General features: G+C 43.4%; 38 protein-coding genes and 1 rRNA gene (1 of these 39 running past the window's edge). 21 read left to right on the forward strand and 18 right to left on the reverse strand.

The window, feature by feature from the left end; genetic code table 11:
• Positions 1-2: 2 nt before the first annotated feature.
• Positions 3-114, forward strand: a 5S ribosomal RNA gene (gene rrf / locus GO495_RS07580).
• 62 nt (positions 115-176) lie between these two features.
• Here rrf and GO495_RS07585 read toward each other — a convergent pair.
• Together GO495_RS07585 and GO495_RS07590 are read right to left on the reverse strand one after the other, a co-directional pair.
• Entirely contained in the window at positions 177-1,205 is a 1,029-nt protein-coding gene (locus tag GO495_RS07585) for a substrate-binding domain-containing protein (RefSeq protein WP_170302649.1), read from the reverse strand.
• A 124-nt stretch (positions 1,206-1,329) separates the two neighbouring features.
• Entirely contained in the window at positions 1,330-3,894 is a 2,565-nt protein-coding gene (locus GO495_RS07590) for a zinc-dependent metalloprotease (protein WP_157299122.1), read from the reverse strand.
• A gap of 727 nt (positions 3,895-4,621) precedes the next feature.
• Here GO495_RS07590 and GO495_RS07595 point away from each other — a divergent pair.
• The 6 genes from GO495_RS07595 to bla all read left to right on the forward strand — a co-directional run bounded on the left by GO495_RS07595 (position 4,622) and on the right by bla (position 10,165).
• Positions 4,622-5,482, forward strand: coding sequence for a MotA/TolQ/ExbB proton channel family protein (locus GO495_RS07595; RefSeq protein ID WP_157299123.1), 861 nt, complete (start codon positions 4,622-4,624; stop codon positions 5,480-5,482).
• A 69-nt stretch (positions 5,483-5,551) separates the two neighbouring features.
• Entirely contained in the window at positions 5,552-6,199 is a 648-nt protein-coding gene (locus GO495_RS07600; protein ID WP_157299124.1) for an ExbD/TolR family protein, read from the forward strand.
• 65 nt (positions 6,200-6,264) lie between these two features.
• A complete protein-coding gene (locus GO495_RS07605) occupies positions 6,265-6,858 on the forward strand; it encodes an ExbD/TolR family protein (protein WP_089782327.1) in 594 nt (197 codons plus the stop codon).
• A 41-nt stretch (positions 6,859-6,899) separates the two neighbouring features.
• The gene (locus GO495_RS07610; protein WP_157299125.1) at positions 6,900-7,736 is read left to right on the forward strand and encodes an energy transducer TonB; all 837 of its coding nucleotides are present in this window, start codon (positions 6,900-6,902) and stop codon (positions 7,734-7,736) included.
• Positions 7,737-7,815: 79 nt separating this feature from the next.
• The gene (mnmE, locus tag GO495_RS07615) at positions 7,816-9,201 is read left to right on the forward strand and encodes a tRNA uridine-5-carboxymethylaminomethyl(34) synthesis GTPase MnmE (RefSeq protein ID WP_157299126.1); all 1,386 of its coding nucleotides are present in this window, start codon (positions 7,816-7,818) and stop codon (positions 9,199-9,201) included.
• Between the two features lie 73 nt (positions 9,202-9,274).
• Positions 9,275-10,165, forward strand: coding sequence for a class A beta-lactamase, subclass A2 (gene bla, locus GO495_RS07620; RefSeq protein ID WP_157299127.1), 891 nt, complete (start codon positions 9,275-9,277; stop codon positions 10,163-10,165).
• Here the strand turns inward: bla and GO495_RS07625 are convergent.
• Positions 10,125-13,190 (reverse strand): lantibiotic dehydratase, encoded by a 3,066-nt coding sequence (locus GO495_RS07625; RefSeq protein ID WP_157299128.1) that lies wholly within the window; start codon positions 13,188-13,190, stop codon positions 10,125-10,127. The genes bla and GO495_RS07625 overlap by 41 nt on opposite strands.
• 209 nt (positions 13,191-13,399) lie before the next feature.
• Between GO495_RS07625 and GO495_RS07630 the strand changes: the two genes are divergently transcribed.
• The 4 genes from GO495_RS07630 to GO495_RS07645 all read left to right on the forward strand — a co-directional run bounded on the left by GO495_RS07630 (position 13,400) and on the right by GO495_RS07645 (position 15,689).
• Positions 13,400-13,552 (forward strand): class I lanthipeptide, encoded by a 153-nt coding sequence (locus GO495_RS07630; RefSeq protein WP_157299129.1) that lies wholly within the window; start codon positions 13,400-13,402, stop codon positions 13,550-13,552.
• 20 nt (positions 13,553-13,572) lie between these two features.
• Positions 13,573-13,740, forward strand: coding sequence for a hypothetical protein (locus GO495_RS07635; RefSeq protein WP_157299130.1), 168 nt, complete (start codon positions 13,573-13,575; stop codon positions 13,738-13,740).
• 7 nt (positions 13,741-13,747) lie between these two features.
• Positions 13,748-14,971, forward strand: coding sequence for a lanthionine synthetase C family protein (locus GO495_RS07640; RefSeq protein ID WP_157299131.1), 1,224 nt, complete (start codon positions 13,748-13,750; stop codon positions 14,969-14,971).
• A gap of 91 nt (positions 14,972-15,062) precedes the next feature.
• The gene (locus GO495_RS07645; protein ID WP_157299132.1) at positions 15,063-15,689 is read left to right on the forward strand and encodes a response regulator; all 627 of its coding nucleotides are present in this window, start codon (positions 15,063-15,065) and stop codon (positions 15,687-15,689) included.
• A gap of 52 nt (positions 15,690-15,741) precedes the next feature.
• On the opposite strand, the gene GO495_RS07650 is transcribed toward GO495_RS07645, so the two are convergent.
• The 12 genes from GO495_RS07650 to GO495_RS07705 all read right to left on the reverse strand — a co-directional run bounded on the left by GO495_RS07650 (position 15,742) and on the right by GO495_RS07705 (position 36,912).
• Positions 15,742-16,845 (reverse strand): hypothetical protein, encoded by a 1,104-nt coding sequence (locus GO495_RS07650; protein ID WP_157299133.1) that lies wholly within the window; start codon positions 16,843-16,845, stop codon positions 15,742-15,744.
• Positions 16,846-16,901: 56 nt separating this feature from the next.
• Positions 16,902-17,393, reverse strand: coding sequence for a hypothetical protein (locus GO495_RS07655; RefSeq protein ID WP_157299134.1), 492 nt, complete (start codon positions 17,391-17,393; stop codon positions 16,902-16,904).
• A 10-nt stretch (positions 17,394-17,403) separates the two neighbouring features.
• The gene (locus GO495_RS07660) at positions 17,404-18,681 is read right to left on the reverse strand and encodes a condensation domain-containing protein (RefSeq protein ID WP_157299135.1); all 1,278 of its coding nucleotides are present in this window, start codon (positions 18,679-18,681) and stop codon (positions 17,404-17,406) included.
• 10 nt (positions 18,682-18,691) lie between these two features.
• Positions 18,692-19,993, reverse strand: a complete 1,302-nt coding sequence (locus tag GO495_RS07665) for a condensation domain-containing protein (RefSeq protein WP_157299136.1) — start codon at positions 19,991-19,993, stop codon at positions 18,692-18,694.
• Complete coding sequence (locus tag GO495_RS07670) at positions 19,968-21,173, reverse strand: glycosyltransferase (RefSeq protein ID WP_157299137.1); 1,206 nt, start codon at positions 21,171-21,173, stop codon at positions 19,968-19,970. The genes GO495_RS07665 and GO495_RS07670 overlap by 26 nt, the downstream gene beginning before the upstream one ends.
• A gap of 15 nt (positions 21,174-21,188) precedes the next feature.
• A complete protein-coding gene (locus GO495_RS07675) occupies positions 21,189-22,412 on the reverse strand; it encodes a glycosyltransferase (protein WP_157299138.1) in 1,224 nt (407 codons plus the stop codon).
• A complete protein-coding gene (locus GO495_RS07680; RefSeq protein ID WP_157299139.1) occupies positions 22,391-23,206 on the reverse strand; it encodes an alpha/beta fold hydrolase in 816 nt (271 codons plus the stop codon). The genes GO495_RS07675 and GO495_RS07680 overlap by 22 nt, the downstream gene beginning before the upstream one ends.
• Complete coding sequence (locus GO495_RS07685; RefSeq protein WP_157299140.1) at positions 23,197-23,493, reverse strand: acyl carrier protein; 297 nt, start codon at positions 23,491-23,493, stop codon at positions 23,197-23,199. The genes GO495_RS07680 and GO495_RS07685 overlap by 10 nt, the downstream gene beginning before the upstream one ends.
• Positions 23,481-27,740, reverse strand: a complete 4,260-nt coding sequence (locus GO495_RS07690) for a type I polyketide synthase (protein WP_157299141.1) — start codon at positions 27,738-27,740, stop codon at positions 23,481-23,483. The genes GO495_RS07685 and GO495_RS07690 overlap by 13 nt, the downstream gene beginning before the upstream one ends.
• A gap of 14 nt (positions 27,741-27,754) precedes the next feature.
• Positions 27,755-34,669, reverse strand: coding sequence for a type I polyketide synthase (locus GO495_RS07695; protein ID WP_157299142.1), 6,915 nt, complete (start codon positions 34,667-34,669; stop codon positions 27,755-27,757).
• Positions 34,670-35,339: 670 nt separating this feature from the next.
• On the reverse strand, positions 35,340-36,086 hold the full coding sequence (locus GO495_RS07700; protein WP_157299143.1) for a DUF6515 family protein: 747 nt from the start codon (positions 36,084-36,086) through the stop codon (positions 35,340-35,342).
• A 169-nt stretch (positions 36,087-36,255) separates the two neighbouring features.
• Positions 36,256-36,912 carry a GIY-YIG nuclease family protein gene (locus GO495_RS07705; protein WP_157299144.1) on the reverse strand — a complete coding sequence of 219 codons (657 nt, stop codon included), beginning with the start codon at positions 36,910-36,912 and terminating at the stop codon, positions 36,256-36,258.
• A gap of 244 nt (positions 36,913-37,156) precedes the next feature.
• Between GO495_RS07705 and GO495_RS07710 the strand changes: the two genes are divergently transcribed.
• From GO495_RS07710 to GO495_RS07720, 3 genes are read left to right on the forward strand one after another with little or no spacing between them, the layout of a single operon-like run.
• Entirely contained in the window at positions 37,157-38,881 is a 1,725-nt protein-coding gene (locus GO495_RS07710) for an McrB family protein (RefSeq protein ID WP_157299145.1), read from the forward strand.
• 1 nt (position 38,882) lies between these two features.
• Positions 38,883-41,144: a DUF2357 domain-containing protein gene (locus GO495_RS07715; RefSeq protein ID WP_170302650.1), complete on the forward strand. Its 2,262-nt coding sequence runs from the start codon at positions 38,883-38,885 to the stop codon at positions 41,142-41,144.
• 17 nt (positions 41,145-41,161) lie between these two features.
• Positions 41,162-42,058 (forward strand): aldo/keto reductase, encoded by an 897-nt coding sequence (locus tag GO495_RS07720; RefSeq protein ID WP_157299147.1) that lies wholly within the window; start codon positions 41,162-41,164, stop codon positions 42,056-42,058.
• Positions 42,059-42,155: 97 nt separating this feature from the next.
• Here GO495_RS07720 and GO495_RS07725 read toward each other — a convergent pair whose 3' ends face one another.
• Positions 42,156-43,724, reverse strand: a complete 1,569-nt coding sequence (locus GO495_RS07725) for a S41 family peptidase (protein WP_157299148.1) — start codon at positions 43,722-43,724, stop codon at positions 42,156-42,158.
• Between the two features lie 554 nt (positions 43,725-44,278).
• Between GO495_RS07725 and GO495_RS07730 the strand changes: the two genes are divergently transcribed.
• The 5 genes from GO495_RS07730 (at position 44,279) to GO495_RS07750 (ending at position 53,228) form a co-directional block, all read left to right on the forward strand.
• Positions 44,279-46,567: a GH92 family glycosyl hydrolase gene (locus GO495_RS07730; protein ID WP_157299149.1), complete on the forward strand. Its 2,289-nt coding sequence runs from the start codon at positions 44,279-44,281 to the stop codon at positions 46,565-46,567.
• Positions 46,568-46,671: 104 nt separating this feature from the next.
• Positions 46,672-47,481: an N-acetylmuramoyl-L-alanine amidase gene (locus GO495_RS07735; protein WP_157299150.1), complete on the forward strand. Its 810-nt coding sequence runs from the start codon at positions 46,672-46,674 to the stop codon at positions 47,479-47,481.
• A 54-nt stretch (positions 47,482-47,535) separates the two neighbouring features.
• The gene (locus GO495_RS07740) at positions 47,536-48,282 is read left to right on the forward strand and encodes a hypothetical protein (RefSeq protein ID WP_157299151.1); all 747 of its coding nucleotides are present in this window, start codon (positions 47,536-47,538) and stop codon (positions 48,280-48,282) included.
• Positions 48,283-48,585: 303 nt separating this feature from the next.
• Positions 48,586-51,771 (forward strand): SusC/RagA family TonB-linked outer membrane protein, encoded by a 3,186-nt coding sequence (locus GO495_RS07745; protein WP_240915188.1) that lies wholly within the window; start codon positions 48,586-48,588, stop codon positions 51,769-51,771.
• A 20-nt stretch (positions 51,772-51,791) separates the two neighbouring features.
• Positions 51,792-53,228, forward strand: a complete 1,437-nt coding sequence (locus GO495_RS07750; protein WP_157299153.1) for a SusD/RagB family nutrient-binding outer membrane lipoprotein — start codon at positions 51,792-51,794, stop codon at positions 53,226-53,228.
• 172 nt (positions 53,229-53,400) lie between these two features.
• Here the strand turns inward: GO495_RS07750 and GO495_RS07755 are convergent, their stop codons facing one another.
• Both GO495_RS07755 and GO495_RS07760 read right to left on the reverse strand, forming a co-directional pair.
• On the reverse strand, positions 53,401-54,186 hold the full coding sequence (locus tag GO495_RS07755; protein WP_157299154.1) for an SDR family oxidoreductase: 786 nt from the start codon (positions 54,184-54,186) through the stop codon (positions 53,401-53,403).
• 75 nt (positions 54,187-54,261) lie between these two features.
• Complete coding sequence (locus GO495_RS07760) at positions 54,262-55,386, reverse strand: acyltransferase family protein (RefSeq protein ID WP_157299155.1); 1,125 nt, start codon at positions 55,384-55,386, stop codon at positions 54,262-54,264.
• A 111-nt stretch (positions 55,387-55,497) separates the two neighbouring features.
• On the opposite strand from GO495_RS07760, the gene GO495_RS07765 reads away from it, so the two are divergent.
• Together GO495_RS07765 and GO495_RS07770 are read left to right on the forward strand one after the other, a co-directional pair.
• On the forward strand, positions 55,498-56,523 hold the full coding sequence (locus tag GO495_RS07765; RefSeq protein ID WP_157299156.1) for a LacI family DNA-binding transcriptional regulator: 1,026 nt from the start codon (positions 55,498-55,500) through the stop codon (positions 56,521-56,523).
• Between the two features lie 236 nt (positions 56,524-56,759).
• Positions 56,760-57,671 carry the 5' portion of a glycoside hydrolase 5 family protein gene (locus tag GO495_RS07770; RefSeq protein ID WP_157299157.1) on the forward strand. It continues 135 nt past the right edge of the window, so only the first 912 of its 1,047 coding nucleotides appear in the window; it begins with the start codon at positions 56,760-56,762; its stop codon lies off the right edge, out of view.

The following is a 57,671-nucleotide window of genomic DNA, read 5'->3' on the forward strand; positions in this document are numbered from 1 at the left end:
CTTATGGTGGTTTTGCCGAGGGTGTTCACCTCTTCCCATTCCGAACAGAGAAGTTAAGCCCCTCATGGCCGATGGTACTGCACAATCATGCGGGAGAGTAGGTAGCTGCCATATTTATTGAAAAGAGCCTCGACAACAGTCGGGGCTTTTTTTATTGTATTAAGTCCAGCGCTAAATTAGCTCTTGCGGGTAGACTCTCTCGGTATCAACTCAACCGGAAACACAAAATTCTTCGTTACCTCCTTCGTCTCCTTTGAATTAATTAACTGCACTATAGTTTCTACCGCTTTCTGACCCATTTTATAACCAGACTGCTCAATCGTGGTTAAACTGGGCGTAATAATACGTGAAGACTGATCATTCGAATACCCTACCACCTTTATCTGTTCGGGAATCTTAATACCATGCAACCTGGCCTCCTGTATAAATGCAACAGCAGAAGTGTCATTGGCTGCGAAAAGCCCGTCTGGTAGTACTGGTGAAGAAAGTAATTCCTGTGCAGCTATAGTTGCCGCTTCTGATGTTAGATTATGCACATACAATAAGTCCTCATCAAAAGGAATATTATGTTCCGCTAATGCGGCCTTATAACCCGATAAACGTTCCTGGTAAAGATTGCATGTCAGCATCCCAGAGAAGATCGCAATGCGCTTGCAGCCCTGGCTGATAAGATGTTTAGTTGCCAGGTATCCTCCCTTAAAATCATCTCCCGTAATAGTATAACCAACAAAGTCAGTAGGTACACGGTCATAAAATACTAAAGGAATATTGTTCCTGATAAAAGGACTGAAATGTTCGTAAGTAGTGGTAAACATGGAAGATACTGCCAGCAGGCCATCTACACGTAAGGAAAAGAATGTATTGACCAGTTCCTTTTCCATCTCTACTGTGTCATCAGACTGCCCGATAACAATACTAAAACCATACTTATGCGCATCATGCTGAATACCACTGATAGCAGTACTCTGAAAGTACATGGAAGTACGGGGAACGATCAATCCAAGAATATTGGATTTCTTTTTCCGTAAACTTGATGCTATCCAGTTGGGAACATATCCCATTTCCAGGGCTGTCTCTTTCACTTTTTCCCTTGTCTCCTGGTTGATAAGCGGATTATTCTGCAATGCCCTGGAGACTGTCGAAGCAGACAGGTCAAGTGCCCTGGCGATGTCGTAGATAGTAATCTTTGAAGTGCGTTCTTTCACATTCTTGAGGTTCAGTGTATAAATATAGCAATATATTAAGCAACCACAGGCAATGGATATGGGATAAAAAAAATGCAGTCCCGTATATAAGGGACTGCATAATAGATAAAAGTATATAATGTTATTATTTAGGATCAAGTGTATGATTGATCCTCTCCGTTAAATCACTCAGGTGATAACGGCTCATATTGTCCGTCATACCTGCTGTAGCAGCGCGAATCTCAGCACGTAATGCTACCAGTTGCGCACGGGCAATACTGCTTACATCCGTTTTGGTTGCGTCCGCAGGTTGTTGTCCGGTCATGATCAGCATGATAGAATTATTACCCTGATCCGGGGCAGACATCAGATCTGCCAAATGCTGCACATAGGATTTCTGAAGATTTCTGCGATATACATCAATTGGCTGATGCATAGCCAGTTCCGAGAAGATACCTTTCTTGAGATCATTCAGCAAGGTAGTTGCCTGATAAGCGTCATCATCTGTTGCTTCTGCACTGATCAGTTTATTAAGAGTAGCAGCACTCATTACTTTGTCCAATACAGCGTTCTGACGCGTACTGATCACAGTAATAGGATTATTACCGGTACGGCTCAGGATAGCTTTATCAAGTAACCATTTAGGCGTAGTGAACAATTGTTTGTTAAGAAACTGTACTGCTTCCTGTTGTGTAGCCTTAGGAACGTTCTCATAAATTCCGCCCTCTTGTTCTACTGTTTTTGGCGTTTCATAGATACCGCCAATGTTTTTGGTCACGTGACCGATATAGCGGCCGAATTGGGTGTTTATTTCCCGATACAGCTCTGTCAGATTTGTATAGTCCTCATTTGCCTCACTGGTCCAGGAAATCAGGTTGGTAATGATACGTTGTAAATTCTTAATGCCGTATGCACTTGCTTTCATTGCATTGTCACCCAGATCTTCATTCTGAGATCTTGGATCATCAGGATTAGATTCAGTACCAAACCAGTATTTCTTCTCCTTTAGTTTATTGATAGTCCATTTATTCAGTGTCGCTTTTTCGGCTTCCGGATTATTTACTCCGGGGATAATACGGTAGCCCCATTCAATCGCCCATTTATCGTAGAAGTTGATACGGGGATAGAGATCAGCACCGGTAATGCCGTCTTCAGGCTGGGCGATATAGTTAAACCGGGCATAATCCATGATAGAGGCAGCATGGCCATTTTGTTTAACCCATTCTTTATCACGCAGTTTTTCTACCGGATAAGCAGAACTGGAACCGAAGTTGTGACGCAATCCCAGTGTATGTCCCACTTCATGAGAAGAAACAAAACGGATCAATTCTCCCATCAGCTGATCATCAAACTGCATTTTACGTGCCCTTGGGTCATTGGGAGCGCACTGTATAAAATACCAGTTACGGAGTAAGTGCATCACGTTATGATACCAGTTGATGTGGCTTTCGAGGATCTCACCGGAACGGGGATCGTGCACATGCGGACCACTTGCATTAGGTACATCAGAAGGCTTGTAAACAATCGCAGAAAAGCGTGCATCTTCGAGGCTCCAGGTAGAATCCTGATCATGAGTAGGCGCTACTTTTGCAATGATAGCATTCTTGAAACCAGCTTGTTCAAAAGCGCTCTGCCAGTCGTTTACACCTTGTATCAGGAATGGTACCCATTTTTTGGGTGTAGCAGGATCTATGTAGAATATGATGGGTTTCGCTGGTTCCACAAGTTCCCCGCGTTTATATTTTTCAAGGTCTTCGGGTTTAGGTTCCAGACGCCAGCGTGTTACCATGGATAATCTTTTCACACCCTGAGGATCAGCATCAAAGTCGGTAAGAGAAGTAGTGAAATACCCTACACGCGGATCATAATAACGGGATTCCATAGGTACCGCAGGTAACAATATCATGGAAGAGTTTAGTTCGAGCGTAGCGTTACCACCCATAGCAGCAGGCATGCCCGGACCAGCTGGCCCGCCACTTCTTGAATATGTTTTAACTGTTTTAATCTCAGTATTAATAGGGTATGATTTTACATCAACGATATAAGACTTATCCTGTTGCACAGAACCCAGTTTAAGACTTGCTTTACTCCGTTGATCAAAGAAGAAGATCTCGTTATCTCCCTGTATGTAATCTGTCATCTCTACTATACTGCTATTACCTTTTTCAGAGAATGCTTTTACATCAAAAGCAGCTGCAATAGGTTGGATATTAGAGTTCATCACAGCGTTAAACATGGGCTGGGATGAGTCTTTAGACGTTTCAGAATAGGAAATGTTCTTCAGGAAAATGCGATTGTTAGGGCCTTTTTCGAAGCGGATAACGTTCTCTCCTATTTCATCCCCGCTGTACCCCAGCATCATAGAACGCAGGCCAGCAGCAGATTTCGAAATACGGTTCACAATGAGTATATCTCTCCCCAATAGTGAATCAGGTATTTCGAAAAATACTTTATCCTCTTGTTTATAAATATTGAACAGGCCTGAATCTGCTTTAGCATCGGCTTTAATCACATCTGCGAATTTCTTCGGATCTGTTTTTGGACCACTTTTAGCAGGCATAGGAGGGCGTACTGTAGAATCTTTCACCGCTATAGGAGCAGAGTCTTTTTTGTTTTTCTTTTGAGCCAGTGTAGTGGTAGGGAAGATCATTCCCGTTATAAGTGTACTAATTACAATTGTGACAAAGGCCCGGATAACATGTTTATTCATTGGTACTTATTAAAGGTGGTTTTTGATCAAGGTTGTTTTTTCACCAAGTAAGTTGCAAATAAACATATTAAGCAGTAACTTATCAGGGAAATCCATAAACGCCGGAAAAGCTATAGGAATGGAAATTCGGGCTACTTATTTGTGATGTGAAATTGTAACTGCACCTGTTATATTATTATGAATAAAATTGTTGATATGGCATCTTTTATGTTTATATTACGATGCGTTTGAGGAGCGGCAAAGCCCGTGTCATAAGCATTTTCGGAAGCAGGGAATAGGATGAATATTGCGAGGTAAACGTTAAAAACGTTAAAATTAAATAGTCATGAAAAGAGGGTAAATGGGAGGAAAGTGAGTGTGGTAGCGGGAAACAGGATAAATTACAATAATAAAATTTCTGTTGGAACATTTAAAAAATTTCTTAAATTGTGCGTCCAACTTTGAACAAATTCAATAAATTTCAGGTTCTGAGGACAGTTATCATTAAGGGTAGTAACCCATCTTTGATATAAGTTGTATTTAAATATTGTAAGTGTACGCTCAATAAAAAAATGGAATGGTAAAGTCAGCTACTGGCGGGCTTTTGAGGCGGAGGTTAAATTTTGTGAGATTTTTTGAGCTGCACTTGTTTTTTTGGATCAACCGTATATCTTTGCGAATCACGTATTTATATTGCAGAAATAACAAAAAACAATAGTTTAATCTTTAACACTAAAATTCAATCAACATGGCTGAGACTAAAACAACTGTGACTCCAGCTTCTGCCAAAGCGACTTCTCATCAACCTAAGAAATCATCCAACTTATTTGCATTGTTGGCTGTACCTATTTGTATCGTAATAGGTGTGCTCTTTTATATTTTCGTATTGGGAAACCCTGCGAATTTCCAGGGCGGGATTAAGGGACCAAACGCACATCCGGTTGAAGATGGTATGGGGCATTGGTTTGCCACTGTTTATCAAGGTGGTGTGATTGTACCGATCCTTATTTCTGTATTATTGATTTGCATCACGATGGTAATTGAGCGTTTCCTTTACATCAGCAAAGCAAAGGGTAAATTCAGCGGCGCTGAGCTGGTAAGAAAAGTACAGTATCACCTGGCTAACAAGAATGTGGATGCAGCGCTGGCAGAGTGCGACAAACAACAAGGTTCTGTTGGTAACGTACTGAAAGCTGGTCTGAAAAAGTACAAGGAAATGATCACCAACACTGAGTTGGATACTGATCAGAAGATCCTGAGTATCAAAAATGAAATCGAAGAAACAACTGCTCTTGAACTGCCTATGATGGAAAAGAACCTGGTGTTCTTATCTACCATTGCTTCTGTAGCAACCCTGTTAGGTCTGTTCGGTACGGTATTAGGGATGATCAAATCATTCTCTGCGATGTCCGCTTCCGGTGCACCAGATTCATCTAAACTGGCGATGGGTATCTCTGAAGCCTTGATCAACACCGCATTAGGTATTGGTACTTCAGCAGTAGCTATCATCATGTATAACTTCTTTACAACTAACATTGACAGCATCACTTACGCTATCGATGAGTCTGGATTTACTTTAACACAGAGCTTCGCTGCTAACCACAAATAATTTTTAATTATCTGTGTGGAATATCAGCAGTTTTGAATCTATATAAAGTAAACCAAAAAAGGAGTAAAGATGCCTAAAGTTAAAATGCCCAGGAAGAGCACGCTTGTCGACATGACAGCGATGTGTGATGTGGCCTTCTTGCTGCTCACTTTCTTCATGCTGGCAACTAAATTCAAGCCGGACGAACCGGTAACTGTGGTTACTCCGTCTTCAATCAATACCAAATTGTTGCCTGATTCTGATGTAATCATGCTGACGGTTGACAAGGATGGTAGAGTGTTCTTCAGCATGGACGGCCAGCCCAAAAGGCAGCAGCTCATCGAGGATCTGAATACTCAGTACAAACTGGGTCTCACTCCTGCTGAAATCAACAACTTTACTATTGGTGCGAGTGTAGGTACTGAAATCAAAAACCTGAAATCCTACTTGGCAGTTAAACCTGCTGAAAGAAAGAAATCCGGTCTGGAAACAGGTATCCCTTCTGACTCCGCTAATAACGAAGTAGCTGTCTGGATTGAATACGCGAGAAATGCACAGGGCGGAAACCCAAAGTTACAGTACTGCATCAAGGCGGACAACGGTACGCCTTATCCTAAGATCAAGGAAATCCTTGACACCTTTAAGGATAAAAAGATACAGAAACTGAACCTGGTGACCAATCTCGAAACAGCGCCTCCGGGCACTGCAGCCGCTCTGGCCCGTGACGAACACAAATAAACTAGTAAACAGCAGGCTGTACGGAAGTACAGAACTGCTTTTGAAAACTTAAAAAAAGAGCTACTATGGCAGAAATGGATACCAGCAGTAGTGGCGGGAAAGGCAAACACCAGGGTACGAAATCAAAGAAGCAGTCTACACGCGTAGACATGACTCCGATGGTGGATCTGGGTTTTCTGCTGATCACTTTCTTTATGTTGACTACGACCATGAGCAAGCCCAAAACAATGGACTTGATCATGCCGAAAGATACAAAGGATGAGAAAGAGCAGAATAAAGTAAAAGAAAGCACTGCCCTCACAATACTGCTAGGAAAAAAGGATCGGGTATATTATTATGAAGGTTTGGCGCAAGACCCGAATGCATCCGCCAATCCTGACTTTTTCAAAGCAACCACCTTTGCCAATGCTAATGGCATCCGTGATGTAATTATCAAGAAGCGCGATGCGGTTGCTCAATTGAGAAATGCAAAAGGTGAGCCGGAAGATGTTGTAGTTATTATAAAAGCTGATAATGACGCTACTTATAAGGACTTTGTAGACATCCTGGACGAAATGGCTATTAACCGTATTCAACGTTACGCAACAGTGGATATCAGCGACCAGGATAAAACCTGGATTCAGCAGACTGAAGCAGCAAACGGCGGTGGTAACCAATAATGAACAATTAACTTTTGCATCCATCTTATAAAATTGAAACAATGGATACCGCTAAACTCGCAAAGTCCGATTTTCTGGATATCCTGTTTGAAAACAGGAATAAGGAGTATGGGGCTTATGACCTGAGAAGAGATTATGATAAAAGGTTGCGTAATGCCATCATCGGTAGTACCATCCTGATATTGCTGGTCATCATAGGTTATGCTATCAATTACTACATTATGAAGGTTGAATCAGAAAACCCGAATAAACCAGTAATTGAGCAGATAAAGATGGAAGACGTGAAGCTCCCGGATGATCCGAAGACTCCACCTCCTCCTCCGCCACCACCAGCTCCACCTCCACCGGTGAAACCGTCTGTACAGTTCACTCCCCCTGTTATCAAAAAGGATAACGAGGTACCACCAGACGAGGAACCACCGAAAATAGAGCAAATCAAGGATAAAGCGGTGAGTACTAAAACAGTAGAAGGTGATCCTAACGGTATTGATCCGGGATTACTGGAAGACAGTAAAGGTACCGGTGTGGTAGAAGCACCACCGCCACCTCCTAAAGAAGAGATCTTCACATTCGTAGAACAGCCGCCTACCTTCCCCGGTGGAGAAGAAGCGCTGGCTAAGTTCCTGAGCAAGAACATTCACTACCCTCGCGTTGCGCAGGAGAATGCTATCTCTGGTACTGTGTTCGTACAGTTCGTGGTAGACTCTGAAGGTAACATCAAAGATGTAAAAACTGTTGGCGCTGCAAAAGGCGGTGGCCTGGAAGAAGAAGCTGTTCGCGTGGTGAAAATCATGCCTAAATGGAAAGCTGGTAGACAAAATGGTCGTCAGGTATCCGTACAGTTCAACCTTCCTATCCGCTTTACTTTGCAAGAGTAGCAGATAAGATATTTGTTAAAAAATCCCTGTTCAGGCTTTGCCAGGACAGGGATTTTTTATTTATGGTATCTTTGCGCCCATGTTAGGCAATAATCTTACAGGATACGATGATACAATAGTGGCACTGGCTACCGCTCCGGGCATAGGAGCAATAGCAGTAATACGCTTAAGTGGCAAGCATGCAATTGACATCTGTAACTCGATCTTCCCTTCCAAAGACCTGAACGGACAGGCAGGATACACCCTCCACTTTGGGGCTATCGTGTTTGAAGGAAAAACAATTGATGAAGTAATCATCAGCCTGTTTAAAGCTCCCCGTTCCTATACCGGCGAAAATATCATTGAAATCTCCTGTCACGGTTCTCCATATATCCAGCAACAGATCATAGATGCCTGTATCCAGTCAGGTGCCAGGATGGCTAAACCCGGAGAATTTACCATGAGAGCTTTCCTTAATGGCAAATTAGACCTTACCCAGGCGGAGTCTGTAGCTGATCTGATAGCCAGTAATTCTGCGGCCAGCCACCAGACGGCCATGCAGCAGATGAGGGGAGGCTTCTCCAAAGAGCTCCATGTACTCCGCGAACAACTCATAAGTTTTTCAGCCTTGATAGAACTGGAACTGGATTTCAGTCAGGAAGATGTAGAATTTGCAGACCGTACACAGTTATACCGTCTTATCAGTGAAGCGATGAAAATGGTACAGCATCTGGTGGATTCCTTCCGCATGGGCAACGTGATCAAAAACGGTGTAAACACCGCTATTGTAGGCAAGCCCAACGCAGGTAAATCCACATTGCTTAACACCCTCTTAAATGAGAACCGGGCCATAGTGAGTGAGATTGCAGGGACCACCCGCGATACGATAGAAGAAGTGCTGAATATTGACGGGATCCTCTTCCGCCTCATCGATACAGCAGGTATCCGCGTAAGCACAGATACGATCGAAAGCATTGGTGTGCAAAAAACAATGGAGAAGATCAAAGAGGCAGGTGTGGTGTTATACCTCTTCGATGTAAATGAGACTTCTGTACAGGACTTGCAACTGCAAACAGAAACCTTTGAACGCGAGCATATCAACTACCTCTTGATCGGTAACAAATCTGATATAGCGGGTTTACCTGCTACCCGGGAAAAATTCAGCAGTATACCTGGTATCTTATTTATTTCCGCCCGTCAGCATGAACATATCCAGGACCTGAAAGATAAACTGGTGCATAAAGTAATGAGTGGAGATATCAATACAGAAGATACCATCGTTACCAACGCCCGCCATTACGCTGCCCTGCAGGAAGTATTGCGCTCATTACTGGATGTACAACAAGGACTGGACAACCAGCTTCCCGGTGATCTTTTATCCCTCGATATACGCAGGTGCCTGCACTTCCTGGGCGAAATCACAGGTCAGATCACCAATGAGGATCAGCTTGATTTTATTTTTAGTAAATTTTGTATAGGTAAGTAGCCAACTTACCTATCTCCCTAAATCCAACTGGCTTTTTATATATATTTGAAGGAAGACGTTAACCATTATTTATATGAAGACAAGAATATTACTCTTCTTAGCAGTTTGTTTTTTATCAAACGAAGTATTTGCACAAAAAGATAGTCTAAGAATTAAGATGGGGGAAATAGCTAACACTGCGAAAGGTACAGTGGGCGTGGCTATAATACACCTGGAAAGCAGAGATACATTTACGCTGAACGGAAGCCTGCATTACCCGATGCAAAGTGTTTACAAGATGCCTTTGGCGATAGCAGTACTGCACGAAGTAGATAAAGGTAAGTTGTCATTAGACCAAAAGATTCATATTCGTAAAGAAGAACTGCTGCCAACATGGAGTCCTATAAGAAAGAAATACCCGGAAGGAAATGTTGATCTGCCGCTAAGAGAGATATTAGGATATACAGTATCTCAAAGTGATAATAACGGATGTGATATATTATTCAGGTTGTTGGGAGGAACAGCCAATGTTAATAAGTATATACATAGCATTGGGATAGATAGCATTGCTATCGCAGCTACAGAAGAGGAAATGGCCCGGACATGGAATGTGCAGTTTACTAACTGGGCTGAACCGGGCGCAATATTACAGTTACTGGATGGCATTTATAAAGGGAAATACTTGTCAAAACCCAGTATTAGCGTGCTGAAAGAGATGATGGAAGGAACTACAACAGGGCCTGACAGGATAAGAGGCATACTACCTGAAAATACCGTTGTTGCACATAAAACAGGTAGTTCCGGCACAAATGATAAAGGCGTTACAGCCGCTACCAATGATGCAGGGGTTATTACTTTGCCCAATGGCAAACATTTTGCCATAGTCGTTTTTGTTTGCAATGCTACTGCCGACGAAAAAAGAAGGGACGCTGTTATCGCAGAGATCACGAAAGTTTTCTGGGATCACTATGCTTCTTTGAAATAGCTATCTGGGAATCATAATATTTACTTAAGAAATGATAGATCACTAATTCATGCTTGCGCTGATTGGAGAGTAACATCCTGTTCAGAAACATATGAATATAACTGGAGATTAATTCATGCACAGGTTCTTTAATGAGGTTACGTATACGCAAAGACCTGGTGTGGAATAATGCAGTGGCTTCTTCAATCTCATTGGCTGCATCCTGATGGGTATCAAGGAAGCTGCTTAGTCGCCGCATATGCTGCCTGTATTGATCATTCAACTGTGTTTGTAATGCCTGGTCCCCGCCAAATTCTTCAAAGAAGTGCTTTTGAATTTTCTTCAGCAAAAGGGACTTTTGTGTTAAGGTATAGCCGAAATCCTGTAACAGCATATCCGTACCACGGGCAGCCAATAACCACCTGAAGAGTTCTCCGTCTTCTCCTTCCAGCAGATCAATACAATCGAGTACAGCTTCACTGTCAAAACAAAAGATAGATTCACTGAGTTCCATGGTAGACAATCCATAGCGCTCAAGTTCTCTTACATAGGTATCTGTCTGGATTTTATAGATTAATTCACTCCCGCTAAAGGATGCATATAATTTCTCTAACACCTCCATCCAGAAGATTGGATTGGATGAATGATGGAAACGGATTCTGATATGATGATCAGGATCTGAATAACGGATGAAGAACCATTTGTCTATCAGTCCTTCTGCCATAAGAGAACTGATCAGAGGCTTCATGATCGATTTCAATATCTTCTCTGCTGTACTGGTACCACAATAAATCTTTACATATAACCATTCACTGCCTGTCATGAAATTCCTTACAGGTATGTTTTCTGTAACAGGAGGAAGAAGTAGTTCTTTTCTGGAAGAAGTACTTTTAAGTGGAATGATTAACTCATGTGTAAAGTGGCCATTGGAGCCAGTTACCCAACAGTTATCCGGGCTACTGAGCATCTCCTGTATGACAACACGGTCTTTCTTTAACAGTGTGTTTAATAGCAATTGCAGACAGGACTCACTTTCCGTATCAATAAACAATTCATTATCTCCTTCCGTAATTGTAATATAGCGGGGAAGATTCAATTGTTTGCAGAGCTCTTTAATATGGTTGATATCTTTTAACCTGGGATAGTCTTTTTTATAGAGAATCCAGGTAGACTTGCTAAGGATGATTTTTTTATACCGTACAGCGGGTAAGAAACGTTCTTCTTCAGGAAGGTTCCATTGCCATCCGGTAGCATGATGTAATTCCTGGAATTGTAAATCACAAAGGAACTTATATACAATCAGACTGCCAGCATTGAAATTGTGTGCGGTACTTAATCTGGGAATGACTCGTTTGTTTAGTTTCTTTGAGCGGAGTATGATGATGTTGTTTTTTACACTTACCATCAGATCTGTGATAGGGATTTGATGATCAGGGGAGACACTGCCATTCCCAAGGTAGACGATTTCGTAATCACGTAGCCTGGGACGGGCTAAGATATTGCCCGTACGGGCTTCTGGTAAATGTATGATCTCCGCATAAATGCAATCAGGGTTTTGCTGCTCTTCTTCACGCAGGCAAGCCTGCACCTTTTCGCTGAGCGCAGCATCACCATGGCAAAATCTTCCTAAAAGATTAGCCGCAGATGGCCCGCCACAGGAGGTGAATTCAAAGAGATAATTGCCTTCATCTATAGCTGATGCACCACTGCCAAGGATACTGCCCATCAGGTACAGACTATCCGGCAAGGAAGGGGTATCCGTTTCTTTCAGTTCATCGAGATCCTCATCCGTGAGGACTATTTCCGTTTCATTATTGCGTAAGCAACGCTGTAAGCGTTGCGACTGGAATTGCAGCAATTTATTCCAGGTGACAGTTTTCGCTTCGTCCTTATTCTTTATAAAGATGTTATCTATTAAAGGATTATGATCACCGGTATACCCGGTGTATCCTATTCCTGCCTCTGTATCCAGTGCAATAGCCAGCGGGATTTCCTGTTCTTCATAACGGTCGCGGAAATGCTGGCAGAACTGTTGCAGATCAGGATTATGATTGCGCCTTGACAGCTTCCATAAAGGAACGATTTGCTGTTGGATATCATTGATCAGTGTATTACTGATAGTATTGTGAACAGTAGAGAGGAACAAATCTGTTTGTACCAGGTCTTTGCTGTTGGTATCAGGGAGCAGGCTTTTTACCAGCGTATGTGTTTGCAGGTATTTATCAATATCATTACCTGGTTGTCGCAATAATTCCTGGATTGTATGCAGATCAGGGAACGCGTCTCCCACGCTTTTAATCAGAATAGAAAAGAATTCTTCCCCGGTAATGGTCGGCTCCAGGTTACTGATTAATAACTGGCTGTCTATTAATTCATGAACGAACTCATTTGCTTCTTCATAAGAAATATCCTCACCGGCAATACAGGAAGATAAGGTATGAATAGTGGCACCATCAGCAGCTGTTGTAAGTATCTGCTGCAGATAGCCGGTATAGTTAACAGATGTTAATGTATAATGCCTGAACTTATTTTTAATAGTGAAAGCTGCATAACGGAAGGTATCTGCAATTTTGTATAAAGAGTTATTAGGATAGAAGATTAAGCGGGATTGTATTTCAGGAATCTGAGAGATATCAGATACTAACTCAGCTACATAGTTCATGTCGAGCCTGCAATGTTTCTTATGCAGATCAGGATGAGCAATTTCTATACGGGTATGATCGCTGAACTGCCCGGTAGCGCTACCCGCAAACAACCCGTAAGGTGTACTGCGGGTGCACATGCGCAACAGATATCTGAATAATGATAAGACCAGTTTCTGTTCTTCTTTGTCAACGGAAAGCCACTTCGTTAACTCCTGGTATAACTCAGGAGAAGCAATGTAAATAGCTTCTGTCAAATAAGGATCATGAAAGATCTCTTTGATCTTATCAGACAAATCTTTGAAAGGAATTTTGGTGAACTGGTCTAAGAAATTTACTGGCAACAATGGTGTTCTGAGTAAATAGAAATCTTTAACGGCTATCATAAAATAATGCAGAGGCATGTAAAATGGTCAATAAGTTAACTTATTTGACCAGTATCAGATCCCCCCTGAAAGGGTGATATTTTTTCTACTTGACAAAAAACATAAAAAATCCCCTTTTCCTGTGATGAGGGCAACCTTTGTTTATAATTATCTTTAAAAGGGAAGTCATCTGTGCCAGCATGCCACAGCAGGTTTCCCATTTATTTTTAACCTATAATGCTAAAGTCATGAAAAAAGAATCGGTAAAGAAACTCAGTCTTGGCAAAATCAAAATTGCAAAACTGAACACTACACAGTCTTCTATGCAACATGCCAATGCACCTACTTACACTGGATGTAGCCTTTTAAAATGCATTCCTCCTCCGGTAGCACAGTATTAACTCCTAAAAATCAATTTAATATGAAAAAGACAGCAGAAAAAAAATTACAGCTCGGTAAAATTAAAATTGCAAGTTTGAGTCAGTCAAAACCTAATGGTGCTAACATCTATACAGAATCATTTAAGGTTTGTACCAATGATATTAGTCAGGGTGCTCCCATCTGCAGTGTTGATTCCTGCCGTTTTTAAGTAACAAATGGTGGAGCTGAATAAAGCTCCACCATTGCTTTTCACAGATATGGATTATAAGAAGGTTTTACAGGAGATCAGTGTTGCGCTTGACTACTACACAGAACAGGAAAATCCGCCCGGCTTATTGGGCGGTTATGCCGGTTGCGCTTTATTCTATGCCTATTACTACAACCTCACCGGTAAAAAGAAACACCTTAAGAAGGTACATACCCTATTATTAAAAAGTATACAGGCACTATCGGAAGAGGAACTGGTCCCCTCACATTGCAATGGGATTTCAGGGATAGTGTGGTGTATACAACATCTTATCAATGCAGAATTTGCCAGTGCGGACGGAATGGAAGATGTTTTCGGGGAAGTGGATACACTCCTGGGGCAGGTCATGGAACAGGAGATAAAGGAAAACAGGTATGATTTTCTGCATGAAGGCTTAGGCATTGCTTTATACTTTCTTGAAAAAGAACAACCCTCCCCTTATTTAAATACATTAGTAAAGCAACTGGAAGCTGTAGCTTACCGGGATGAAAGAGGTGTCCGCTGGCGGGATTTTGTTTTCGGAACAAGGTTAGGAGACCCGGAAGAACCGGCCTTTAATCTTGGCCTGGCACATGGCACACCTTCCATTATATCCGTTTTAGGGATACTCCACCAGAAAGGGATAAAGAGTCCTTTGATGAAAGAAAGCATCGACTGGTTGTTATCAACCAGGAATGAACCGGAAGAAGGAATTACATCTTTATACCCTGTATTGGTAAATGAAAAAAATGAAGCCATGACAGGCAAGCAAAGCCGTTTGGGCTGGTGTTATGGGGACCTTAGTATCGCCATGACCTTATTAAATACGGGAAACTGGCTGGAGAACGATCAATACAAAGAAGAAGCACATAAGATTTTTACGTACACGTTGCAACATCGAAATAATAACAACGGCAGTGTGTCTGACGCTTGTCTTTGTCATGGAAGTGCAGGCATTGCACATATCTACAGGCGGGCTTATTTAACGCTAAAAGACCCGCGTTTATTACTGGGCGCAGAACACTGGTTACAACAAACACTGCAAATGAAAACATGGAAAGATGGCCTGGCGGGATTTAAATTTTATGCTGATGGAAAATATGAAAACAGTTACGGTATACTGGAAGGTATCTCCGGAATAGGGTTGTCATTGATTGCAGCACTGGACCCTGCTACCACACCTGCCTGGGACCGGTGTTTGCTTTTGTCATGAGATGTCTCCTAAACTTTCCTTATATTACATATAGTAATGCCAATTATCCTCAAGCGCCTGTAACCCGTTATCTTTTTAAACCGGAAACGCCATGATCCGCCTGTATATTTTAGATAATCATCCATTGATATTGGAAGGATTGTATTCATTGTTAAGTATTGAAAAAGATATCATAATAGCCGGACACGCCCGAAATGGTAATGATTGTCTGACCTTCTTACAAAACAATACTATTGATCTTATTCTGATGGATGTCAGCCTGCCTGATATGGACGGGGTTGACCTCTGCGCTACTATCCGGATGGAGTATCCGGAAATCATGATAATAGGACTGAGTTCCCTTACTGAAGGGAAATGTGTGACCGGCATGATAGAAAACGGTGCAAGCGGATATGTATTGAATAATGTAGAGAGAGAAGAACTGTTGTACGCCATACATGTAGTATATGAAGGAGACACTTATTTCTCTAAGGAAGCAAAACTGGCGATACAGGATGAAAGGAATAATGCCCGGCACCACTTCCCTCATCTTACCCGAAGAGAAAAGGAAGTGCTGTTCCTGATAGCAGAGGGGAATACAAATCCTGAGATTGCGGAACAATTGTTTATCAGTGCAGATACGGTGAATAGTCACCGGAAAAATCTACTGGCAAAGCTGGAAGTAAAGAATACCGCTATGCTGATTAAATATGCGATTAACAATAAGTTACTGGTATAAAAAAAGGCTTACCGTTATACCCGGTAAGCCCTGATATCTGATAATGATCTGATTAATTGCTTTTAAATACGATCTTCTCTACAACAACGTCCAGTTTCTTCAGCACAGACTGATCTGTTTTTATCTTCTTGCCACCTGTTACCTGGTCGTATAATTTAGGATCTCCGGTATTATTGGCTTTGAAGAGTACGCCTACTCCTTTACCTGCCATGGCTCCACCTTCCCAGCTATCTACTGTTCCTCCGTTTTCCCATTCGAATCCGTTTATCTTAAAGGGCCTGCCATTTACTTTTACTACTTTATCCAATGGATCACCTACTTTAATTCCAAAAGGAGATTTCCATTTGGAGTGTTCTTTGGTGAAGGTGATAGCAGTACCATTTTCTCCATCAAAAATTACTTCCATCTCGTTATCTGTATCCGGGAACACGTAATAAGCGGTACCGGCATCATTACCCTGAAGGTCTGTAGCTCCATGTGAGGTTACATGTTCCTTACCGTATAATTCTTCCAGTTGTTCCGGCTTACGAAGTTTGAACAAGGTACGTACGTCCCAGTTATATCCATCCTCAGCAGGTTTTGCCGCTGGGGTAGTGGCAGTACCTGGTTCAGGAACTGTACCGGGAGATGTAGTTGTAGCAGGAGTTGGTTCTGTAGCTGTAGTGTTATCGTTGTCAGAAGTAGTTGGTGTGGGGGCCGGTTTCGCTTTTGCTGAACCCGGAGGTGGTAATACCGGCATTCCTCCTGATTTGATTAATGCCGCTTTATCTTCCAGCAGGGTCTTGGCTTCGCCTTTGAACTTATTAACGGTATAAGTAGCGATGGGGAATACGCTGTTTTCCTTTATACCCAATGTTTTCAGATTAGCGATGAGTTGTTGCCTGTTACAGTCGCTGTACTGGTAGTAAAACTTCAGGGCTGCATCCAGGGCCGCCGGATCGCCTTTCAGTTCTGTCATTGTTTTATCAATATCAAGCCCCCCGGAACCGCTGCGCGACAGTTCTTCCGCTACAAATAACATTCCCAGGTCCGTTTGCGCCAGGTAACGTTCTCCCATTTTTGTAGTAAGGTCTTCAACAATGTTTTCGGCAAGTTTAGTCTGTGCGTTCAGTGCAAGTGGCAATATGAACACAATCAATGCGATAATCCTTTTCATGCATGGTTCTATTTAGTGAACTTCACTGTCACTAAATTATGTAATATTCCCGAGTGTTAGACAGGATATAGCTTTTTTACCTTATTGATGGGCTGGAGTACAAAAATGACAGCCATGGCTCCGCCCAGCAGTCCTGATACGATCGACAGAAGCAACCCGTCAAAGCTGTAATCAGGGGGTAAGAATGCATGTAAAGCAAGCATTAAACATAATATTACTGATAATGTAATAGTTGCGTTTACTCCTGCCGTTTTAAGCAGGAATTTGTTCTTAGGGAAATGAGGGGAGAACAGCGTACTGGAAGTATGCTCCTCTATCAGCGTGATGGTCTTTCTCGATATATCCAGGGTAATGAAGAAAGGGAGGAATATTGCCATAGGTAATACAAACCTTGCGAGTGGATGAGCTCCCCGGAACAGGTGAACGGCATGCCGGTCGTCAAAATTGAAATAAGGCACTACTCCGTTAATAGTCACATTAGAGATGATAGAGATGAGCAGTTGCTTTTTAGTGAACTTCTTCAGTAAGTGTTCTCCCGGGAATTCCATATAAAATTATTTAGGAGGCTTGTTCTAAAACGCCCATTTTCTCAAACAGTATTTCCATCATCCTGTCCGTCAACACCCTCGCATCCTCTTTTGGAAGGAAGCTTTCATTAGAAATAAAGCTGAAGTCTATTTCTCCCCGGTAATTACTGATCACCAGTGTATTCGGATTTCTCCAGGGGAAGCAGGCGCTGGGGCTGTAAATGGTTTCCAACCGGAAGGAGTGGTATTTGTCGGGGATGTTGAGGCGTCCCATATTAGACAGGGTTACGTCATGGGTACCATCGCTGGACCTCAGATAGGTGACGAGTTTTTTTACGGATGAATGGAAGTATTCACTCATCAGTAGTAATTGATGGATGTTCATTACATCGATTCTGCCGGCCAGGTCATTCCGGAGTTTCCGGGTTTTGGTCCAGAACTCGGCAGCGTTATCTTTTATGACAGGCAATTCTTCAATGGGGGCAAAGGCAAAGAGGTGATCGTTTTTTATTTCAGGGATATACCTGCGGATGTCTACCGGGTAAATGACATTGCCTTTTGCGTTATTGCCCCTTAATTCCCGCATGGCTTCGAGAAATGCAACTGAGAAAGTGGCATGCAGAGCGGTTTTCTGCTGTTTGCACAGGCCGGTGAGTATGGTAGAGCTTTCCTCATCCATTTTCCAGTGTAACAGGTAGTTTTTGCCTGGAACAACTTTCGTCTTACTTGTTTTGAGAGATAGAAAGAATCCGGCTATATATGAGGTGAGCCAGGCTTTTATCTTCATCTTTTTATTAGAGAGGATATGAGGAGGAATGAGGGCATGTACTGATTCAAAAGATTCGTAGGGTTCCAGTGAGGTATCGGGATGGTCCATCAGTAGCAGCATTTCCCGCATCAACGTAAGGATGGAGGTGCCATCGCAGATGCAATGGGCGCATACCAGCAGGAGTTCGGACACATCGTCGGATCTCAGCCATAATATCCTGGCCAGTGGCCCTTTCTGCACATTAAACCGGTATTCCCATTCTGCCTCGGAGGCCGCGATCCAGTCATCGTCGGAAAAGCGTTCTACGATCTGTACAGGAATTTCAGAGATCTGGGTATTGGTAACAAAATAGGGTCTGCCTTTTTCATCTTCACGGACCACTACCCGTAATAAAGGATGTTTGCGCTGGATACCGGCAAGGGCTGTTTTTAATTGTTGCTCAGTAATCCGGCCGCGAATCTTTGCGGTGAATACACAGTTAACGGTTTCTTTTGCATCTACATACATGATCCTTTCACCGATGATTAAATTTCTGTTCATAGTAAGTTTATTAGGATAGTACCGTCTCCGTTATGGGAGCGGTTTCGTGCTGCAATAATGTGATAGCACTGTCTTTGATGGACAGGGCATCTAAATAAGGCAACAGCCCGTCGTTAGAAATAAATGTAAAGTCGATCTGGTTGTCGAACGTGGAAGTAATGATGGTCGTCGGATTAGCAAAGGGGCCAATCACCGAAGGGCTGTAAATCGTTTCAATATCGAACGTATTGAAATGACAGGGAATGTCCAGTTTGCCCAGATTAGAAAACATCAGGTCATTCCCTACTTTACCATAGGTAAGTACCTTCCGCATTTTATGTACTGTGGAATGTGCATTTTCGAGTGTCATCAGGAAATCGTAGGGATTCATGCCAGCCATTTTATCCGTGACCTTCTTCTGTAACAGACGGGTCTTTTCCCAGAAACTCATGGAAGGATCTTTCTCCATAGATAAAGTAAGTGCAAGACCAAAGGAGAACATTGTATCCTTCCGGATATTCTCCACGAACTTCCTGATATCTACGGGGCAGGTTACTTTGTTATGCGCAGCAACACCTCTCACTTCACGGAAGGCACTCAGGAATGCTACGCATAAAGCGGTGTTTACAGTAACACCTGCTGCGGAACAGGCTTTGAATAAGGCGGAAGAATCAGCTTTACTGAACTTCCAGCTAATAAGGTAATCTGCTTTCCTGTCGAATTTTACGGTCTTTCCGGGGGAGATAAAGGTAGCTGCTGCGGATAGTGCGAGTCTTACAACAGCACCATTCACGGCTGCTTTGAATAATTGTTTCCTGCCATGTAATATTTGGGGGGGAACAATATCCTGTATGGTGGTGAAGGCGGTATGCCGACCTATCTCTTTCTCAGGGTTATCCAGCAGGTCCAGTATTTCCCGGATGAGTAGCATAGCAGCTCCTCCATCACACATACAATGATGAAGGCTCATGAGCAGTTCTGAAGTACCAGGAGATCTCACCCAGGTGATGCTCATCATCGGGCCATTTTGTGTATCGAATACATTGGCCCAGGCATCTTTAGAGGCCTCTATCCAGTCATCATTATGCCTGCGCTCTATGATGCGTATAGGGATTTCCGGCGCCTTATCATTGATAAAGAAGTGAGGCATCTTTTTATCATCGGTTTTAATACCCGATCTTAATAAAGGATGTTTAGCCTGTATTTTCGTAAGGGCATTCCGGAGGTTTTCATGGGAAATAGTTCCTGCTATTTTCACCACAAAGACAATATTAAACGGCGTTACACCATCTCCGTAAAGAATTCTTTCAAGAAAGAGTAGTTGTCTGTTCATATGTTTTCTGTGCAAATGTTTCCAGTAATTCTGTTGCCTTTTCATTACCACCTGCTTTGATGAAAGTATCCTGGATGTGCCGTGCAGCTATCCGGTACTTTTCATTTTCCAGTACATCCCACATAGCGGTTTTAAGGTCGCTTACCCGCAGGCGTTTATAGCGGAGCTTCACGCCACAGCCGGCGTTCTCTATAAGAGAGGCGGTATGGAAATGGTCATAGGCAATAGGAGTAATGAGCATGGGTAAACCATTCAGGAAGGCATCATTGACGGTGTTAAACCCGCCATGACAGATCACTGCATCCATATGTGGCATGAGGGTAGACTGTGGCACGTAGCCCTGCACAATGAAATTATCCGGCCATTTATCGAAGATAGCGGGATCTGTAGCCGCTACGATGGTGAGTGGCTGATCTGCAAATGCTTCAATAAGTTTCTGAAAGAAATCTTTGCGGATGTCTACCAGTAAGGTACCCAGGGATACAAATACTTTGGGTGTGGTAACTGCAGCCAGCCTGTCCCAGTCGAAGGGGGTATTGTTGGGTCTTCCCTTTACCGGACCTACATACTGCATATGCTCAGATGTGTCTTTACTGGCGGCAAATTCTTTAGAGGTAAAGACGATGTTCATGTCGCGGGAATGGATCACGTAGTCGTCTGTATACACGCCAAACTCACGCTGCAGGCCCAGGATGAGGTTCTTTTGCCATTCGAATATTTTAGGAGATTGCATGGTGTCGCCTGTTACATCAGGAGGAACAGGAGTCGTTGTTACGCAGGGGATGCCTTTGTTATAGGCGCAGATAGCGCCGGCAAAAGTGATACAATCGCTGATGATCACATCAGGTTGGAACTCATCAGCTACACGGGAGAGTCCTTTCATGATATAACGGCAGAAGGGGAGATAGGTTTCTTCCAGTGCCAGTTTAAGGGTTTCCACACCGGAGAGTTTAGGGCCTTCATCCTGCATTTTGAGGATGCGCTGGATATCTGCCTGATGTTCTGCCAGTTCTTCATGAGGGACGATGAATTTTCCTCCTGCAGGAATATGTTCAGCGCCCAGTTCTTTGATACCTACCCATACTACCTGGTGGCCCCTGGAAATTAAACTGGCGCCTACGCTTAGTGTAGGACTGATATGCCCAAAGAAGGGCGGTACCACAAACATGAATTTTGGCATAATCGGTTCTTTATATTAATAAAAGCGGTTGCGGTAAAAAGCCTGATTGTAAGCAGGCTGCTGTACCAGTTCCTCCAGCAGATTAGCGGCGGTAACTGCGCCACCGGATTGTTCAAAGGAAAACTGTATCCGTTTGGCAGCTTCTTTATACGCCGGGTTGCGGAGTATTTCCCATACCGCAGTATGCAGATGTGCAGCTTTGAAACGTTTGTAGTTCAACCGCACACCACTCTCTACCTGTATCACCCGGCCGGCTACGTGCGACTGGTCATACGCAATAGGTATCACTACCAGGGGCAGGCCATGCGACAAACTCTCACATACGGTATTATGCCCGCCATGACATACCACGGCATCCAGGTGAGGTAGTAATTCCAGTTGAGGGATTCTCTCCTGCACTACGAAGTTGTCCGGCCACTCTTCAAAAAGAGTAGGGTCAGATACCACCACTACGGACACAGGTTCATTGCCTAATGCATCAATTACTTTCTGAAAGAATTCTTTTTTATAGGTATGGTCGAACGTAGTGCCGATGGATACTAATATCCTGGGCACATCACCGAGGTGGTACAGCTTTTCCCAGTTAAAGGAAGTGACGGTTGCCCTGTGTTGAATAACGGGCCCAATGAATTTATACCAGGGAGGGAGGGACATATCTCCAAAGAAATCTTTAGAGGTAAAGATCATAGTGAGGGCTTCGGAACATACAATGGCCCTGTCGTACGGAATACCCAGTTCCTGTTGTAATGCAACGATCTGCCTGATTTCCCATTCATGTACACCCGGTAAATCTTCCATCATTTTAACTGCCGCCGGAGCGGTGACAGAAGTCGCATAAGGGATCTGCATTTTATAGGCAGCGATAGCGCCGGAAAACAGCTGATGGTCATTGATGATCACATCCGGTTTAAAAGCATCCAGGATAATGGTAATGCCTTCAAACATATACCTGTTCAGTGGTATCAATACCTCCTCATATAAAAACTTGATGCTTTCTATACCTGATACATTCTTTTTAGTGATCTGATCCAGGTATTGTTCACTGTCTCTTTTTTCTACATCGTTCTGGTCGTATTGCAGCAGCAGGAGCTGCCCACCCTGGGGTAAACGGTTTCCCAGTGATGCATCCAGACTTATCCAACCTACCTCATGTCCTCTTTGCAGGAGTTCTGCACCAAGACTGAGTGTTGGGTTAACATGCCCCGTAAGGGGTGGTACTATGAACGCAAACCTTGCCATAATCTGCTATTGATTTGTTTGAATTTGATATGCCATCCTTCAAAAAAGTCTTTCAGCCTGTTAGCGATTTCTTCCGGTTGTTGTATAGGAACATTGTGATCTCCTTTTACGAAGACCAGTTTAGACCTGATAATTGTATCGTATAATTTCTTGCCCGAATCAATGCAATTTGAATCCTTACCATATAGCAGTAAGGTGTCGTGTGAGATGTTACTGATAGTCGCGTCCTTAAAAAAGGCACGTTCGTTGTGCATGTCTGACTTAATGGATGTTTCATTAAACAGGTATTCATACATCCTGTGGTTTTTATCCAGCTGTCTTTTGCCCATACGCATTTTGGTGGTATCAGTAAAGTTGTTGATATAGTCTACCAGGAATTCTTTACTGTAGATGTCGATGATACCCAGGGTTTCGTTGTCGCTGGGATCGGGGGCTTCTATTACTGCCAGCTTTTTAACCCTGCCGGGATAACGCATGGCCATTTTAAGGGCTACCAGTCCGCCGTAACTGTATCCTGCCAGGTATACTGATTTCAGCTCCAGGGCTTCCATCAGGGCCAGCAGGTCGTCTGTCATGGTGTTGAGGTCATAGCCGTCTTTAGATTTAGCGCTCATGCCATGGCTTTTCATGTCGTACATCACTACATGAAAGTTCTGCGCCAGGATGGGTGCGATGTTGAAATAATAAACAGACAGATTGCTGAACATACCATGAATCAGCAATACTGTTTCTTTCGCCCCTTTATTCAGTTCCTGAATATGTACGGTGGCATTGTTGACTTTGATTACTGGCATGTTTCAATGTGTTTTATGATGTCATCCAGTTTGAGATTGATCAGCTGATCCAGGTCCATGCCTGATAGCCAGCCGGTAAAATCAATGTTCTCACCAAAATGCGCCTTTACCTTTTCTGAAAATGATACAATTTCAATACTGTCCATTTCGAGATCTTTGGTAAAAGAACTTTCTCTGGTGATATCCATATCTTCTACAAACTCTTCCCCGATAACTTCGGTGATAAAAACTTTCAATGCAGCAAATATTTCTTCGCTGTTCAATTTTCTTTTAGTTACAGTGTCCATCCTATTATGTAGTTGTTATGTTTGATTGTTTTAATGCTAACGTCTTTAATTCTTAAAGTATCTCCTGTTATTTCTTCTATTGTATATGCTTTAGGATTGCCCTGCAGGCCTTTACCCAGGTATTTCCCGTATGCCTCTTTGGCAACCCAGCCGCGGATAATCCATTCTGGATCTGTTATCAGTTTCAGCTCACTTTCAGTAAAAACGAGTTCTGTGAAACCTGCACTTTTTTCACTGATCTCTTCGATATCTATTCCTACTGGTTTATCAAACCGGGCAATACCTACGGCATCTGTATTTTTATGTGCAATAGAGATGTTAATACCGTTGGTCATTGATCCCTGTGGGAATGGTTTCCCGGCTGCATCTGTGCGGACTTCGAATTCTATGGGATAATATGCTTCCTGTTTTTGTTGTTTGAGTAAAGCCCTTACGGCGTCTTTTACTGCAACGCGACTGATGATCCTTTCTTTACGTTTGTTGGGAAGGAGAGAACGGATGTACGCTTTTTCGGTCTGGTTGAAATATCTTTTGAGAATAAAATCCCAGGAGACTACACGCTGGTAGGCGTTGTGGAACATGAAGATGCCGGGAGCTATCTCTTCAGACATCCTGTTGTGCAACGGAGACATGGAGATTCTCCATAGCGCTTCATCTATTTCCAGTCTCCTGTTTTGCCATCCGGTGATAATCGCCCATACTTTATTATTTCTTTTGAGGATGATGTTGCCTGTAGCAAATTCATCGTTCATTTCTGTGAGTTCACAGGTGCATTCAAAAGAGCCTTGCTGGTCCTGCATGTTATCATAGAAGGCTACTTCCTGGATTTTAACGGGGAAGGCGATACGGTCTTTTTCTAAGGTGAGTTGTAACCAGAGACCGAAGAGTTGTCCTGCGTTATCGAGTAAGGAACCTTTACCGGTGCTGCTTTCTATAATACCAGTGATACCTTTATCTCCTACTGCTGTTATCTCTTTAATCCCCTGGTAGGCTGGGCCATGGAACATGTGTTCTTCATAGATCTGTGCCGGGGTTTTGGTAATGTCTAACGGGTTCCCTGTCTGAAGGGAAGATATGGTTGGTTTTTGATAGTTATCAGATAGTTCTACGGATGCGTTAGCATAATTTTCCAGGTTCATGGAGATGTTACCGGCATCTTTCCATTCTCCTGTGATGGTTTCCCGGAAGGGAGTGGCCACGTTCATCCATTGGAATACCTGGATAAGAGAGATTTTGTTTACTATTTTACCGGGTGCGTTTTCCCTGGCAATGTCTGCGAATAGTTCGAAGATCATGGTCATCGGGATTACCGGGTCCATGTCATCGGGGCAATGCCATCCCGGCCTTTGCCTGATGAGGGCATGATCTATGAGATAAGGCGTATTATCCAGGGAGATATCCAGTTGTTTGGAAACAGGATTTAATTTATTTGATAAAGGGTCATTTAATGGGTTTGATGTGATGGATTTGCTGTTTGAGCCTGGATTGAATACTGCCGGCCTGTCATTGAACAGTGCAATAATCTCTTCCTGGATAGCAGCTATTTCATCGCAGTTTTCCTGGAATGCTTTCATTACAGGGGACCCTACTGGTTCTAATACCGGTGTCTGTTTTTTTGTAACCTGTAAGTTTTTGAGAGAGTTGAGATCTTTTAGGATAGGAGATCCTAACTGTAGTTTTACGGGGTTTGACTTTGTTTTGTTTTCTATCCCTAAGAAAGAGTAATTAATATCTTTCCCTTCGGTAAACAGGGCTGCTAATACGCGCTGTAACTGCTCGATACCTGACCTTACAGGTACGTTGGCCGCAATAGCGCTGTATGTTTTACTTTTCAGCGTATCATCTACAAATCCTATCAGTCCGCCGGAACCAGCCTGTATAAATACTCTGACGCCTTCATTATATAGTTTCTCTGTAAGTTCGCGAAAACGGACAGGTTTTATTAAATGATCAATACTGAGATCTCGGATAGCTTCTACACTTTCCGGATAGATATCGAGGGTAGTGGCAGACCATAAAGGGATGGTTGTCTTCCGGAAACTTACTTTGCCGATGCCTGTCAGCAATATGTCCAGTTTGTTTTCTACAAAAGGAGAGTGGAAACCTGACTGGAAGGGGAGTACCTGGTGGAAGATCTGTTCTTCTCTAAGGATGACCATCAGTGTTTCTACTGCTTTGCCTGTACCACATAAGATTACCTGCTGAGGGCAGTTATCCATAGACAGGTAGAGGTCTTTGATATCTTTCAGATATGGAGCAATGCGATCGTATCCACAGCCGATGACAAGGAATTGCGCATCTTTTTGTTCAAAAGAGGCTGGATTGAGTTCTTGCAGCAAAGCAAGGACAGAAGATTCTTCTGCCAGTCCGGAGGACCTTCCTGCCAGCCATTCTCCCAGACTATGACCTGCATTGAGGTCTGGAATGATGCCCAGTTGTTTCAATGCGGTATCCATGATCCTGCTCCTTTCAAGGAGTTGCAGCGCAGCGTCCAACACACCATCAGAAGTAGCCTGCGCAGATTCAAAACGGGGCAGCTTAAAGTATTCGGCTACGCTGTCTACTTCACCGCCGGAGAGGCCATCTAAGCCGGGGAAGAGAAAGGCTATTTTACCTCCTTTGCTGATAAGGGGATCATTGGTAAACCAGATATCCTGTTTATTTCTCCAGGGGAGGTCCCTGCTCACTATTTTGATCGCTTTTTTGATACGTTCAGGAGTAGGGTTGAATAAGGCAATCCTGTAATTACCTCGTCCTGGTTCTGTTTCATTTCTTTCCAGGGCTTTGATGAGACCCTCAGCATCTGGCCTGGCCAGCAGCAATACATCTGCTTTGAGAACAGGAGAAATGCCATTGAACATAGGTTTCACAGGAGAAGTAAAGCCTTGTACCACCACATGTGCGTTAATCCCCCCAAAGCCGAAGGCATTAATACCCGCCAGTTTGGGCAGTTCATCCCAGTCACGGACTTCACTCACCGGTTCAAAGCGGGTTTGCTGCATAGCTGCTAATGGTTCTTCACAATGAAGAGTAGGCGGTAGTTTGTGATGGTATAACGCCAGGGCCGTTTTGATTAACCCGGCAATACCTGCCGCGGGCATTGCATGCCCTATCATAGACTTGACAGTGCCTATACCGGCCTTTGACTGGCCTTTGCCACTGCCAAAGATATCAGCCAACGTATCCAGCTCTGTCTTATCTCCCAAAGGAGTACCTGTGCCATGTGCTTCAATATATCCCACTTCATTCACATCAATGCCCGCATTCTGCCATGCCTGCAAAATAGCTTTAGACTGTCCTTTCCGGGAAGGGCTCATCACACTTGTTCCTGCGCCATCGCTGGAAACGCCTGTACCTTTCACCACCGCATAAATCCTGTCGTTATCTCTAATTGCGTCTTCCAGTCTTTTCAGCACCACAAACCCACATCCTTCTCCTATCAGCAAACCATCTGCCCGCTGATCAAAAGGACGGATCTGCCCTACCCTGGATAAGGCACCCAGTTGTGTGAAGATGCTCCAGAAAGGGGCATTCTGACAAACATGCACACCACCGGCGATGATCATATCAGAGCGATGAGAACTCAATTCCTGCATGGCATGATCTACTGCAAGAAGGGAACTGGCACAGGCAGCATCAATAGTATACGCTGCGCCGCCAAGATTCAGCCTGTTGGCAACCAGTGAAGCTACCAGGTTAGGTATCAGTCCCATCGCCGTGTCGGGGCCGAAACGGCCCTTCTTCACCTGGAATTCCTTCTTCACTTTATCCAGGTCTTCACTTTTCAGATCGGGTAACAACGTTTGCAGTACCTGTACGATCTGCTCTCCTGTCCTCACAATTTCTATTGCACGGGTAGCTCCGGGGCCTGTATAATTACCTTTCCCTATAATGATACCGGTTTTCTCCAAATTCCTTTCCAGCACACCTGCATCCTGTAATGCCTGTTGTGCGAGGGAAAGGGTAAGCAGCTGCTCTGGTTCAGTACCTTCTACGGCTAAAGGAAGGATACCGAATTTAATAGGATCAAAGGACGCAAATTCATCTATAAATCCTCCACGACGGCAATAGAACCGGTCTACGGCGTTGGACAAAGGATCGAAGAAAGTGGCATCTAATCTGTTTTCCGGTACTAACTGAATAGCGTCTTTCCTGGTTATTATATTATTCCAGAACGTAGGGATATCACCCGCACCCGGGAAAATACCGGACATTCCGATAATCGCAATATCTACCTGGTTTTTCATTTGTATGGTTTGTGTTATTCTGCCATGATCAGCACCTGGCTCTCATTGCCATATTTCAGTTCATTTACAAAGATCTCCATGCCGTCTTTTAAAGGGATCAGCGGAATACCTCTGCGTTCATACTCTTTTTCCAGGGTAGGGGACACCATGCCGGTGCCTTTCCATGGCCCCCAGTTGATGGCGGTTACTTTTCCTTTAAGTGTTTTCTTTAACTCCCATGCGTAACGGTCCATCACACTGTTCGCTGCCGCGTAATCCGTTTGACCACGGTTGCCATACACAGAGGCCACACTGGAGAACAGTATCACGAACTGCACATCAGGCCGTAATTGCTCTGCCAGTACTCTCAGCGGCGTTACTTTGGTAGAGAATACTCTTTCGAAAGAGTCGGATGTTTTCTGTTGAAACAGTTTATCCTCTAATAACCCGGCGCCATGAATCACCCCATCTATCTTCCCATAGTCTTTATATACACTGCTGATTAAATGACTTAGTTCCTGTTCATTTCTGAGATCAAGCGTATGATAGGTAACGATAGCGCCGTTTGCTTCCAGTGAAGTAATGGTATGCAGGATCTGGTTGCTCTTATGAATATCGGAAGCTCTCTTTTCTATCTCAGCAGGCTTACTGAATTCTCCTTCAGCGATCAGTTGTTTTTTGATATCGTCTTTGTTGCTGAATGCTGCATATTTATTCCGGCCTTCCTTACGGGGATCTGCGGACCTGCCTACCAGGATATAATTGCAGGGGTATTCTTTGGAGAAGCGGATCATCAGTTCTGACGTAATACCCTGTGCGCCGCCCAGTACCAATATCACCCCGTTTTTATCCAGCTGGATATTTGAAATGCTGCCGGTAGGTATCGCAGAAGGGATCAGTTCAAAAGTATGGCGGATACCATCCTGGTAGATGACTTCTGCAGGTTCATCCGGATGCCTGATCTCATTTAAGGTGATAGTTGCAATTTCTTCAGGAGATAGTGTGCCCGTGAGACTGATGCTTCTGCATTTGGTATTGTCCCACTCTTTATCGAGGCTTTTTAAGAAGCCGGGATAACCCTGGTAATTCCTGAGTTGTGTATTATCAGCAGTGGCTTCTATCCCTGATATGGCATATACCCATTTTACAGTGTCAGGATGTAATTTCTTGATGGTATCAAAAGCACTCAGGATATTCTTCCTGTGGGAAGTAGCTAATATATCAAGGATGATCAACCCGTTGTATCCTTCCAGAGAATCGCTGTCAGCAATAATATTCACAACGGCGCCCTGTTGTTCCAGTAACGTTTTAATAGATAAGGCGACTCTGCTACCATCATCAGTGATACCGAATTTCTGTCCGCTTAAATTCTCCGGAATGGCATTGCCAAAGCGGGAGGGCGTCAATGCAAAACGAATACGTGACAGTACTTCTTTCCTGGCAATAACCGATGGTTCTGCGATGGAGACTATTGTTCCGGAAGAGGAAGTCATATTTGCCGCAATCCAGCTTACTAATCCGTTCAATGTTTTGATAGCTGCCAATGCCTCTGTTTTATCTTCCGACTGTCCGAAGCCACCTATCTTTACTTTCAGCTCTCCCAGGATTTCCATACGTTTGATGGAATCTATACTGAGATCAGCTTCCAGGTCGAGGTCCAGTCCAAGCATATCCTGTGGGTAGCCGGTCTTTTCACTTACGGTGAGTAATATGGTACTCCTGATATCCTGTTCAGACCAGCTCTTTTCAGCTGTTGGCTGCTGAACAGCATGTTGTAAAGAGATACCACCTGTATCAGGCAGGTTATAATCTACATTTTCTGCTATCCACTGTAATAATCCATTTAATGTTTTGATACCTGACAATTGTTCAACAACGGTTTCATCACTTTTGCCGGCTGTTTTAAAACCACCTAACTGTGTTCTCAGTTCACCGATGATTTCCATACGTTTGATAGAATCAATACTCAGATCGGCTTCCATGTCCATATCCATGCCCAGCATTTCATGCGGATAACCTGTTTTATCACTCACTACTTCTATCAGGATTTTCTTAGGGTCTTTCCTGATATGTACATGAATGGCTTCCGGTTGTTGCGTAACAGGAGCGGGGATTTCCTTTTTCAAGGGAACCGGCACTATTTCAGGCTGACTGAAAGTGGCCGGAGAGTGGCCGAGATAGCCCAGGATCACATCCCTTTGTGCCTGCACCAGGTATTTTACACTGTTCAGGTATTCCTGTACTATATGTTCCGCATTACCGCCAACAGGAGCTGCTACCACCTGTCTTGTGAGTTGTAATGGCTGTGTGATCGGCAATGCACCATGCGCCGGCAGTTTTCCTACGGAAGGAACGGATAACTGGCCGTTTACATACCATACCGTGCTGCTCTTTTTATATTGTTCCGGGGTGTCTAACTGCAGGAGTTGTGCATCCCTGTCTTCAAACAACTTTTCCAGTTTTACTTCCCTGCCGCTGGCAATGTACCTGGCGATCGTATTTAACAGGCGATTGATCGCCTGTTTATCTTCTGTATGAAGGATCAGTTCATCCTTTCCGATAATTGCTTTTGTAAGGCCGGATAATACTTTACCAGGCCCCACCTCTACAAATACCCTGGCTCCTGCTTCATACATCTGCTCAATCTCTTCTGTAAAACGTACTGGTTTAACGAGATGGTCTGTCAGCAGTTCTTTGATGTCTTTGGCTACTGTGGGATATAATTTTGTAGTAGTGTTAGACCATACGGGGATAGACGGGCTGCTGAAAGTAACATCGCTGATAGCCTTTTTATACAGGGCTTTGGAGCCGGATAATAAAGGGCTGTGGAATGCGCAGGCTACTTCCAGTTGTTTAAAGGATATTTTCAACTGCTTCAGTTGTTCCATGAAGCGTTCCATGTCTTTTGTAGTGCCCGCCAATACCCATTGCAACGGAGAATTATGATTTACCGGGTACACACCATTTTCTTCTTTCGTAATATTGGCCAGTTCTTCCTTAGAACAGTTCACAGCCACCATCACGCCTTTGTCTTCTACAATTGCGTCGAGGATGGATTTAGCCCTTTTCTCACTGAGAGATATCAACTGGTCTTCCGGGAATACATTTGCAAAACATAAAGCAGGTAATTCACCATAGCTATGCCCTGCTACCATATCCGGCTGAATACCCAGCTCTTTTAACAAGTTGGCAATTGCCAGGTCTACCACTCCTAACAATGGTTGCGCAACGCGGGTATCTTTAATCTGTTCCTTCTGTTTTTTCGCAGCGTTATCATTAAATACGGCATTAGGGAACAGGATCTTCTCATAGGAAGAATTGTTTTTTAACAGCCTGCGCATAGCCGGGAACGTTACAAACAGTTCTCTTGCCATGTTGATACGCTGACTTCCCTGCCCCGGGAAAAGGAATGCTACTTTCCCTTCCAGTTTTTGTGTTACATATATTTCTTTGGCGTTAGCACCCGATAATGCCAGCTCAATTTTCAGCATTAAATCTTCCCTGCTATTGGCTACGATAGATAATTGGATGGGTTCATCACTTTTAACTATAAGGCTGTAGGCAACATCTTTCAGGGGGATGTTATCGTTGTTTTCAAGCAGGGTACGTACAGATTGCAAGGACTGTTCTACATTACCTCTGAAAACGAACAATTCAGACGTCCAGGATTTTGTAATGGCTCTTTCTTGCGGCTGGTTACCTTCATTTTCAATGACTGCATGGAAGTTGGTGCCACCAAAACCGAAGGCGCTGATACCTGCACGGCGTATATCGTCCATCCACAAGCCTGCTTCTGTATTGAAGAGGAAGGGGCTGGTGGATTCATTATAATAGCTGTTAGGATTTTTGATGTGAAGGGTAGGAGGTTTTACGCCGTGATATACAGAAAGGGTTGCTTTGATCAATCCGGCTAATCCTGCCGCGCACTTGGTATGTCCGATCTGTGTTTTAACAGAGCCCAGGTGAGCCTGTCCTGTGATAGCGCCGGACTGTATCAGCATATCGGAGATGGCGCTTAATTCTGTTTTGTCACCTACCACAGTGCCGGTACCATGCGCTTCTACCAGTCCTACGGAAGCCGGCGAAACACCACTCTGTTCGTACGCTCTTTCGAGTGCTTTTATTTGTCCTGCTTTACGCGGAGCAGTTAAGCCCAGGCTTTTACCGTCGCTGGAACCGCCTACCCCTTTAATAACAGCGTAGATGGTATCGCCATCACGTTTAGCGTCTGCCAGTCTTTTCAGTACTATCATGGCCACGCCTTCACCTAATGCGATCCCGTCCGCAGCTGAATCGAAAGTAGCGCAGCGGCCGGTTTTAGAGAGTGCATGTGTGCTGGAGAACATTAAATAATCGTTGATACCATTGTGCAAATCGGCAGCACCTGCCAGCACCATATCTGATTTCTCAAGGATCAGTTCCTGGCAGGCCAGGTCAATAGCAGCCAGAGAGGAAGCACAGGCAGCATCTACGGTATAGTTACGGCCACCTAAGTTCAGTCTGTTGGTGATACGGCCGGAGATAACGTTGGCCAGTACACCCGGGAAGGAATCTTCTGTCAGTTTAGGTAAGGCATTATCCAGTTCTGCCGGCATTTCACCTAAGAACTGGCGGTAGAGGGAGCGGAAGCCGTAATTATTAGCCAGGTCGTTTCCGCCTTCCGCACCTATGATCACAGAGACATCTTCTCCATTAAAATCCTTATCAGCATAACCTGCATTTTCAAGCGCCTGTTTTGCCACGAGTAAACTTAATAACTGGGTAGGATCTATGGCTGCCAGTGATTGTGGCGGAATACCGAATACAACAGGATCAAAATCTATACGGGGAATGAAGCCACCCCATTTGGAAGGTGTTTTATCACCATCTGTAGAAGCGCCATCATAATAGAGTTCTTTATTCCAACGCTCGTCGGGGACTTCTGTTACACAATCTTTTCCTGCAAGGATATTGCTCCAGAATTCCTCAATGTTTTTAGCGCCCGGATAGATGCAGGCCATGCCGATGATGGCTACGTCCAATGCTTTGTCGGGGACATTGACAGGTGCTGATAAAACAGCCGCCTGTATATGTGTGAAATTATTAACGGCTACGTCTTTGTGTAAGTCCGCCATGGAAACGGTCTCATTTCTCATAGCGGCCACCTGGCCTATCATGTACATGCCGTCTTTTGCCTGTTGTTGTGGGTCAACAGTTACGAGGTCATTCTCTTTTCTGTCTAATCCTTTTGCAGCAATTCTTAACCGGCCTACGTTCAGTTGTTCCAGTTTGCCCCAGATCTCTTTTTTATCAAGATTTTCTGCAATCAGTTTATTTTTCTCTTCCGTAAAGAAGTCGGCAAAAGGAGATTGTAAACAACGGGTTTCATGGCCGGGAGCCGTTTCCAGTAATACGGTGCTGGTATGTGAAATGGCCTGGTCCTGGAATTGTTGGAGGATAGCCCCGGTCTTCACTGCTTCTTTCGTATAGATATAAGCGGTGCCCATCAGCACACCTATCTTAGCTCCTTTGGTAGCCAGGGAGGCGGACATTACGGAGATGAAAGCGGTAGACAGGGAATCATGGATACCGCCTGCAAAGAAGATATTAAGATGTTCTGCATGATCTTCCTGTAATAAGCGGTCTATTTGTTTTTCCCATAGCACCAGGCTGGATAAAGGGCCAACGTGGCCGCCGCATTCCCTGCCTTCGAAAACAAATCTTCTGGCGCCTTCTTTAAGAAACATATCTAATAAAGAAGCAGAAGGAACATGCAGGAATGATTTGATACCCATTTGTTCCAGTGCTTTAGACTGGGAAGGTCTGCCACCTGCAATCAGTACGATGGGCGGTTTTTCCTGTTTAATATATTCAATCTGTTCGTCGCGCAATTCCTGGGGAGCAAAGCCGAGGATGCCTACCCCCCAGGTTTTGTCGCGCGCCAGCTTCTTGGTTTGTTGAATTAACTGCAGGGCGCTTTCTCCTTTCAATAATGAGAGGGCCACGAAGGGCAGCGCACCGGCGTTAGCCACTGCTTCTGCAAATGCAGGTACATCGCTTACGCGTGTCATAGGGCCTTGTGCGATGGGGTAAGGAATGTTTAGTTCCTGTGCCAGTGCATTACCCGGACTGATAACATTAATGGTCTTGGCCTGGTGGAGGTGTCCGCGGATGCCTTCCCGGATGCCGGTTATCAGTCTGCTGAGTTTTTTATATCGTTTAACGAGGTCGATTGAAATGGCGATGTCTTGTCCTAATGGGAGATAACCTTTGTCGAGATCAAGCGGGCCAAGATATTTTTCTATATCAGCAAAGGTTGCATTTTCTGGTATAACCGGAGAGTTTGGACGAACGAGTACACGAAAATTATCGATCACACGTGTTTCATTCCCATTTAATTTTTCGCATACATTTTTAATGGAGGAAGGGGCGTTACATTCCGGAAATAATACGAGTTGACTGTCCAGTATTATGCCCTTTGCACCTGTAGCGATTAATGCAGAAGATGTGTGAATTCCTGCACCGCCCTGTACCCATATATCCGTATCGGGAAGGGCGAGGATTATCTGTTGGAATAATATAAAGGATGATTCTTCCCCGGTTTTTCCGGCGCTTTCATTTCCTTTTACGATAATTCCGTTTGCATTTCCGGCTTTAGCCTGCAGTGCTTCTGCCAGGCTATGTACCTGGTAGAATAGCTGTACATTCTTTCTGGTGGCCATTTTAATGCCAAAAGGCGCTATTACAATGGATACCTGTTTAGGTAGAGGGAGATCGGCAAAATCTGTTGTTGCAGGGAAACATACGCCGAAGTCAGGGAGATCTTTCAGCGCTTCCAATGCTTTAATAGCGACGGCTTTATCACGTCCAAGGTGAAGTACGGGAAACGCTTTTGCTTTTGCCAGGGCCATGACAAGGTTTACATCAGGACATTCAAAGGGAGTTAGCCCGATAATAACAGGAGCTTTCATATCTGGTTTTTAATTTTGGTTACGGGCAATACACTACCAGTACCATGATTAGCCAATCATCGTGTTACGTAATACCGCTGTAATAATTCTTTTCTGTTGGGTCCCGGAAGGCAAAGCACTTCCATCCTGTTTCTACGAACTGGAAAGTGTTTTCATAGTGTGGATTATAGAAGGCTGAACTGCCGGATTCTCCAGATTGGAGGATGGCGGATATGTTGTAAAAGAACTAGTGTCCAGTCATTAACAACATAAGTAATAGAAAGTTTGATAATAGAAGTTATCCTTTTGCTACACCAAAATGCTTACAAATGATGTAATGCTAAATTGATACTGAAAAGAATTTAAAAGCAACATCACATGGGTAGTTCCCTGACGGGCTTCTTTTTCGTTGTAGGAAGTAGTGGGTTCCATAAAAATAGCATAAAGACGGTTATCGGTTATTTGAGATACATTCACAGTTAGGGTACTTAGAATGTTAAAGGTTTCTTAAAGCTACTGAAAAATTCTAAATAAAACTAGCTTAAGTTCCGATTTGAGGCACTATCGTAACAGAAAGGTAACATTTAAATATTTTTATATGAATAGCTGACTGCGTAATTCCCGGCTAAAAAAGAGAAGTGGAATATAATAGCGAACTACTATATTCCACTCCTGAATTTCTTTCTCTTTCTTAATTATCTGCAGACATTTTGCCTACAATTTTGTAACCTCTGGAATTGTCAGGATTAGTTACTTCCTGGTAATACATTCCGTCCGGAGAAACATATAATTGCTGACCATTGATTTCTACACCACGGCTACCGCTGGGCAATTGTGCCATGACCGTTTCCTGTGGAGGAGTGGCAGGCTGCTGCTGTTGCCCTTGTGGTTGCTGTTCTTCCTGAGGTTGTTCTGAACCATTGTCCAGTTGACCGTTTTTACCAACTACCACATATTTGGTAACGTTGTCCTGTACTATTTCCTGGTACAGTGTACCATTTTTCTGATAATAGGTATTGCCGTCTATTGTTACTGTTTCTGAGTGTTTAGGCAGATTAGGTACGACCACTCCCATTGGAGGATCTACTACCTGGTACTGATCCACTCTTTCCTGCTCATCGTAATATGGCTGGTAGAATGTACCATCGTAATAGTAGTAAGGGCCGAATCCGGTGTTAAACGTCAGGAAGCCATAAGGCAGTACTCCCAGTCTGAATCCTATTGGCGGACCATAAAAATGATAGTAAGGTCTGTAGGGTCTGTAGTAGTAACCAGGAGCGTGATAGTATCCGCCGAATCCACCGCCATATACACCTACACCTACGCTAATCCTTGGTCCTGTTGAGAAACGTCCTCCTCCACCCATGGCAAAATGCCCTCTGCCTCCACGCTGTGCGAATGCTGTAACACTTACAAGGGCCATAAGCATTGTGAGCATATATATTTTCGTTTTCATCTTCTTGTCTATTGACTGTTTATAATTAGATAGCTATCTAACGTTGAGGTTTAACAAATAGTCTATTTTAACATTTCATATATAGCGTTTCTTCGCTCATCCTTCGTTCGCGAACGTAGGATGGGTATATCTCTGCTATATCTATGTTAGTTTAGTACAGTTGATTCCTGAGAATTCTTTTGATCATCTGTATCGTAGTGCGGCTTATTTGTCCTTTATATCTTTCCAGGATAGTCGATTCGCTGATACCTTCTCCAAGGTCATTGACGATTTTCAGCCACTTGCTCAGGAATTCTGAGTTAGGGGTGCGGTATTTTAAGAGGCGTCTTACGGTTTCTATGACAGCTTTGGAGACTGTTCCTTCGTGCAGTTCAAATACTTCGTCCGTATTTAATCCCAGTTCAATATCCTGGGCAACACGGGAGTAGTCCTGTAAGTATTTTTCATTGGCTTCCATTACCTGGAGCAGCGGATTATCACTGTAATGAATCACGGCGTACTTCCTTGCCTGTTTATGCAGATTGGTTAATGCATAGTTGCGGGCAATATTATCACAGATGACGAGGTCGTCTTTATTGAGTTCGAACCATTCTCCCTTTACACGCTTATGCTGAAATATGATGTGCAGGCATTCTTCGAGGTCCGACATGTTGCTGGAGGCGTATTGCCTGATGACGCGGAACATAACGGGCAGGTGAGTATGATAGGAAGCGAGACGCTTTTGAAGATCCTGGGTTTTGCCGATCTTATAAAGGTTCTTTCCTGTATTAATGATGTACACACATTTTCCGATTGCTATTTGCTCCATAATTTTTCAGGGGGATGCCAATCGTATCCAAGGTTAATATATGCAAATGTGGATAAAAATTTTAAGAAAATGATGATTTGAGGTTAAAAAGGTTGATTAATGATCACTGATGGAGGTAATGTTTTCATTCTGATAGCAATATTTTTATATTGATAGTTTTATGTTCGTATCGTATTGATAATCAAATTATTATTTGTTTTTTAGCGCCCTAAAGCCTTAAATTTGATTTAAACGACCTCGAAAAATGGAAAACATACAGATATGCGAAATAAAGGGAGGGAAGAATAAGGATTATCCTCACATCCTATCTCGTGATGGAAAATATATATTCTCATGTTCAGATCGATTAGATGCTTATCATTCAGGTGCTAAGATCTTTTATGTATGTAAGTATCTGAGCAGAGCATTTTTTACAGAGGTAATGGGAGAGGAGATTTATACCAAATACAATTTTCATCTGGATGAATGGGTCTTTGAGTATGAAGAGCATGAGTATATCGCCAGGAAAGATGATGTTTTACAGGTAATGTATGTGATGAGTGAAAGGAGTATTCCGCCTGACTGGGCATGGCGGAGGCCAATAGGGAATTCCAATGGTTATCCAATATGGAATACCCAGATAGACCATCCTCAGTTGAGACTGGAAAAAGTGAGGGACCTGCAACTGATATTCAAAAAGGGGCCTGCCTTTGAACTTTTAGAGTACTGTAGTAAGGCATTGCTTGAGTTGCCCGAGATAATGGTACCCAATGCCAAAGCATTGCATACTTCTTTAGGAGGGATGCCATTGACTTTATATGGAAAACCTCGTGATGTAATTATAGCTCAACGTACGCCGCTGCAAAATCTCATGGAGGAGGTTAAAGATAAATACAGACAGATTTTAATGGCTGTTAAAACAAAACCATTTGTGTTGCTTGCAGGAATAAGTGGAATAGGGAAATCAAGCCTGGTGCGTACACTCGCTTACAAAACATGTAATGAAAAGGAATTACAATATTCTGACAGGCCGGGCAATTTTGAACTGATAAAGGTAAAGCCCGACTGGTATGATTCTTCCGAACTAATAGGCTATACCACACAAAAGGGCGGTATGATCAGATATAACATTACAGCTTTTATCCGCTTTATTATAAAGGCATGGCGCTACAAACAAGTACCCTTTTGGTTATGCCTGGATGAAATGAACCTGGCCAGAGTGGAACAGTATTTTGCAGAATTCCTGAGTATTATTGAAACCAGGCGTTTTCATGAGGAACAAATGTATTCGGATGCCTTTATCAGCAGAGAAGATATATTGTTATATAGTAACGAAGACCCCTCTTTCTGGTTGAACCTGGGATTAGAAAATGAAGTGGCATTACAGCAACAATTTCTTTCACTGGGGATTACTATGCCACCTAATCTTATCGTGATGGGTACTGTCAATATGGATGAAACAACACATTCTTTTAGTCGTAAGGTCCTGGACAGGGCTATGACGATTGAGATGAATAAGGTAGATCTGAATAAAGGACTTGGCTTGCCTGAGAATGACTGGGAATATCCTGATGTCTATATCAGCGCTGAGGATCTGCTGGGACAGCCCCAGGACGTAAATATGGTGTATAATGACAACCCTGATATAGGCAGGAAGGTCATAAAAGAATTAGAAGAAATAAATGAGGCGTTAATTAATTCCCCTTTCATGTTTGCCTACCGTGTAAGAGACGAGATGCTGATTTATTGCACATATAATGCATCATTACAACCACCCAACATAACCTCAAAAAAGTGGCTGTTCACTTGCCTGGATGAAATGATTATGATGAAAATACTATCCAGGATTGAAGGCAATGAAAAAAAATGCGGCAGCATTATTAATGGGTTATTAGAGAAGATCGGCACTAAGTTTCCGGAGAGTCATAAAAAACTCTTACAGATGCAATTCCGATTAAATAATAATGGTTACACGTCATTCTGGAACTAATATGGAGATAATAATTATCAGACACGCAGATTTTTTGGTCCGGATCTTTGCTGCATATGAGGAAGCAGAAAGTTCTTTCTACGAAACATTTATTAAAATAAAAGAAAGGGATAGGGAAGAATATTTTACGACAGAATATCTGTTTTCAGACATGTCTTTGCTGGAAGAATTCTATATATGGAACCCGGAGACAGAAAGTTTGAAAAAGGAGACAATCACATCTGTTAAACAGCCCGTCTTTTTTGAAAACAGGCTATATAAGGTAAAAATTGAATTCCTGGGGGATATAATATCAATTCCCCGGGTCTACTCTAAAAACAAACAAGTTACAAGGGAATTTACAGTAATGGAAACTGTGAATGGTACTTATCAACTTGACGGAAACCTCCGGTATCAGCAGGATGTTGGATTTTTTGATCTGAGGATCAGTTATGACAGAGGAACTATTCCTAAAACAATTGTTTTCAGGTTTGAAGTGTTTTCTGTAAGAATGCCGTTGAAAAAACATTTCCCATTGATGATACATGATATTGAAGTTGTTTATCCCCGGCTGGTACTGGATTATATGAAAATCACCTATCATAATGCCGACAGTGTGCCAGGAACTTACAGTGATATGTTGTGGTGGATTTTCTTTGACAACGTCTATCAAAATATTCTTCGCAGTTTCGATTTTATTCTTAATCGCCCATATACCAAAAATGAAAGAATAGAGAGAATCAAAAGAGAAATACGTATAGAAAATGCCACGAACGTGCTTCAGGGGAAGATTGACAAGTTTACGGGAGATCCTAATAAACACTTTGTTTTGGCCGGTAATAAATCTCTGAACGATAATTATGAAAACAGGGTAGTGAAATTTATTCTGAAAGATATTATCGGTAAGTATGAACGGGTAAATAAACGGGTGAAAGCTCATGAGGTCTGTAAACGAATGACGAATGAATACAGGGCGCAGCTTGATTATGCTTATAAAGCATTAGGCTGGATCCCGGAGCAACCTCTTTTCCAGATAGTTCGCGATATAGAAAATATTGACAAGATTACTTATGTACTGGCAAATAAGGACGGGTATGAAAGTCTGATTGAAGACTGGGGCAAATTAAAGAAAGGATATAGGTTGTTTGAAGGACTGTATGAAATAGAACTGAAAAATATAGATTATTTATACCGGCTATGGTGTTTTCTTGAGATGGTAGAATTAGTTAAATCATTGGGAGGTAAAAAGGTCAAAGTAATAAAGCTGCCTGAAACAACGCGCGATCAATTCATTTTATCAGCGGACAATGATATGAGTTCAAAGATCGTCTTGGAATTTGGTAATGGAAATGTAGTAGAACTATATCAGGAATTATTATTCGATAGCAAATTTGATAAAAATGATTCTGGGGTAGGAAGAGGAACTGTGCGTCCGGATATCGTGCTAAGAGTAAGGAAGAAAGATCTTCCAGACAATTTATATCTCACTTATCTTTTCAATGTTAGATACAGGGTGGTCAAATCGGATGATATTAATCTGCCAGATCTTCCCTACGAAGGCGATATGGACCGTCTGCACACGTTCCGGAATGTTATCTATCATAGAGAAAAGGGTAAAAACAAACTGAGCAGGGAAGTAATGGGAGCATACCTGTTATATCCCGGGCAAGGTACTCTTGTACAAATAGAGAATCTGAACAGTCAAATGCCACCTGATATCTGCGGTATTCCATTTTGTCCCGGACAGGATCTGACTAATGCGTTGTTAAAAAACCGTATTTCGTATATCATCAACACCGAGGCCGTAAAATTACTGAGGGAATCTCATCCACAGAAGGGGAAAGCGTATCGGAGAGAAGAAACATTTGTTTTTATTCCGTTTATAAAAGAAGAAGATTTCGTGCGGGTCCATTATCTGCAAAGTGCGGAAATGCCATTGTTTGATTATAAATCATTTCTTCCTGCCCTGGGAGAAGGAACACTTCGTTATTTCGCTCATTATGTTGAAGGGAAAGGGATTAAATACGTTTATGAGATTGTAAGTCATTACTGGAAGGCCAGGAAAGATGTATATCCTCCTGATCATGAATTATTCCGGGATGAGACGAGGAAATGTCTGGTATTAAAACTGGGCAATAAAAGAACATTGGATGAATATCTGCAGATCAAAGGGGTAGTGAGTAATATAAGATATACCAAAATGGAATATATTAACAATCCTGTAAATGGATTCATAAAAACAATCACAGAAAGGGATACACTGTTAGGTGGGGAGAATTCATAAATTCTTAACTTAGGCCTATGAACTACAGAATCCTGGGCAACTCTAACCTTGATATCAGCGAAATCGGCTTTGGATGTATGTCTTTAGGCGATAGCACCGCTGACAATATCTCCCTGGTGCATAAGGCACTGGACAAAGGCATCAATTTTTTTGATACCGCAGACCTCTATCAGCATGGACAAAATGAAGCACAGCTTGGAAAAGCCCTGGAAGGTAGACGTGAAGATGCGATCATCGCCACTAAGGTGGGTAACCAGTGGAAAAGCGATGGCAGCGGATGGGTATGGAATACCAATAAGGACTATATTCTCAAAGCAGTAGAAGAAAGCCTGCGCAGATTGAAAACTGATTATATAGATCTTTACCAGTTGCATGGTGGTACTATGGAAGATCCTGTTGATGATATCATAGAAACCTTTGAACTGTTGCAGCAACAGGGTAAGATCAGGTATTATGGTATTTCCTCTATCAGGCCCAATGTGATCCGCGAATATGTGAAACGCTCCAATATTACAAGCGTAATGATGCAGTACAGCCTGCTGGACAGAAGACCTGAAGAAAGTATGCTGCCCTTACTGAATACCGAACATATAGGATTACTGGTGAGAGGCGCTATTGCTAAAGGATTACTGGCAGGGAAACCCGCTGAGCCATACTTTAACTATAAAGAAGAAGAGATTCGAGCAGCGGCGAATACGGTGGCGAGTTTATCTGGTCCGGAACGGAGCTCCGCACAAACAGCGCTGAGGTTTGTATTGGAGCAGCCAATGGTTAGCTCTGCGGTAGTGGGGATACGGACATTACCGCAGCTGGAAGAAGTGGCCGGTGTTTCTGACACACCTATGCTGACAGCTGCAGGTATACAGATGTTGAGAAATGCACTGGCGGTTAATTATTACGATCAGTACAGATAAATTGCATTGGCAGGTTAAGATCTGCATATTAAAAAACTGGCGCAATCAGAAGAACGTTCTTCCGGTTGCGCCAGTTGCATATAAGTAATAGGAACGATCAGTTCTTTAAACGTTTACCCAGTCTGTAATCCACCATGCCATTGAAGCGTGGGGATGCAATAGAAGTAGGTATCGAAGCCCGCAGGTTAAGCGTACTCGCCGCAGCAATACGTGCAGCGGACCTCGCAAAGCTACCGTTGCTGATATAGTTGAATATATATTCCAGGTTGTTGTCATTGGAATTACCCCATGGAACATTGATATAATCGTAAGCCTGCTGGTCGGGCGCTATACCGGAGTAATAGCCGCCAACATGGTTGGCGTTTTGGGTAGCAAAGTTAATCGCGTATAAATCGGCCAGGTACTTCTCGGTATGTGTGCTGTCATACTTGTTGATCGTAAAGGTAATGAACCCTACAGGTTTACCATAAGTGCTATCACCCACCAGTTTCACACTCATATAAGGCTTCAGGTTATTCAGTGTTAATTCGCTGGCAGAAGCGGTGTTTTTGGATGTGATAAAGAAGACATTGCTTAATGCCAGGCCACCCGTGTTGGATGGGTAGTTGACACTGGCTTCCAGTCCGGCTTCATTCATATTGGCAGTCAGCTTGTCGTTATAGAGGTAGTAATACATTGCTTTGGAGGCCGCTGACGCAGGCGCGATAGCGCTGTCCAGGTATTCCGCTGTAGCAACGGACCCTCCACCATTATAACGAAGGTCCACAATCAGGTTGGTAACACCTTCTGATTTGAATTTCCCAAACAGGTTGTCGAGTATTGTTTTCGTATTGGTATAGGCACCTTTTGTATTTATTGTGCTGGTGAAAGTATAGAATACAAAGTAGCCTGTTTTTTGCCCGCCAATAGTGTAGAGGGTATCAAATAACACAGGATTGATATTGTAGGTACCGGCATTTACCGTGTAAGTGTTAACGGCTTTGGTGTATCCTTTCGTCACCTTTAGGGTAACAGAGGAGGAATTGTAGATTGCGTTCACCACCTTGGTAGTATGAGCACCGGTAGAACCGTCGTAGGAGATAGCGGTATCCCCGTTGATAGCTGTGATTTCATCACCACGGGTGAGCCCCTGTAAGCCTGCCGGGGAGTTTTTATCTGCGTAGAGGATATAGAGGTATGTTTTGTTACCATCTGAAGCGTAGCTCACTTCCATCCCTAAGCTGCCGGTAGCGCTTATTTTCTTGTTCACCTCAGAAACACCGTCTTGCAGGGCGCTGGAAAGAGAACCGGTACGGTCCAGGAAGCTGTACCTGTCCAGAGCGGTGGTGCCTGTTCCTTTAGAGTATGTTTTCATCACTTCCAGCAAGGCGTCTGCGGTAGCGTATGTGCTGTTTACAGGGTCAAGGGTAGGTACCTGTGAATACCAGTAGTAGGTAGGCAGCGACGTGGTGGTACTGCGGCCGCCGTCTACATAAGATACCTGCATGGTGTGATACATGAGGTATTTCAGAGAATCTTCATCTGTAACCGCGGTAGTGGTGGTCCCTGTACCACCGGTTGTATCTGTCCCGGATTTGCTATCCTTACGGCAGGATACAAACACACTGCTGCAAAAAGTGCTGATAAGCACTACCCTTAAAGCGACTGAGGTAAAAGATCTATTCATGATAAAATTTTAAAAACATGGAGGATTGGGGTTTACTGAACTTAGGAAGAATGTTTGCTCTACATAATAAATGTACGATACAATGCTTGTTTTGTATTCATTCCGTTAAATACTCACTAATAAAAAACGTATCAATCACTCTTTATCAACTCTATACAAACTAACGACAGAATATGTATGCTCAGTATAAAAAAAAGCGTATACTGATTTTTAATCGGTGAATGACTATAATCGATCGATTTAAGTCTTGTCAGGGAACATCGGGTGGGGAGACTGGTCCTCTTTTCACGATCTGATGTTATATGCCTTTTCCTGATCCGGTACCCTATTTCCCCGCTCTTTAACAATTGGACTCCCTTTACCCTGATAAGGTTTAGTCCGTTACCTGTGAAAACACATATTATTTAAAATTATCGGGCATATGCTAAAACAATTTAGCCTTGCTGCTGGCGACGATGTAGCATTTAGGCCGTTTATAAAATAAACCGTATTTTTTCGCCTGAAAAGCTATTTTTACAGACTTTATACATGCTAAAATTCCAGAAGATCTCAACATGAAGACAATTCTCTTTTCCGCCCTTATGCTGGCTACCTGCTGCGTAAAGGCTCAAACTGTGAACAGCGTAGCTGATCCTGTAGAGTGGGTAAACCCACTGATGGGAACAGCCTCAAAAGGATCGCTGTCCACTGGCAATACTTATCCTGCCATCGCATGCCCCTGGGGGATGAATTTTTGGATGCCACAAACCGGCAGAATGGGAGATGGCTGGGCTTATACCTATGATTCCGACAAACTGCGTGGTTTTAAACAAACTCACCAGCCCAGTCCCTGGATCAATGACTATGGCCAGTTCGCTATCATGCCAGTAACCGGTAAAGTGAAATTCAAAGAAGATGACAGGGCCAGCTGGTTCTCCCACAAAGCGGAAGTTTCCCGTCCTTATTATTACAGTGTATACCTGGCGGATCATGACGTGACCACAGAAATCACGCCTACTGAAAGAGCCGCTGTAATACGCTTTACCTTTCCTAAAACAGACAGCGCTTTTGTAGTAATCGATGCGCTCGACAAGGGCTCTTATATCAAAGTACTGACTGCTGAACATAAAATCATTGGTTATACTACCAAAAACAGCGGTGGGGTACCTTCTAACTTTAAGAACTACTTCGAACTTACCTTCGACAAGCCTTTTACCTTCGTATCTACCTTTAAGAACGGTACTTTATACAGGGGTGAAGCAGAAGCAAAGGAAAATCACGTAGGCGCTGTAATCGGTTTTGCTACCGGGAAAGGTGAAAAAGTGAACGTTAAAGTAGCATCCTCTTTCATCAGCCCGGAACAGGCTGCGCTGAACCTGCAACAGGAAGTAGGTAACAGCTCTTTCGACGTGGTGAAAGCCAAAGCGAAAGCTGCCTGGAACAAAGAACTGGGCAGAATTGCGGTAGAAGGCGGTACTTCCGAACAGGTGCGTACTTTCTACTCCTGCCTGTACCGTGCTATGCTGTTCCCCCGTAAGTTCTACGAAATGGACGCACAGGGTAAAGTAATGCACTACAGCCCTTACAATGGCCAGGTATTACCAGGTTACATGTTCACCGATAATGGTTTCTGGGATACTTTCCGCGCTACCTTCCCATTCTTCAACATGATGTATCCTTCCATGAACTCCCATATAATGGAAGGTCTGGTGAATGCATATAAAGAAAGTGGCTGGTTACCTGAGTGGGCAAGCCCCGGTCACCGCGATTGCATGATCGGTTCTAACTCTGCGTCCCTGATTGCAGATGCTTACTTAAAAGGTGTAAGAGGTTTTGATATCAATACTGCTTATGAAGCATTGATCAAGAACAGTAATAATTCCGGCCCGCTTACTTCTGTTGGTCGTGCTGGTGTGAAATACTATAATGAATTGGGTTATGTTCCTTATGATGTAGATATCAATGAGAATACTGCCCGTACACTGGAATATTCCTATGACGACTTTACTATTTATAAACTGGCAAAGGAACTGAAACGCCCTGCTGCTGAAATAGAAAGATTTGCCAAACAAGCCCGCAACTACAGGAACGTGTTTGATCCCGAAACAAAGCTGATGCGTGGTAAGAACAAGGATGGTAAATTCCAGACCCCTTTCAATCCATTCAAATGGGGGGATGCTTTCACTGAAGGTAACAGCTGGCATTATACCTGGTCTGTATTCCATGACATCCAGGGGCTTGAAACCCTGATGGGTGGAAAGGATATGTTCGTGAAAATGCTGGATTCCGTATTCACTATGCCTCCGGTATATGACGACAGCTACTATGGTGGTACAATCCATGAGATCCGCGAAATGCAGATCATGAATATGGGTCAGTATGCACATGGTAACCAGCCTATCCAGCACATGATCTACCTGTATAACTATGCAGGTCAGCCATGGAAAACCCAGTATTGGGTGAGGGAAGTAATGAACCGCCTCTATACAGCAACACCAGATGGTTATTGCGGTGATGAGGATAACGGACAAACTTCTGCATGGTATGTGTTCAGCGCATTAGGATATTATCCTGTTTGTCCGGGTACACAGCAATATGTACTCGGTGCTCCGCTGTTCAAGAAGACGACTATCACCTTCGAAAACGGCAAGAAACTGGTTTTGTCTGCTCCTAAAAACAGTGCAGAGAACCGTTATGTAAAGGCAGTGACATTCAATGCAAAACCTTACACCAGCAACTGGCTGGATCATAACGAAATGATGAAGGGTGGTATCATCACTTTTGATATGGACGCAGTACCTAACAAAAACAGAGGAACTGCTGATAAGGATGCTCCTTATTCTCTTTCTCAGGAGTTGAAATAAGTCATCTGATTATATATGGACCGGCTCCCTGTAAAGGAGCCGGTTTTTTTATTCTTCTCATGGCACCGGTTTTGCATTAGTCAGATAATCATTAACTTAATACAATGAAAGTGTTCCCCCATTTATTGCTGCTGCTGGCAGCAGTTACTATATATAGTTGTGCGCATAAACCTTACGCTGCTACTAATAAAGTATACCGTAAACAGGCAAAACAATATGCCGGTATCATCAGGCAGCAGCCGGTGAATGATATTCCGCCGGTATCTGATTGGATAGGGACTACCAATTTTAACCTGCGTAAGCCTAACTACGTGATTATTCATCATACAGCGCAGGGCTCCTGCGACAGTACCTTCCGCACTTTTACCTTAACAAGGACACAGGTGAGCGCTCACTATGTAATATGCAGCGATGGTACTGTGCATCATATGCTGAATGATTACCTGCGTGCCTGGCATGCGGGAGCTGCCAAATGGGGTAATGTAACGGATATGAACTCTGCTTCTATCGGTATAGAACTGGATAATAACGGATTTATGCCTTTTCAGCCACAACAGATCAACAGTCTGATCGTACTGCTGGACACGCTGCGTCACCGGTACAATATTCCTACGGCTAATTTTATCGGGCATGGAGATATTGCTCCTTCCCGGAAGGTAGATCCCAGCGCTTATTTCCCCTGGCAACAGTTGGCAGAGAAAGGTTTTGGGTTATGGTATGATACTACTGCCATTACAGTTCCCGAGGGCTTTAATGCTTTACAGGCCCTGCGCATAGTAGGATATGATACAAGAGACAGCAGCGCTACCATTAAAGCATTCAAAAGGCATTTCATTCCTGCGGATTCTACTACCGGCACTAATCTGGATGAGGGGGAGAAGAAAATCCTGATCAGTATCATGCAAAAAAGTTAGTCGGGCTATATAAGAATCTTATCTAATCAATATCATGCAAAAAAGCTAATCATTATGATCAGATATTGTTTCCTGTTGTTGTTTATTTCCTCTGCGGCTTTTGCCCAGAGGGGGGAGTGGTATACTTACAGCACGGGCAAAGCGCCATTGTGCCATCTTACCATTAATGATGATGAGATGATAGTGGAAAGGATGGACCCGGCGTTCCGTCAGGTGAAAATGATGGGGCGTACAAGTAAAGCCGACGAGCAGGAACATATGGAGATTGTGAAGCAAGTGAATGCAAATGACAGAGTGTATATGATACACCTTTCTTCAGATAATCTCTACTTCTGTACCACTTTTAAATACTTTAAGAAACAGGATTCCCTGCAAATGTTTTGTGCCGACGGAGCAGATGATGGGTATAAAACCATTGATGACGCAGTTGCTGCTACCAGGAAAGACACCGGCACACATTTCAGTATTACTTTATATAGAAAGGAAAAACTACAGTCGCAAAAACATTATACTCCTATAGCTAAAATTACGGAAGAGGAATTCCGGACTGCTTTGCAGCAGTTTACCCGGCAGATGGACCAGTTCTGGCAATACAGAGGTTATGGAAGATATGAGCCTTATCATGCCTGGACCAACCTCATTTATGGTAATGCTTTTGCCGCTTCTTTTGATCCCCGTTTTGATAAATTAACCCTGGACGCTAAGAATCTGAAGGCGCCTATTACCAAATACGGCAATGAGCCTGCTATTAAAAAACTGCTACAGGATGCCGGTTTATTAGCTGAGGATGCAGTTAAATGATTGGATCTATTCCAGTTCGCATGTTATTTTGTCTTATTTAGTCTACTTGTTTTGTAGATTAATAAAAGTTATGTTAATTTTGCCCTGAATTAACGAAGAGATAGATGTACACAACCTATATTTTTAATGAGGGTGCCGCTACTGGTGTCTGTACGGGTCCAACTGAGTCTGCCATAAATTACCTGGTACCTTCCGGGTGTTGTATCTAATTATCACTAATTAAGTAATCAATCTATAACCATTGCTGCCGCTTATCGCGGTGGCCTGGCAATGCTTTGCCTTCCATCTTTTAAACTGATACAAATGAATAAACAATTACAAATCCTGTTACTGCTATTATTCGGACTGCAGGCTGCTTATGCGCAGGATTCAAAAATCACGGGGGTAGTGACTTCCAAGTCAGATGCCCAGCGTATTCCGGGGGCTGTTATTACCGTAAAAGGAACTTCCCGTGGTGTACAGGCGGATGTTGACGGAAAATATTCCATCACTGCCGGCGCTAATGATACCCTGCATTTTTCCTTTATTGGTTATGGAGCAGTAGATAGAGTAGTTGGCAGCAACAAAACGATCAATATTGCGCTTGAGAGTTCTGAAAGCCATTTGAATGAAGTAGTGGTAACAGCATTGGGTATTTCCCGGGAAAAACGTTCCCTGGGTTATGCCGTACAGGAGCTGAAATCAAAAGATATTGCGGAAGCAAGAGAAAGCAACCTGGTAAATGCACTGGCCGGTAAAATTGCCGGTGTAACGGTAACTAACAGTCAGGGTAACCTGGGATCTTCCCGCATCATTATCCGTGGAGAAACTTCTATCGCCGGCAACAATCAGCCTTTATTTGTTATAGATGGAGTACCGGTAGATAACAGTCAGCTCGGTATAGGAACGGGGCGTGATTTTGCCAATGCAATTGCGGATATCAATCCTGATGACATTGAATCACTGAACGTACTGAAAGGCCCCAATGCCGCTGCATTGTATGGCTCCCGTGCCTCTGCAGGTGTATTGGTTATTAAAACCAAAACCGGCAAAGGACAAAAGGGGCTGGGAATAACCGTGAATTCCGGCGCTACTTTTGAAAGCCTGCTGGTATTGCCTACTTACCAGAACTCATACGGACAGGGCTCCGGCGGACAGTTTTCCTATGTAGATGGTAAAGGCGGTGGATTGAATGATGGAGTGGATGAGAGCTGGGGACCTAAAATGGATGGCCGTTTAATCAAACAGTTTTTCTCTAATGGAGAAGCGGTACCGTTTGTTGCGCATCCTGATAACGTAAAAGATTTTTATAAAACAGGTTACACCTTAAATAATGGATTGTCTGTTGGTGGTAGTAATGACAAAATGGATTACCGTTTTTCTTACAACAATACCAAACAAACAGGCATCCTGCCTAATACCGGTATTACCCGTAATACTTTCACTATTAACAATACTTACCGTATCACGCCTAAGTTAACGTTGAGCACTTTTGCCAACTATACGAGAGCCGGTGCAGATAACCTGCCAGGAGTGGATGGTAAACGTGGTAACAGTGTTACGTTGCAGTTCATCTGGTTTGGCCGCCAGGTAGATACCCGTTTGCTGCGTAATTATAAGAATGCGGACGGAACGGATTATAACTGGAACCATAGTTACTACAGCAATCCTTACTGGATACAGCATGAAAATACTGTTGGTCAGCTGCGTAACCGTTTCCTGGGAAATGCACGCCTGTCTTACCAGATACAGGACTGGCTTACTGCCAATGTACGTATAGGCACAGATACCTATAATGATAAGCGAAAATACAAAGTAGCTTATTATACGAATGGTACACCGTATGGTTCTTATACAGAAGACAATTACGTGGTAACAGAAACCAATGCCGAAGCAACACTGAATGCCAACAGGAAAATAAATCACGATTTTACTATTGATGGACTGGTAGGCGGTAATATCCGTACCAATCAGTACGAGCAAAACTATCAGCAGGCGCCCCGGCTGGCGGTGAAAGATGTGTATACGTTAAACAACTCAAGGGATGCGTTGATCTCCACCAGTTATTTATCCCGTTTAAAAGTATACAGCGCTTTTGCTTCCGCTCAATTATCATTCAGGGATTATGCATTCCTGAACCTAACCGCGCGTAATGACTGGTCATCTACTTTACCTGTCAACAATAACTCTTATTTCTACCCTTCTGTAAATGCGAGTGTGGTACTGAGTGATGCATTACATATTTCCGGTCCGGTATTATCCATGTTAAAGATCAGAGGTGGCTGGGCTGAAGTAGGTAAGGACACAGATCCATATCGTATTATCAATACGTACCCTTTTAATCAGCCTTTTGGCAGTGCTCCGCTGGAAACCGTGAGTGATAAATATTATTCGAAAGATCTGAAACCTGAGATTACACGATCTACAGAAGTGGGTCTGGAAGCAGCGTTCCTTAATAACCGTATCAGAACAGATATCACTTATTATACTTCCAGCAGCTTTAACCAGATCCTGCTGGCGGATGTAAGTGCTTCGACAGGAAACTTACAAAGGCAATTAAATGGTGGACAGATTGATAACCATGGTGTGGAAGTAACATTAGGTGTAACGCCTGTATCTACTGCTTCCGGTTTCCGTTGGGATGTTAATTTCAACTATGCGAGAAATGTAAGTAAGGTAATAGAGCTGGATAAAGAAGGCTTACTGAATGATTATGTACTGGGTAGTTCCGGTAACATACAGGTATTAGCCAGCAAGGGGAAACGTTATGGCGCTCTATATGGAAAGGCTTACAAGCGTAATGATCAGGGACAGATACTGGTGAGTGCAAGTGGAACACCTGTGATTGCAGATGATAAAAAAGTGTTGGGTTATTTTACGCCGAAATGGACAGGTAGTGTGAACAATGCATTCTCTTTCAAAGGCATTTCTCTTAGCTTTTTAATTGATACGCGTCAGGGTGGTTCGATCTGGTCAGGCACCAACTACACCGGTATTTATACAGGAGTGCTGGCAGCCAGTATGCCGGGGCGTGATGAAGAACATGGAGGTCTTCCTTATTACTATACAAATAACAATCAGCAGGGAACTGCTATCAGGCTGGATAACCATTCAGCTCCTGCTCCTAATGGCGAAACCGTGTATCATGATGGGATCATCTTTAATGGTGTAACTGCTGATGGTAAAAAGAATGAAACCATCTTACCGGCACAGCGTTACTACAAATCAGTGTACAGCAGCTCTCTGAATGAAAGTAGTATATACGATGCTTCTTTCATCAAACTGCGTGAAGTAAAACTGGGTTATGCACTGCCACAGGAGTTGATCCACAAATGGGGATTACAGGGAGTGAACGTTACTGTTACAGCACGTAACCTCTGGTATATCGATAAGAAAGTACCGAACATCGATCCTGAAACAGCATTCAATACCGGAAACGGCCAGGGACTTGAAACACTGCAGATCCCTACTGTACGCAGCTTAGGTGTTAATCTGAAAGTAACGTTCTAATCACTATTAAAAAGAAGATCATGAAATTATTCAAATATATATTTTGGGTGGCGGGTGCAGCACTGATATTAACAGGATGCAGCAAGAGCCTGGAGAAGATTAACAGGAACCCCAATGAAGCAGAAACGGTGCAACCGGATTACCTGCTGACGAATGGTATCAAAGCAAATGTGGATACCTACTGGGGGACTGATGCCTCTATGGAAACAAGCATGCTGTATGTACAGTACTGGGCTAAGATCCAATATACGGACCCTGATAAATACATTCCGGCCGCTACCAGTATTCAAACTGTGTGGAATAATTTCTATGCACAGGGTGTAAAGGATTTTACGACGCTTGCACAGTTGGGAGATAGTTTACACAATCCAAATTACAAGGCAGTAGCGCTGATTATGCGTTCCTGGATCTTCCAGACGCTGACAGACCTGTATGGGGATGTTCCTTATTCTCAGGCAGCGAATATTGAGAAGTACCCCACTCCGAAATACGATGCACAGAAAGATGTGTATATCGGGATACTGGCAGAACTGAAAACGGCTGTAGGGCTGATCAGCCCGGCGGGTAATCCTATCTCCGGAGATATACTCTACAATGGGGATCTGACGAAGTGGAAAAAGTTTGCCAACTCATTACGCCTGCGCATTGCCCTGCGAATTTCAGACCGTGAGTTTGCTACAGCAAAGGCCGTATTTGATGAGATAGGAGCAGATGATGCAGGACTTATTGCCGCTAATACAGAGAACGCACAACTGATTTATCAGGCTTCTCCTAACCAGAACCCGGTATCGAAAAACAGGGAAACCCGTAGTGATTATCGTATCAGCAAGAGCATTGTAGATAAATTACGATCATTTAATGATCCCCGTTTAAGTATTTATGCCGCCTTGCCAAGGGATACCAATGTGATTATAGGGGTTACAAACGGATTACCTACGGATTCTGCATCCCGTTTAGGTCTTTATAGAACTTCAGATGCAGGTGCGGTATTCACTGTTAATACAGCGCCGGCCGTACTGTTTAATTATGCAGAACTGTTGTTTATTAAGGCAGAAGCGGCTCAGCGCGGTTTATTATCCGGTGATGCTGCGGACCTGTATAAACAGGGGGTGACCGCTTCCCTGAAACAATATGGGATCAGTGATGCTACCACCATAGCAAACTATCTTCTGCAACCTGGAGTGGTGTACAATACCGTTAATTACAAACAGTCTATCGGAGAGCAGAAATGGCTGGCTTTATTTGGAGATGGACTGGAAGGTTTTGCAGAATGGCGCCGGTTGGATTATCCGGTACTTACACCAGCTTACCAGGGGAATTTAGGTGGTAAGATGCCATATAGGCTAACGTATCCTTCCGGAGAGCAGGCTTTGAATGGTGTGAGTTATAAAGCAGCGGTCGCACATCAGGGGGCAGATCAGCTGATCACTCCTTTATGGTTTGATGCGCAACAATAAATAAAACAACCGGGAAGAGTTTTCCCGGTTGCGTAAATATTTTTCCGTTTTTGCATTACTTAATGGAGAAGGAATCTGGAACTTTATATTCTAATCAGATACACACTTGTTCAATTTGTAATAGTAAAAAGTGATGAAATCAGGCCCTGGCATCTGCCGGGGCTTTTTCTTTTTACAATACCGGCGTTTTGCCTCCATCTACAGTAAGATTAATACCTGTGATATAACCCGCAGCAGGAGTGGCCAGAAAAGCAACCGCGGCAGCTATCTCTTTAGGGTCACCAAAGCGTTTCATGGGAATTTCACTCAGTAATTCTTCTTCTATAGTGTTGAGAGAAGTGTTACGTCTGGCGGCCATGGACATCATCAGACTATCCAAGCGGCCTGTATTGGTAGAACCAGGTAATACGTTATTGACGGTAATACCATAGGGGGCAAGTTCTCCTGCCAGTGTTTTAGCCCAGGAGGCAACGGCCCAGCGGACCGTATTGGAAACACCCAGGTTTTTAAGTGGCGTTTTTACCGAAGTGGAGATGATATTAATAATTCGTCCGTAGCCGGCGGCGGTCATTCCGGAGATAACAGCCTGCACCAGGATGTGGTTGCATACCAGGTGTTGCTGGAAGGTATCTGTAAATTCGTGGATATCGGCATCAATGAGTGGCCCCCCTTTGGGGCCACCCGTATTATTGACTAATATATGTACCGCTCTGCGGTTGGTAATCTCTTTGATAGCGTCTTCTACCTGTTTCGTATCCCGGAAGTCGGCGATGAGGTAGCTGTGTTCCTGAAGATGTTCGGTTGCCAGTGATTCAACTGCGGTTTGCAGGCTTTCTTTATTCCTCGCCAACAATACACATTCTGCGCCCAGGAGTGCCAGTTCTTTGGCCGTAGCTAATCCTATACCCTGGGTACTACCACAGATGAGCGCGGTTTTTCCTTTTAACGAAAGTTCCATACTAATTCTAACTAAAAATAAGCAATGCTAGCAAAGCACGTCGGGTTCACAAGGCTAATATAAGCATATCGTACATTACACACGTACGTATATACGCTTTTTATCCAGGATTTTACCCACACTCCAGCAAAACAGCATATAGGTGAGTGCAAAAAGCAGGGACCCTACTTTTCCGGGAGCGATGGGCTGGAATATGTGAATATTCAACCATGCAAACACGGATACACTGCCTATTGTAAAGAAGCTGAGGAAAATAACACCTACTTCAGATAACAGGTAGAGGAACAGCGGGTTCTTCCCGAATACGGTGAAGAAGCTGGTCCAGCCGGTGGAATTTTTGAAATCTATTATATAAATGAGCAATGAGATGATCAGCAGATCTATACCTACGGTATTGAGTACAAAGGAGCTGGTCCATAATTTTTTGTTGACAGGGAACTGTGTATTCCATAACCAGGCTATGAGGATAAGAATAACACCGGCAGAGATCAGACGGGTAATGCCCTGCGAAGTTTTTCCTTTCTCCTGGATGAAGAGCCCTGCCAGGTAACCAGCAATAACATTTACAATTGCAGGCAGTGTGCTGAGGATACCTTCGGGATCAAAAGCAAAGCCTTCGCCATGGTAGAGATGGCTATCACCCATAATAAATTTATCTACATATAAAGCAGCGTTACTGTGTATTTCATAAGGAGCGCCTGGTTCTCCAAAAGCGTACATGATAGCCCAGTAGCCCAGCAATAAAACAGCGCTTACTACCCACAATGCTTTTTTAGGCAGGTAATGTATCAGTAAAGAAGCAAAACAATAACACAGTGCTATGCGTTGTAATACACCCAGGATGCGGGTATCTGAAATGGGAATAAACTCCCAGTGACCATCGGCGCCGGTACGGACGAAGGGTAACCAGTACATGATGAATCCCAGTAAGAAGATGAGGAGAGTACGGCGGAAGATTTTGGATAATACGGTTGCATTTCCCATTTGCTGGTATTTACGCATACTGAAGCTCATGGCGTTTCCTACCGCAAAGAGGAAGGACGGGAATACGAGATCTGTAGGTGTGAATCCATGCCACCGGGCATGCTCCAGTGGAGCGAAGATATCATTCGTGCCCGGCGTGTTTACGATGATCATAAAACAAACGGTCAATCCCCTGAAAACATCCAGAGGCAGGAAGCGTTGCGGTGTTGTTTGCATAATTATTTATTAGCTAGTTATAAATATAATACAAGAATTCCCGCTATGCAATTAGAAATTTTAACATATTTCCGATTCATTTGTATACATTAGTACTAAACACAACCCTTCTTGAACCACAAAGTTACTATAGCAGATATTGCCCGGGAGCTGAATCTGACGGGAGCTACCGTTTCCCGGGCCTTAAATAACCGCAAAGGGACCAGTGAAGATACCAGGAGATTAGTGCAGGATACGGCAGAGCGTATGAACTACCGGCGGGACAGGATCGCGTATTCTCTCCGTTCCGGCAGGACCAATATCATTGGGGTGATCATCCCCAGTGCAGAAATCAATTTCTTCGGCTCCGTAGTCCACGGAATAGAAAGTATGGCCAATCAGCATGGCTATAGCGTGCTTTTATACCAGTCGAATGAACAGCCGGAGTATGAGAAAAAAGGAATAGAAACCTTTTTAAGCAGCCGTGTGGATGGTATCCTGGCCTCCATCGCCAAAGAAACTACCGAGTTCTCACATTATCTGGAAATAAAGGAAAGGGGCGTTCCGCTCGTATTCTTTGACCGTGCAAATGACAGTCTCAATATTCCTTCTGTGGTAATTGATGACTATAAAGGCGCCTATATTGCTACTGAACACCTGATCAGGCAGGGATATAAAAGGATTGCCCATATAGCAGGGCAACAGCACCTGAAAATATTCAAAGACCGGCTGGAGGGTTATAAGGCGGCCCTTACCGCTTATGGTATTACAGTGGAAGATGAGCTGGTATATTTCGGGAATGTGTCCATAGCCTCCGGCCGCCAGGCTATTCAGCACTTACTGTCATTATCTAAACCACCGGACGCAGTATTTGCAGTAGAGGACTTTACTGCGTTAGGCGCCGTAAAGGAGATAAAAGATAAAAGGATAGAGATCCCGGAGGCTTTTGGAGTAGTAGGATTTGCGAATGAGTCTTTTGATGAACATATTACACCCAGTCTTTCCAGTATAGACCAGCAAACTGTACAGATGGGCAAAGAAGCCTTCAAATTACTGATGGAACTAATTGAAGATAAAGGAGATGTACATGTTCAAAAGCGAACCAAAATAGTACTTGAGCCCCTTGCCGCATTCCGCCAGTCATCAATGAGAAGATGATACTTCTTGCATAATTGAAAGTAAACGATTACATTTATTGACCGTTACAATTTCTCCCGATTATAATATATTGATATCCAACGTTTTGAGTTAAAATGAAGAGTGAAATAAGATTTTGATGCAACTTTATTGTAATCGTTTACGTAAATCGTATAAATTTGAATATTGATTCCACTTTTTAATGATTCCATGATGAAATAAATACCATCTTTTTATAGCTCCACAAAAATGCAAGTATGAAACTGAAACTTTTTCTATTTGTACTCCTGGCAGCAACATCGGCCAATGTTGCGTTTGCTCAGAGAAGTACATGGTCTAAGAAGAAAGCCGCCCGATGGTATCGTCATCACGACTGGCAGCGAGGCTCCAACTTCATCCCCGGCAATGCTATTAACCAGCTGGAGATGTGGCAGGCCGCTTCTTTTGACACAGCAGTTATTAACCGCGACCTGGGATATGCAGCTTCTATCGGATTGAATTCCATGCGGGTATTCCTGCATCATGCTGCCTGGGAACAGGACCCTGAGGGTTTTAAACAGCGAATGAACACTTACCTGACCATTGCACATAGTCATGGTATTTCAACGTTGTTCGTGCTGTTTGACGATTGCTGGAATAATAGTTACCGCTACGGAACACAGCCTGTTCCTAAAGTGGGTGTTCATAATTCCGGCTGGTTACAGGACCCCGGGTTCCGTCATGAACCAACAGATACACTGGAAAGATATGTGAAGGATGTGCTGACGACTTTCCGTAAGGATAAACGTATCCTGTTATGGGACCTTTATAATGAACCAGGTAACTCGGATTATAAGGATAAGAGTTTCCCGCTGTTAAAGGCGGTGTTTACCTGGGCACATGAAGTGAAGACGAAACAGCCGGTATCTGCCGGTGTGTGGAGCGAACAGCTGACAGCGCTGAATGTGTTCCAGCTGAATAATTCGGATGTGATCACTTATCATAATTATGCGGATGAGAAGGAACATAAGAAAGCGATAGATACGTTGCGTAATTACGGTCGTCCGCTCATCTGTACAGAATATATGGCGCGTACCCGTGGCAGCCGTTTTGCGAACATTATGCCCTTACTGAAGAGCGAGCATGTGGCAGCATATAACTGGGGACTGGTATCCGGTAAAACGAATACT

Source organism: Chitinophaga oryziterrae (assembly GCF_009758125.1).
GTDB lineage: Bacteria > Bacteroidota > Bacteroidia > Chitinophagales > Chitinophagaceae > Chitinophaga > Chitinophaga oryziterrae.

What these genes read in the sequence shown, in the direction of transcription:
- GO495_RS07700 (WP_157299143.1), bottom strand. Translation starts at nt 36,086, where the DNA reads ATGCTCACAATGCTTATGGCCCTTGTAAGTGTTACAGCATTCGCACAG.
- bla (WP_157299127.1), top strand. Translation starts at nt 9,275, where the DNA reads ATGAAGACAAGAATATTACTCTTCTTAGCAGTTTGTTTTTTATCAAAC.
- GO495_RS07625 (WP_157299128.1), bottom strand. Translation starts at nt 13,190, where the DNA reads ATGCCTCTGCATTATTTTATGATAGCCGTTAAAGATTTCTATTTACTC.
- GO495_RS07685 (WP_157299140.1), bottom strand. Translation starts at nt 23,493, where the DNA reads ATGGACACTGTAACTAAAAGAAAATTGAACAGCGAAGAAATATTTGCT.
- GO495_RS07650 (WP_157299133.1), bottom strand. Translation starts at nt 16,845, where the DNA reads ATGAAAAGGATTATCGCATTGATTGTGTTCATATTGCCACTTGCACTG.
- GO495_RS07590 (WP_157299122.1), bottom strand. Translation starts at nt 3,894, where the DNA reads ATGAATAAACATGTTATCCGGGCCTTTGTCACAATTGTAATTAGTACA.
- GO495_RS07605 (WP_089782327.1), top strand. Translation starts at nt 6,265, where the DNA reads ATGGCAGAAATGGATACCAGCAGTAGTGGCGGGAAAGGCAAACACCAG.
- GO495_RS07715 (WP_170302650.1), top strand. Translation starts at nt 38,883, where the DNA reads ATGGAGATAATAATTATCAGACACGCAGATTTTTTGGTCCGGATCTTT.
- GO495_RS07705 (WP_157299144.1), bottom strand. Translation starts at nt 36,912, where the DNA reads ATGGAGCAAATAGCAATCGGAAAATGTGTGTACATCATTAATACAGGA.
- GO495_RS07655 (WP_157299134.1), bottom strand. Translation starts at nt 17,393, where the DNA reads ATGGAATTCCCGGGAGAACACTTACTGAAGAAGTTCACTAAAAAGCAA.
- GO495_RS07640 (WP_157299131.1), top strand. Translation starts at nt 13,748, where the DNA reads ATGGTGGAGCTGAATAAAGCTCCACCATTGCTTTTCACAGATATGGAT.
- mnmE (WP_157299126.1), top strand. Translation starts at nt 7,816, where the DNA reads ATGTTAGGCAATAATCTTACAGGATACGATGATACAATAGTGGCACTG.
- GO495_RS07595 (WP_157299123.1), top strand. Translation starts at nt 4,622, where the DNA reads ATGGCTGAGACTAAAACAACTGTGACTCCAGCTTCTGCCAAAGCGACT.
- GO495_RS07635 (WP_157299130.1), top strand. Translation starts at nt 13,573, where the DNA reads ATGAAAAAGACAGCAGAAAAAAAATTACAGCTCGGTAAAATTAAAATT.
- GO495_RS07750 (WP_157299153.1), top strand. Translation starts at nt 51,792, where the DNA reads ATGAAATTATTCAAATATATATTTTGGGTGGCGGGTGCAGCACTGATA.
- GO495_RS07745 (WP_240915188.1), top strand. Translation starts at nt 48,586, where the DNA reads ATGAATAAACAATTACAAATCCTGTTACTGCTATTATTCGGACTGCAG.
- GO495_RS07665 (WP_157299136.1), bottom strand. Translation starts at nt 19,993, where the DNA reads ATGAACAGACAACTACTCTTTCTTGAAAGAATTCTTTACGGAGATGGT.
- GO495_RS07760 (WP_157299155.1), bottom strand. Translation starts at nt 55,386, where the DNA reads ATGCAAACAACACCGCAACGCTTCCTGCCTCTGGATGTTTTCAGGGGA.
- GO495_RS07630 (WP_157299129.1), top strand. Translation starts at nt 13,400, where the DNA reads ATGAAAAAAGAATCGGTAAAGAAACTCAGTCTTGGCAAAATCAAAATT.
- GO495_RS07610 (WP_157299125.1), top strand. Translation starts at nt 6,900, where the DNA reads ATGGATACCGCTAAACTCGCAAAGTCCGATTTTCTGGATATCCTGTTT.
- GO495_RS07755 (WP_157299154.1), bottom strand. Translation starts at nt 54,186, where the DNA reads ATGGAACTTTCGTTAAAAGGAAAAACCGCGCTCATCTGTGGTAGTACC.
- GO495_RS07680 (WP_157299139.1), bottom strand. Translation starts at nt 23,206, where the DNA reads ATGCCAGTAATCAAAGTCAACAATGCCACCGTACATATTCAGGAACTG.
- GO495_RS07600 (WP_157299124.1), top strand. Translation starts at nt 5,552, where the DNA reads ATGCCTAAAGTTAAAATGCCCAGGAAGAGCACGCTTGTCGACATGACA.
- GO495_RS07670 (WP_157299137.1), bottom strand. Translation starts at nt 21,173, where the DNA reads ATGCCAAAATTCATGTTTGTGGTACCGCCCTTCTTTGGGCATATCAGT.
- GO495_RS07660 (WP_157299135.1), bottom strand. Translation starts at nt 18,681, where the DNA reads ATGAACAGAAATTTAATCATCGGTGAAAGGATCATGTATGTAGATGCA.
- GO495_RS07690 (WP_157299141.1), bottom strand. Translation starts at nt 27,740, where the DNA reads ATGAAAAACCAGGTAGATATTGCGATTATCGGAATGTCCGGTATTTTC.
- GO495_RS07645 (WP_157299132.1), top strand. Translation starts at nt 15,063, where the DNA reads ATGATCCGCCTGTATATTTTAGATAATCATCCATTGATATTGGAAGGA.
- GO495_RS07710 (WP_157299145.1), top strand. Translation starts at nt 37,157, where the DNA reads ATGGAAAACATACAGATATGCGAAATAAAGGGAGGGAAGAATAAGGAT.
- GO495_RS07730 (WP_157299149.1), top strand. Translation starts at nt 44,279, where the DNA reads ATGAAGACAATTCTCTTTTCCGCCCTTATGCTGGCTACCTGCTGCGTA.
- GO495_RS07725 (WP_157299148.1), bottom strand. Translation starts at nt 43,724, where the DNA reads ATGAATAGATCTTTTACCTCAGTCGCTTTAAGGGTAGTGCTTATCAGC.
- GO495_RS07740 (WP_157299151.1), top strand. Translation starts at nt 47,536, where the DNA reads ATGATCAGATATTGTTTCCTGTTGTTGTTTATTTCCTCTGCGGCTTTT.
- GO495_RS07695 (WP_157299142.1), bottom strand. Translation starts at nt 34,669, where the DNA reads ATGAAAGCTCCTGTTATTATCGGGCTAACTCCCTTTGAATGTCCTGAT.
- GO495_RS07720 (WP_157299147.1), top strand. Translation starts at nt 41,162, where the DNA reads ATGAACTACAGAATCCTGGGCAACTCTAACCTTGATATCAGCGAAATC.
- GO495_RS07735 (WP_157299150.1), top strand. Translation starts at nt 46,672, where the DNA reads ATGAAAGTGTTCCCCCATTTATTGCTGCTGCTGGCAGCAGTTACTATA.
- GO495_RS07675 (WP_157299138.1), bottom strand. Translation starts at nt 22,412, where the DNA reads ATGGCAAGGTTTGCGTTCATAGTACCACCCCTTACGGGGCATGTTAAC.